Origin of the sequence: Pseudoalteromonas atlantica (assembly GCF_043641955.1) — a bacterium.
Taxonomy (GTDB): domain Bacteria; phylum Pseudomonadota; class Gammaproteobacteria; order Enterobacterales; family Alteromonadaceae; genus Pseudoalteromonas; species Pseudoalteromonas atlantica_A.
In genome coordinates this window covers 57,672-115,342 of sequence record NZ_JBHZRV010000007.1, presented here as the reverse complement: position 1 = coordinate 115,342, position 57,671 = coordinate 57,672, and the positions used below count along the sequence as shown (strand labels likewise).

General features: G+C 40.4%; 44 protein-coding genes and 6 tRNA genes (2 of these 50 cut by a window edge). 36 read left to right on the top strand and 14 right to left on the bottom strand.

Annotated elements, in window-relative coordinates:
• Positions 1-397, bottom strand: partial view of a Yip1 family protein gene (locus tag ACHUE3_RS14385; RefSeq protein WP_394193065.1) — the 5' portion only. Its footprint begins 203 nt before the window's first position; only the first 397 of its 600 coding nucleotides appear in the window; the start codon lies at positions 395-397; the stop codon falls past the left edge of the window.
• Positions 398-601: 204 nt separating this feature from the next.
• On the opposite strand from ACHUE3_RS14385, the gene miaE reads away from it, so the two are divergent.
• From miaE to ACHUE3_RS14370, 3 genes are all read left to right on the top strand, one after another.
• Positions 602-1,360 carry a tRNA isopentenyl-2-thiomethyl-A-37 hydroxylase MiaE gene (miaE, locus tag ACHUE3_RS14380; protein ID WP_394193064.1) on the top strand — a complete coding sequence of 253 codons (759 nt, stop codon included), beginning with the start codon at positions 602-604 and terminating at the stop codon, positions 1,358-1,360.
• A gap of 406 nt (positions 1,361-1,766) precedes the next feature.
• Positions 1,767-3,986 (top strand): EAL domain-containing response regulator, encoded by a 2,220-nt coding sequence (locus ACHUE3_RS14375; RefSeq protein WP_394193063.1) that lies wholly within the window; start codon positions 1,767-1,769, stop codon positions 3,984-3,986.
• Positions 3,987-5,894 carry a sensor histidine kinase gene (locus ACHUE3_RS14370; protein WP_394193062.1) on the top strand — a complete coding sequence of 636 codons (1,908 nt, stop codon included), beginning with the start codon at positions 3,987-3,989 and terminating at the stop codon, positions 5,892-5,894.
• An 18-nt stretch (positions 5,895-5,912) separates the two neighbouring features.
• Here the strand turns inward: ACHUE3_RS14370 and ACHUE3_RS14365 are convergent, their stop codons facing one another.
• A complete protein-coding gene (locus ACHUE3_RS14365) occupies positions 5,913-6,644 on the bottom strand; it encodes a UDP-2,3-diacylglucosamine diphosphatase (protein ID WP_394193061.1) in 732 nt (243 codons plus the stop codon).
• 70 nt (positions 6,645-6,714) lie between these two features.
• The gene (gene ppiB / locus ACHUE3_RS14360; protein ID WP_394193060.1) at positions 6,715-7,206 is read right to left on the bottom strand and encodes a peptidylprolyl isomerase B; all 492 of its coding nucleotides are present in this window, start codon (positions 7,204-7,206) and stop codon (positions 6,715-6,717) included.
• A gap of 150 nt (positions 7,207-7,356) precedes the next feature.
• Between ppiB and cysS the strand changes: the two genes are divergently transcribed.
• Together cysS and ACHUE3_RS14350 are read left to right on the top strand one after the other, a co-directional pair.
• Complete coding sequence (cysS, locus tag ACHUE3_RS14355; protein ID WP_394193059.1) at positions 7,357-8,736, top strand: cysteine--tRNA ligase; 1,380 nt, start codon at positions 7,357-7,359, stop codon at positions 8,734-8,736.
• Between the two features lie 122 nt (positions 8,737-8,858).
• Complete coding sequence (locus ACHUE3_RS14350; RefSeq protein WP_394193058.1) at positions 8,859-9,743, top strand: DMT family transporter; 885 nt, start codon at positions 8,859-8,861, stop codon at positions 9,741-9,743.
• 62 nt (positions 9,744-9,805) lie between these two features.
• Here the strand turns inward: ACHUE3_RS14350 and folD are convergent, their stop codons facing one another.
• Complete coding sequence (folD, locus tag ACHUE3_RS14345) at positions 9,806-10,660, bottom strand: bifunctional methylenetetrahydrofolate dehydrogenase/methenyltetrahydrofolate cyclohydrolase FolD (RefSeq protein WP_394193057.1); 855 nt, start codon at positions 10,658-10,660, stop codon at positions 9,806-9,808.
• A gap of 345 nt (positions 10,661-11,005) precedes the next feature.
• Between folD and ACHUE3_RS14340 the strand changes: the two genes are divergently transcribed.
• The 11 genes from ACHUE3_RS14340 to ppiD all read left to right on the top strand — a co-directional run bounded on the left by ACHUE3_RS14340 (position 11,006) and on the right by ppiD (position 20,677).
• Positions 11,006-11,082 (top strand) — tRNA-Pro (locus tag ACHUE3_RS14340).
• A 118-nt stretch (positions 11,083-11,200) separates the two neighbouring features.
• Positions 11,201-11,277: transfer RNA gene (locus ACHUE3_RS14335), tRNA-Arg, on the top strand.
• 24 nt (positions 11,278-11,301) lie between these two features.
• A tRNA-His gene (locus ACHUE3_RS14330) sits at positions 11,302-11,377 on the top strand.
• 18 nt (positions 11,378-11,395) lie between these two features.
• Positions 11,396-11,472, top strand: a tRNA-Pro gene (locus ACHUE3_RS14325).
• Positions 11,473-11,542: 70 nt separating this feature from the next.
• Positions 11,543-11,619 (top strand) — tRNA-Pro (locus tag ACHUE3_RS14320).
• A 476-nt stretch (positions 11,620-12,095) separates the two neighbouring features.
• A complete protein-coding gene (tig, locus tag ACHUE3_RS14315; RefSeq protein WP_058561264.1) occupies positions 12,096-13,400 on the top strand; it encodes a trigger factor in 1,305 nt (434 codons plus the stop codon).
• A gap of 165 nt (positions 13,401-13,565) precedes the next feature.
• The gene (gene clpP, locus ACHUE3_RS14310) at positions 13,566-14,186 is read left to right on the top strand and encodes an ATP-dependent Clp endopeptidase proteolytic subunit ClpP (protein WP_394193056.1); all 621 of its coding nucleotides are present in this window, start codon (positions 13,566-13,568) and stop codon (positions 14,184-14,186) included.
• A gap of 136 nt (positions 14,187-14,322) precedes the next feature.
• Positions 14,323-15,606 carry an ATP-dependent protease ATP-binding subunit ClpX gene (clpX, locus tag ACHUE3_RS14305; protein WP_394193055.1) on the top strand — a complete coding sequence of 428 codons (1,284 nt, stop codon included), beginning with the start codon at positions 14,323-14,325 and terminating at the stop codon, positions 15,604-15,606.
• A gap of 148 nt (positions 15,607-15,754) precedes the next feature.
• Complete coding sequence (gene lon, locus ACHUE3_RS14300; protein WP_394193054.1) at positions 15,755-18,115, top strand: endopeptidase La; 2,361 nt, start codon at positions 15,755-15,757, stop codon at positions 18,113-18,115.
• A 184-nt stretch (positions 18,116-18,299) separates the two neighbouring features.
• Complete coding sequence (locus ACHUE3_RS14295) at positions 18,300-18,602, top strand: HU family DNA-binding protein (protein WP_290209683.1); 303 nt, start codon at positions 18,300-18,302, stop codon at positions 18,600-18,602.
• A 170-nt stretch (positions 18,603-18,772) separates the two neighbouring features.
• Positions 18,773-20,677 carry a peptidylprolyl isomerase gene (gene ppiD / locus ACHUE3_RS14290; RefSeq protein WP_394193053.1) on the top strand — a complete coding sequence of 635 codons (1,905 nt, stop codon included), beginning with the start codon at positions 18,773-18,775 and terminating at the stop codon, positions 20,675-20,677.
• 589 nt (positions 20,678-21,266) lie between these two features.
• On the opposite strand, the gene ACHUE3_RS14285 is transcribed toward ppiD, so the two are convergent.
• From ACHUE3_RS14285 to ACHUE3_RS14275, 3 genes are all read right to left on the bottom strand, one after another.
• A complete protein-coding gene (locus tag ACHUE3_RS14285) occupies positions 21,267-23,096 on the bottom strand; it encodes a DEAD/DEAH box helicase (RefSeq protein ID WP_394193052.1) in 1,830 nt (609 codons plus the stop codon).
• A gap of 161 nt (positions 23,097-23,257) precedes the next feature.
• Positions 23,258-23,521, bottom strand: coding sequence for a GrxA family glutaredoxin (locus tag ACHUE3_RS14280; RefSeq protein WP_099296530.1), 264 nt, complete (start codon positions 23,519-23,521; stop codon positions 23,258-23,260).
• 96 nt (positions 23,522-23,617) lie between these two features.
• Complete coding sequence (locus ACHUE3_RS14275; protein ID WP_394193051.1) at positions 23,618-24,112, bottom strand: TlpA family protein disulfide reductase; 495 nt, start codon at positions 24,110-24,112, stop codon at positions 23,618-23,620.
• Between the two features lie 265 nt (positions 24,113-24,377).
• On the opposite strand from ACHUE3_RS14275, the gene ACHUE3_RS14270 reads away from it, so the two are divergent.
• Positions 24,378-24,824, top strand: coding sequence for an Hsp20 family protein (locus tag ACHUE3_RS14270; RefSeq protein WP_394193050.1), 447 nt, complete (start codon positions 24,378-24,380; stop codon positions 24,822-24,824).
• 98 nt (positions 24,825-24,922) lie between these two features.
• Here ACHUE3_RS14270 and ACHUE3_RS14265 read toward each other — a convergent pair whose 3' ends face one another.
• Positions 24,923-26,476 carry a cryptochrome/photolyase family protein gene (locus ACHUE3_RS14265; protein WP_394193049.1) on the bottom strand — a complete coding sequence of 518 codons (1,554 nt, stop codon included), beginning with the start codon at positions 26,474-26,476 and terminating at the stop codon, positions 24,923-24,925.
• A gap of 126 nt (positions 26,477-26,602) precedes the next feature.
• Positions 26,603-27,076 carry a globin gene (locus ACHUE3_RS14260; protein ID WP_394193048.1) on the bottom strand — a complete coding sequence of 158 codons (474 nt, stop codon included), beginning with the start codon at positions 27,074-27,076 and terminating at the stop codon, positions 26,603-26,605.
• A gap of 410 nt (positions 27,077-27,486) precedes the next feature.
• Between ACHUE3_RS14260 and ACHUE3_RS14255 the strand changes: the two genes are divergently transcribed.
• The 18 genes from ACHUE3_RS14255 to ACHUE3_RS14170 all read left to right on the top strand — a co-directional run bounded on the left by ACHUE3_RS14255 (position 27,487) and on the right by ACHUE3_RS14170 (position 48,206).
• Positions 27,487-27,563: transfer RNA gene (locus ACHUE3_RS14255), tRNA-Met, on the top strand.
• 328 nt (positions 27,564-27,891) lie between these two features.
• The gene (gene rimP, locus ACHUE3_RS14250; RefSeq protein ID WP_394193047.1) at positions 27,892-28,347 is read left to right on the top strand and encodes a ribosome maturation factor RimP; all 456 of its coding nucleotides are present in this window, start codon (positions 27,892-27,894) and stop codon (positions 28,345-28,347) included.
• A 38-nt stretch (positions 28,348-28,385) separates the two neighbouring features.
• Positions 28,386-29,885 carry a transcription termination factor NusA gene (gene nusA / locus ACHUE3_RS14245; RefSeq protein ID WP_099296522.1) on the top strand — a complete coding sequence of 500 codons (1,500 nt, stop codon included), beginning with the start codon at positions 28,386-28,388 and terminating at the stop codon, positions 29,883-29,885.
• Between the two features lie 25 nt (positions 29,886-29,910).
• The gene (infB, locus tag ACHUE3_RS14240; RefSeq protein WP_099296521.1) at positions 29,911-32,568 is read left to right on the top strand and encodes a translation initiation factor IF-2; all 2,658 of its coding nucleotides are present in this window, start codon (positions 29,911-29,913) and stop codon (positions 32,566-32,568) included.
• A gap of 110 nt (positions 32,569-32,678) precedes the next feature.
• Positions 32,679-33,086 carry a 30S ribosome-binding factor RbfA gene (gene rbfA / locus ACHUE3_RS14235; protein ID WP_087530718.1) on the top strand — a complete coding sequence of 136 codons (408 nt, stop codon included), beginning with the start codon at positions 32,679-32,681 and terminating at the stop codon, positions 33,084-33,086.
• Positions 33,086-34,036: a tRNA pseudouridine(55) synthase TruB gene (gene truB / locus ACHUE3_RS14230; protein ID WP_394193046.1), complete on the top strand. Its 951-nt coding sequence runs from the start codon at positions 33,086-33,088 to the stop codon at positions 34,034-34,036. Before rbfA ends, truB begins: the two co-directional genes overlap by 1 nt.
• 107 nt (positions 34,037-34,143) lie before the next feature.
• A complete protein-coding gene (gene rpsO, locus ACHUE3_RS14225; protein WP_016707659.1) occupies positions 34,144-34,413 on the top strand; it encodes a 30S ribosomal protein S15 in 270 nt (89 codons plus the stop codon).
• Positions 34,414-34,753: 340 nt separating this feature from the next.
• Positions 34,754-36,880, top strand: coding sequence for a polyribonucleotide nucleotidyltransferase (gene pnp / locus ACHUE3_RS14220; RefSeq protein WP_394193045.1), 2,127 nt, complete (start codon positions 34,754-34,756; stop codon positions 36,878-36,880).
• A gap of 134 nt (positions 36,881-37,014) precedes the next feature.
• Positions 37,015-37,893 carry a lipoprotein NlpI gene (gene nlpI, locus ACHUE3_RS14215; RefSeq protein WP_394193044.1) on the top strand — a complete coding sequence of 293 codons (879 nt, stop codon included), beginning with the start codon at positions 37,015-37,017 and terminating at the stop codon, positions 37,891-37,893.
• Positions 37,877-39,076, top strand: a complete 1,200-nt coding sequence (locus ACHUE3_RS14210; protein ID WP_394193043.1) for a hypothetical protein — start codon at positions 37,877-37,879, stop codon at positions 39,074-39,076. The genes nlpI and ACHUE3_RS14210 overlap by 17 nt, the downstream gene beginning before the upstream one ends.
• A 212-nt stretch (positions 39,077-39,288) precedes the next feature.
• Positions 39,289-42,081, top strand: coding sequence for a monovalent cation/H+ antiporter subunit A (locus ACHUE3_RS14205; RefSeq protein ID WP_394193042.1), 2,793 nt, complete (start codon positions 39,289-39,291; stop codon positions 42,079-42,081).
• The gene (locus tag ACHUE3_RS14200; RefSeq protein ID WP_099296515.1) at positions 42,081-42,428 is read left to right on the top strand and encodes a Na+/H+ antiporter subunit C; all 348 of its coding nucleotides are present in this window, start codon (positions 42,081-42,083) and stop codon (positions 42,426-42,428) included. Before ACHUE3_RS14205 ends, ACHUE3_RS14200 begins: the two co-directional genes overlap by 1 nt.
• The gene (locus ACHUE3_RS14195; protein WP_394193041.1) at positions 42,425-43,942 is read left to right on the top strand and encodes a monovalent cation/H+ antiporter subunit D; all 1,518 of its coding nucleotides are present in this window, start codon (positions 42,425-42,427) and stop codon (positions 43,940-43,942) included. Before ACHUE3_RS14200 ends, ACHUE3_RS14195 begins: the two co-directional genes overlap by 4 nt.
• Positions 43,942-44,478, top strand: a complete 537-nt coding sequence (locus ACHUE3_RS14190) for a Na+/H+ antiporter subunit E (RefSeq protein WP_394193040.1) — start codon at positions 43,942-43,944, stop codon at positions 44,476-44,478. The genes ACHUE3_RS14195 and ACHUE3_RS14190 overlap by 1 nt, the downstream gene beginning before the upstream one ends.
• On the top strand, positions 44,472-44,741 hold the full coding sequence (locus ACHUE3_RS14185; RefSeq protein ID WP_016707651.1) for a K+/H+ antiporter subunit F: 270 nt from the start codon (positions 44,472-44,474) through the stop codon (positions 44,739-44,741). The genes ACHUE3_RS14190 and ACHUE3_RS14185 overlap by 7 nt, the downstream gene beginning before the upstream one ends.
• Positions 44,742-44,750: 9 nt before the next feature.
• On the top strand, positions 44,751-45,083 hold the full coding sequence (locus tag ACHUE3_RS14180) for a Na+/H+ antiporter subunit G (protein WP_099296511.1): 333 nt from the start codon (positions 44,751-44,753) through the stop codon (positions 45,081-45,083).
• 370 nt (positions 45,084-45,453) lie between these two features.
• On the top strand, positions 45,454-46,035 hold the full coding sequence (locus ACHUE3_RS14175; RefSeq protein ID WP_394193039.1) for a hypothetical protein: 582 nt from the start codon (positions 45,454-45,456) through the stop codon (positions 46,033-46,035).
• 215 nt (positions 46,036-46,250) lie between these two features.
• Positions 46,251-48,206 carry a HAMP domain-containing methyl-accepting chemotaxis protein gene (locus ACHUE3_RS14170; protein ID WP_394193038.1) on the top strand — a complete coding sequence of 652 codons (1,956 nt, stop codon included), beginning with the start codon at positions 46,251-46,253 and terminating at the stop codon, positions 48,204-48,206.
• A 51-nt stretch (positions 48,207-48,257) separates the two neighbouring features.
• Here ACHUE3_RS14170 and ACHUE3_RS14165 read toward each other — a convergent pair whose 3' ends face one another.
• The 3 genes from ACHUE3_RS14165 to ACHUE3_RS14155 all read right to left on the bottom strand — a co-directional run bounded on the left by ACHUE3_RS14165 (position 48,258) and on the right by ACHUE3_RS14155 (position 54,671).
• Positions 48,258-49,343 (bottom strand): efflux RND transporter periplasmic adaptor subunit, encoded by a 1,086-nt coding sequence (locus ACHUE3_RS14165; protein ID WP_394193037.1) that lies wholly within the window; start codon positions 49,341-49,343, stop codon positions 48,258-48,260.
• Entirely contained in the window at positions 49,340-52,450 is a 3,111-nt protein-coding gene (locus ACHUE3_RS14160) for an efflux RND transporter permease subunit (protein ID WP_394193036.1), read from the bottom strand. Before ACHUE3_RS14160 ends, ACHUE3_RS14165 begins: the two co-directional genes overlap by 4 nt.
• Positions 52,451-52,640: 190 nt before the next feature.
• Positions 52,641-54,671 carry a BCCT family transporter gene (locus ACHUE3_RS14155; protein WP_394193035.1) on the bottom strand — a complete coding sequence of 677 codons (2,031 nt, stop codon included), beginning with the start codon at positions 54,669-54,671 and terminating at the stop codon, positions 52,641-52,643.
• A gap of 140 nt (positions 54,672-54,811) precedes the next feature.
• On the opposite strand from ACHUE3_RS14155, the gene ACHUE3_RS14150 reads away from it, so the two are divergent.
• Positions 54,812-55,828 (top strand): DUF2804 domain-containing protein, encoded by a 1,017-nt coding sequence (locus tag ACHUE3_RS14150; protein ID WP_394193034.1) that lies wholly within the window; start codon positions 54,812-54,814, stop codon positions 55,826-55,828.
• A gap of 170 nt (positions 55,829-55,998) precedes the next feature.
• On the opposite strand, the gene dapD is transcribed toward ACHUE3_RS14150, so the two are convergent.
• Positions 55,999-56,826, bottom strand: coding sequence for a 2,3,4,5-tetrahydropyridine-2,6-dicarboxylate N-succinyltransferase (dapD, locus tag ACHUE3_RS14145; RefSeq protein ID WP_394193033.1), 828 nt, complete (start codon positions 56,824-56,826; stop codon positions 55,999-56,001).
• A gap of 9 nt (positions 56,827-56,835) precedes the next feature.
• Positions 56,836-57,671: the 3' end of a [protein-PII] uridylyltransferase gene (gene glnD, locus ACHUE3_RS14140; protein ID WP_394193032.1), read on the bottom strand. It continues 1,780 nt past the right edge of the window; only the last 836 of its 2,616 coding nucleotides appear in the window; its start codon lies beyond the right edge, outside the window; the stop codon is at positions 56,836-56,838.

The following is a 57,671-nucleotide window of genomic DNA, read 5'->3' as shown; positions in this document are numbered from 1 at the left end:
CGAACCACAACTCAGGTATAAATGCTGCTAGTGCAGACATAAATACAGGTGTAGACGTGTAGGCTGCAAGCTCCAACGTTTGCGTAAAAGTGGGTTTAGCGCCAAATGTAACAGCCATCCAGTGAGACAAATAGGCAAGTGCAAAAACCCCCACAATTAGTGCCGCATACATGGCAATTGCAATTAAAACAGCACTGTCATGTGTTAAAAATACAGGGTTTCCAGCGCCTATGCTCCAGCCCAAATACACTGAGGAATAATACCCCATTGCAGATGGAAATAATGCAATTAGCAGGATGTGAGAAAGACTATAGCTTAGGCTTTCATGGCGGTTGTCTATGGTTTGCCACTCTTCGAGTGGATGGGCATATATGCCCCATAAATGGTTTAAAATCATTGTGTGTGCCCCTTAAAAAGTATTGTCTACTGTTTTATTTTTATACAGCTTATATTAAGTTATGGTTCAGTAATTGGTCCTTGTCAAGAAAGTGCTATTTGCGAAGGTGTATTAGACATTAGTAGAGGCAGAGCCGATTTATTTTAGTAGATGTTCCGTGGTAATATACTGGTTCATTTATTCTATTTAAGAGCACTTCCAACTGTGTCACATAGCGAACTTTTGCAACCAATTAACAATTTTTTAAACTGTGAAACGCCAAATGGTTGGATCGATAAAGCAACTAAAAAAGAAAACTTGTCTGTAATTTTAATTGACCACTTGATCTGTGAATTAAAAGCCGCGCAAAGTGCAATGTTTTTAATCAGGAAGTACGCAGTAGACAAGGAAAGTAGTGATGCATTACTGGAGTGGCTTAAACCATTTGAAACGCTCATTTACAAGCGTGAGGGAAATTGGCGTGATTTAGCATCCAAAAACAAACTGACTAAATCGATCATTCCTAAATCTAACTCACCTTATGGCCAAGATTTAATTGATAAAATGGTGATGTTGATAAAAGAAGAGCTGCATCATTTTTATCAAGTGCTTGAAATTATGGATGAGTATGATGTTGAGTATCAAAGTATTACGCCGTGTCGTTATGCTAAGGGTATGCTGCGTCACGTCAAAACATTTGAGCCAGACGCATTAGTGGATAAACTGATTGTAGGTGCATACATAGAGGCTCGCTCATGCGAACGGTTCGCAAAACTTGCACCGCATGTTGATAAGCGCCTTGGTGACTTTTATATTTCACTGCTGCGCTCCGAAGCTAGGCACTACCAAGATTACTTAACACTCGCACAAGAGATAGCGGATTTTGATATTACGGAACGGGTTGAATTTTTTGGTAATCTAGAAGCCGACCTTATTATCACTCCCGATGAAGATTTTAAATTTCACAGCGGGAACCCAGCTTAATAATAAAGTAGTGTTTACTAGAATAGTCAAGAGTGAGCAATATGAACCGCGCTAAGCCAAATAAGGCTTAGCGATTTATTTTATCAACGTTATTTCTTTTCGATCTTTGTTTTTATTTTTCCTCACTAATTATTTCATCCATTTTCTATTAATATTTTAGATTATTTAGTTCCCCCTTGATTTCATTGCTACGTTGTAGTTAGCAAGAGTGCTTTGAAGTTAATAGCTACTTTGTAAAATATTAAAATAAAACATTTTTATCTTTTTTCTTTCACTTTTATTTTAAAAATTAGACACGCTTAGATCTCTCTTCTAATCTTAAAGATCTATGTACTGCTCGCAGGTACTTTATTCAAGTGACGTCAGTTACATATACTGTTTATGTTTTTAAGTTTAGGTGAATTATATGAGCGACACAGAGGGATTATTTACATTTGCGGAAGAACCTGAATCGGTGGATACACACTTGAAAGTATGGAAAATTTTGAGTGTTGAAGATGATATAGATTATCAAAATGCATTAATCAATAGCTTAAAAGCTCTCAATGTTAAAGATGGTTATAGGTTTGAGTTACTGAGGGCAAACTCTGTATCAGAGGCGGCACTTGCTTTAAGTATGCACCAAGATATTGCACTTATTTTTATTGATGTAGTGATGGAAGATGATGACTCTGGGCTGCGTTTGGTTAATACAATAAGGGAGGTAATCGGTAATGCAGAGATGAGAATTGTCCTTTTGACTGGACAACCTGGCTTTGCGCCTGAAGCTGAAGTAATGAAAATGCTCGATATTGACGAGTATTGGAATAAATCAGACATTTCTGCTGAAAAACTACAATCAATTGTAAACAGCAATATGCGGACTTGGGAATATATTTCGCAGATTAAATCTGCCAAACAAGGTTTACAACTGGTATTAGATGCTTCCCGTAGTATTAATAGTAAGCATGATATGGCTTCCTTTTCTTACGCCGTGCTTGAGCAAATTAGTAACATTTTAAAAATTACACAAGGAGGGGGGATTTTTTGTTCGAGCAATTCTACTGCAACGTCTGAGGCAGTAATATTGTCTACGCAGGGTTGCTTTAAAGGTAAAAAAGGGCAGTTAGTTGAAGCCAGTCTTAGCGAAGAGGTTTTGCACGATTTCAAACTTGCAATTGAGAAAAAGCAGCATGTTTTTGCAAAGCATCACACTGTTTTCTTTTTTGATTCTGTAACGGCTGGGGGTGTCGACTACATTACGATTGTTAAATCAGACAACCCTATTAGTGAACAACATGAATACCTACTTAAAGTATTTAGTGAGAATGTGAGCAGTGGCTTTGCTAACATTTCATTGTTAAATCGATTAACTGAGCTTGCGTATACTGATGTGTCACTTAATCTTAAAAATCGGAACTGGTTAATACGTGAAATAAAAACAATGAACGCACGGGAACGCTTAAAAGCGCGTTTACTTGTTTTTGATATCTATCAGTTTGATGAGAAGTCATTTACTTTTGGCCACGATTTTTGTAATAAATTAATAAAACTTGTTTACGAAAGCATCGCAACAGTATTTGCAGATTTTGAACCCAGGATTGCACTGATCAGTAACAGTGCATTTGGTATGTTGGTTAGCACTGACTTTGATATTACTCCTGCGATAAGTAATTTTCATAACAAGCAGCTGTATGTGATAAAGGAAGTTAAGCAATTTATAGATGTGCGTGTACTCGAGCTTTGGCTAAATGATGCGATAGGCCTTTCGCCAGAAAAAGTAATTAATTTGGCAGAATCGAGCCTAAATTCTACGCTGGCTAGTCAGTTAAAATATATAAAACATAATGAAGAAAAAACAAAAGCTATAACTCGGCGTTACGAATTAATGGCGCAATTAAGAACCGCAATTGGTAATAAAAACCTTGAGGTAGCTTGCCAACCTAAAATGAGTCTGTCTTGTGCTTCGCCCATAGGCTTCGAGGCTCTTGCTAGGTGGCGCTTAGCTGACGGCACTTTTGTACGTCCTGACGAGTTTATCGAGCTTGCAGAAACTGCTGGGCTCATCAACGAGTTAGACAGCGTAATTTTTGAGAAAGTATTACAGGCTCATGAGTTGTTAAATAGCTATGGTGTTTCCCTGCCTATCGCATTTAATGCCTCTTCATTTGATTTAGTGGAGCCATATTATTTTGAACAGATAAAGGCGAAAATCGAACAGTATGGTATTTCCCCTGCTTTATTAGAGTTGGAAGTTACTGAAACGCAAGCTATAAGCAACTATAGTTTAATCAGGCAGGCGCTTAAGAAGTTTATTGATTTTGGTATGGCAGTAAGCATTGATGACTTCGGTACAGGATATTCGTCATTGGCACACATAAATGAAATACCCTGCACGTCAATAAAAATAGATCAATATTTTGTGACTGATCTTGAATCAAATGAAAATAATCAATATATGATAAAAATGATTCTTTCTTTGGCAGAACAATATAACTTTTCTGTTATTGCTGAGGGGGTTGAAAATGAGTTTGAGGCTAATTGGTTGCTAGAGCAAGGGTGTAAAACAGCACAAGGTTATTATTTTTCTAAGCCCCAATTTATTGACGATTTACTCGTTTGGCTTAAGCAATTTGAGACAACGTAAATGAGTAAATTTGATGCTCTTCCGATCGCCTCTAAAAAGGGCTTGGTTGTAAAGTCTATATTTAGTTTGTTTATCAACTTTTTAATTGTTTGGTTGGTCTTTGAACAAGTGTATCAGCGTGAAATTAACGCAATAAAATCGCAACAAGATGAAAAGCTGGTGACGATTAATAACGAAATAACAAGGGAAGTAAGCAGTATTGAAAAGCTAACTAAAATACTTGCACAAGGTCCTATTTTAAAGAAGGATGCGTTAGATTCAGCTTCATCACTTTATGCTTTAAGGCCTAATATAAACGATTACTTATCAAATTTTGCAGTGGCTACGAATAATATTTCACAAATTAGATGGATAGACTCTCAGGGTCAAGAGCGATTTAGGGTTGATATAAATGACAATCAAAGCACAATCGTTCAACAACGCCATTTACAAAATAAAAAAAATAGATACTACTTCATTCAGGGTATGCAAGTTGCAGCACCAGATACGTATACTTCTGCGATTGATCTGAATGTAGAACGCGGGAAAATAGTTAAACCACACCAGCCAACCATCCGCGTAACCTATAGAACAAACAGGGAAAAATATCTTATAGATGGCTTATTAGTGGTGAATTTTAATCTGAATTATCTTTTTTCAGATATACAGCAGTACAATCAAAAAACCTCTCAGGTAAGTCTTTTAAATCAAAGTGGTTTTTGGCTCTTGCATAAAGACCCTGCGTTAGAGTGGGGGTTTATGTATAACAATTCAAATAATACGTTAGCATCTCAATCACCTGAACTTTGGAGCACAATAGTACAGAGCGAAATAGACAGTAATTCAGTCTTAATGGATGATACGTTGTACACATACCGACTGTCTTTGCTTTCCCTTCTAGAAAATAAAAGTAATGAAAGCAAAAAAATCATCATTTTACTAAACAGCCGAAATGGGCAGATTATTAATGAAAAAGAGTTTGCTGCTCAACTTGCTATAATACTTGGCTTGTTATTAAGTCTGATTAGTTTTGGTTTGATTTATCGTGATCAAAAATACCAAAATAAATTATTAACTCTGTCACATAAACTAAACATTGAAAAGGTTGAGCTTGGTATTGTGAATCGCCAATTTGATGCCACAATTAAACAGCAGCAGAGATTACAAGCAAGTTTGATAGAAGCGCGTAAACTTTCATCGCTAGGCCTGCTTGTTGCTGGCGTTGCACATGAAATGAATACGCCTATCGGTGGCGCTATAATTTCAGTATCTAATGCCGACATGGCCTTGAAAAAGCTGAATAATGCAGTGAAAGAAGGGTTAACCAAGTCAATGCTAGATGAAACGATGCTTAGCATTGATGAGAATTTAACTCTCGCTAAAACAAATTTAGATAAAACGGCAGTTTTAGTTAAAAGCTTTAAAAAAATGGCTATTGATCGTCACACTGATGAGCTTGTGCTGTGTGATATAGAAAAACTAATAAAAGAATTACTCATTTCATTAAACTCACGGTTAAAAAACTCTCCAATTAAAATTAGGACTCAATTCTTAACAAACAAACAGATAGTTAGTCGATCTGGTATTATTTCACAAGTAATTGAAAACTTAATTATGAACGCGTTGAGTCATGCATTTGAAGAATCTCAAACTGGAGAAGTAGAAATTAAAGTTGAGCTAAATGATGATAAAGGAATAATACTCACTATTTCTGACAATGGGTGCGGTATTAGTGATGAAGTAAAAAATAATATATTGGAACCTTTTTATACAACTGCGCGAGGAAAAGGGAATACGGGCTTAGGCTTATACATGGTACATCAATGGGTCACTGAGGTATTGCATGGTGAGCTTATACTAGACTCAGACCCAGATAGTGATGACTTTTATAAAACCCAATTTATTATAACGATACCCGATTTAGGGTGAAGCGACGCAAGTGCTTTCCTAAAAAGGAGTCGATATTAATTTTTGAGATTTAGGTGTTACAACTAGATAAGACCCTTGTGTATACCAGTCACCCAGAACTGTACGAGTAAGGACTGCGCCACGTTCATTATAGTGATGTACATCAGGGCGGTGAGTATGTCCGTGGATCATATTAGTGACTTGGTGCTGTGCAAAAACACTCAGAACGGCTTCTTGAGTCACATCAAGTATTTCTAGTGATTTTCCCGCCTGGTTTTGTTTTGATTTTTCACGGGCTTTTTTTGCCACACTTCGACGATACCACAATGGAAGTGCCAGCATTAACCGCGGCCACCACCAACCACGCGCTTTTTTTCTGAACTTTTGGTATTCAACATCCTGTGTACACATTTCATCGCCATGCAAAATAACTGTTGGCGTGCCATACAAGTCAATGACGGTTTGCTCAGGAAGTAACGTCATTCCCGCTTGCTTTGCGTATTTATCACGAATAATAAAATCGCGGTTGCCATGGATGAAAAATACGGGGGTACCATTGTCGCTAATATATTTTAAACGGGTTGCAACCTCTTTGGACAAAGGTGTTTCATAATCATCACCTACCCATACCTCAAAAAAGTCACCTAAGATATATAAAGCATCAACATCTTGATTAACGATGTGGCTATCTAAAAACTGGAAAAAAGCAGCGCTTATATCTGGGCGGCTTTCAGATAAGTGTAGATCGGCAATAAAATAGGTTTGGCGCATGTGAACTCGAAGTTAAACGCTGATTAGACAAAAAAGCGGGTCAAAAACCCGCTCTTAGTTTAAAGCTAACTTAGTTTACAGTTACGCTTTTGATAATAACATCATCAAGTGGTACATCTTGATGGAAGCCTGAACTGCCTGTAGCAACGGCTTTGATTTTCTCAACTACATCCATGCCCTCAACAACTTCAGCAAATACGCAGTAACCCCAACCTTGTGAAGTTTCGCTGCTAAAGTTTAAGAAGTCATTGTCGTTCACATTAATGAAAAACTGGGCTGTCGCTGAGTGTGGATCAGGCGTACGTGCCATTGCTAGTGTACCTTTTTTATTTGAAAGGCCATTGTTTGCTTCGTTTTGAATAGGATCATGTACTTCTTTTTGCGTCATACCTGGCTCAAAACCACCACCTTGAACCATAAAGCCATCAATTACACGGTGAAAGATAGTACCGTCGTAAAAGCCTGCATTTGCATACTGTAAAAAGTTTTTAACAGTGTTAGGTGCATCTTCTTTGTGCATGTTTATGGTGATATCACCAAAGTTTGTATGTAGAACAACCATGAGGTTTCCTATTAGCTGATTTATTTAGCGCTATTTTATCTTAGTTAGCTAAGATTAACAAAGTGCTTATTGATTTGATAAAGCGCTAGAGCAGGGGCTTTGCAAGTGGTAACATAACCAATCAAGTAAACAGTCAAGGACTTAAAATAAATGGTAAATATATACAACACACTCACGCGTCAAAAAGAGCAGTTTAAACCTATGGTCGATGGAAAAATCGATATGTATGTGTGTGGTATCACCATTTATGATTACTGTCACATTGGTCATGCACGTACATTTGTTGGTTTTGACGTTATCGTGCGCTATCTTCGCCACCTTGGTTATGATTTAAAGTATGTGCGCAATATCACAGATGTAGATGATAAAATTATTAAGCGTGCCAATGAAAACGGTGAATCGATTAATGACTTAACCACCCGTATGACAGTCGCTATGCATGAAGACTTTGATAGTTTAAACATGTTACGCCCTGATATCGAACCAACAGTAACTGGTCATATGGATGAGATCATTGAAATGGTTGAGCGTTTAATCGCTAAAGGTCATGCTTATGTTGCTGCGGATGGCGATGTATTGTTTGACGTATCGACTTTTGAGCAATACGGTGCGCTTTCACAGCAAGATTTAACTATGCTGCAAGCAGGTTCACGCGTTGAAGTTGCACAAGATAAAGATGATCCTCTTGATTTTGTATTGTGGAAAAAAGCCAAAGCGGGTGAGCCTTCTTGGTCTTCGCCGTGGGGCGAGGGTCGCCCTGGTTGGCACATCGAATGTTCGGCAATGAGCTCTAAGCATTTAGGTGAGCATTTTGATATTCATGGTGGCGGTTCAGACTTACAGTTTCCGCATCATGAAAACGAAATTGCACAATCGTGCTGTGCAAATAATGGTAAATATGTAAATACTTGGCTCCACACTGGTATGGTGCAAGTAAATAAAGAAAAGATGTCTAAATCATTAGATAACTTTTTCACCGTACGCGATGTACTTAAAGAGTATGACGCTGAATCGGTACGTTACTTTTTGATCTCAGGTCATTACCGTAGCCAGCTAAATTACTCGCAAGAGAATTTAGATCAAGCACGTTCTTCACTTGAACGCATTTATACTGCACTGCGTGGTGTTGAACCTATCGCGTGTGAACTTGAAAGTAACGACCATGTTGTTAAGTTCAGAAAAGCTATGAACGATGACTTTAATACACCTGAAGCATTACCGGTGTTATTTGAACTGGCTAAAGAGCTTAACCGGGTTAAAGATTCAGATGCAAAGCAAGCAGGTAAACTTGCTTATGTTTTACGTTGTCTTGGAGAAGTACTGGGCGTAGCACAGCAAGCACCAGAAGCGTTTTTACAAGGTGGCCAAGCTGATGATGAAGTTGCGCAAATTGAAGCGTTAATTGTTAAGCGTAACGATGCCCGTGCAAATAAAGATTGGGCTGCTGCTGATGAAGCACGTGATGCCCTTAATGCATTAGGTGTGGTGCTAGAAGACTCTGCCGGTAAAACAACTTGGCGTAAAGCATAAACTCGTTTTATTACACGTTTTAAAAGGTTGCCAAATTGGCAACCTTTTTTGTTTTTGTATATTGACCTTAACTCAAGTTGAGGTTTTACCCTAGCATTTCTTAAATATAAAAAAGGAATGAAATGAATATTCTGCTTGCCATGATCCCTGCTTTTTTATGGGGCACGACCTACGCTGTAACCAAGTATGCTACGCCTGATTGGCCGCCTATTTTACTTGGTGCAATACGGGCATTACCTGCGGGTTTATTATTACTACTGATCAGACCGACTTGGCCACAATTAAGACAGTGGCGTGGTTTAATTGTATTAGCATTGGTTAATATCGCTTTATTTTTTAGCTTTATCTTTGTTATGGCGATTAATTTACCTGCTGCCATTGCGGGAGTAGGTATGGTTTCCGTGCCTGTTGTAGCTTTGTTGTATGCATGGCTGTTTAAAGGGCAGCGACCTGCGCTATTACAGTCTGTATGTGCGTTAACGTTAGTTTATTTGGCATGGCTGTTATTCGACCCACAACACGTTTCGCTTAACTTGTTAGGCATTGCAGCACTGGTAGGGGCGTTATTGACAATCGTTATTGGCAGTACATTAGTGCAGAAGATCACTACGCACATCCATTGGTGGACAGTGCTGACTTGGCAGTTAATTTTAGGAGGCTCATTGTTGGGTATTGCCGCGTTAGTACAGGCATTTTACATTGAGCCACAGGCTTATCAAATACTGGCTCAGGCGTTTACTCCAAGTCAATGGTTTGTACTATTTTGGTTGGTTGTACCCAATACTGCATTGGCTTATGCGTTATATGTTTGGCTTCTTGGGCGGATGAGCGTAGTTGAGTTTACCTTTGGCACGATTGCTAACCCAATTGCAGGTATTATTTGTGCCATCGTTTTATTAAATGAGCAATACCAAGCATGGCAATATTTGATTATGGCTTTAATGATATGTTTTTCAGTATTACCGCAAGTTATTAAGTTAGTTAAACGCAGAGTAAAAGAAGCTTAAGGTATTAATTAATAGTTAAAAGGGTTACTTAAATAGCAACCCTTTTAAAAGATAATTAGCATTTAACTGTGATATTTCTCACACGCTTCTAATGTATTTTCTATTAAGCTTGCGACTGTCATTGGCCCAACACCTCCAGGTACAGGTGTAATGAAGTGTGCTTTTTGTTCAGCGACATCATACTGTACATCACCGACTAACTTACCTGTATCTAAACGGTTAATACCTACATCGATAACAATCGCACCTTCTTTAACCCAGTCACCCGGTATAAACTCAGGCTTACCTACCGCAACAACCAGCAAATCAGCTCGACGTACATGGGTTTCTAAATCTTGAGTAAATTTATGGCACACAGTTGTAGTACAACCTGCAAGTAATAACTCTAATGCCATCGGGCGACCAACAATATTTGATGCACCAACAACAACAGCATGCATTCCTTTATATTTAACACCTGTTGAGTCAAGTAATGTGATAATCCCTTTAGGTGTACAAGGGCGTAGAGCTGGCATACGCTGTGCTAAACGGCCGATGTTGTATGGGTGAAAACCATCCACATCTTTTAAAGGCGTAATGCGCTCAAGGATTTTCTCTGCGTCAAGGCCTTCAGGTAAAGGTAATTGAACTAAAATACCGTCTACTGTTTTATCATTATTTAGCTCATCGACTAGATCTAACAGTGCTTGCTCTGATGTGTCAGCAGGTAAATCAAATGATTTTGATACAAAACCAACTTCTTCACAGGCTTTGCGCTTGGAACCAACATATACTTGGCTCGCAGGGTCTTGTCCTACAAGTACAACCGCAAGTCCCGGAGCACGTAAACCTTTCGCTACTCGTTCACTTACTTTCTCTGCTACTGCACTTCGTACTTGTTTAGCTATTGCCTTACCATCGATGATGTTTGCCGTCATGGGTGACCTTTAATTAGGGTTAGTTAACTTGAAACCGATACATAGCAAGAAACAATCGTTTTTTAAGGGGTAAACGAGACTGGCTTTAACCAGCGCTGTTTTTCTTGCTATTTAGTCTGCCTATTTTCGCAGAAAAGCACCAAAGCGCCAAGTTGCTTTTTTTAGATATGCAGCACAATTAAATAAAACAGTTGAAATTTTAGCTTATTTTTACAATATTTAGCCATTGTGAACTAAAAATGACCGATTGATTTATTTTCTTAAAAAAAGGTTTGACCTAATCCAGCCAAATCACTATTATGCACCCCGTTGTCAACGAGGTCACTCGCAGACAATAGTAAGCATCGGCGATTAGCGCAGTTTGGTAGCGCACTTGGTTTGGGTCCAAGGGGTCGCAGGTTCAAATCCTGCATCGCCGACCACTTTTTCTAAAGTGTAGCAAGATTGGTTTGGGTATTTCCAATTCAGTCGCAAGTTAAAATCTTGAATTGCTGACCACTTTTTTAAAGTAGCTTATTGGTCCGCTATGAAGTTTTCGATGCGCCCATAGCTCAGCTGGATAGAGCAACGCCCTTCTAAGGCGTCGGTCGAAGGTTCGAATCCTTCTGGGTGCGCCATTTCGAAAACAAGTAAATACCGTGGTGATTGTAGCTCAGTTGGTAGAGCCCCGGATTGTGATTCCGGTTGTCGTGGGTTCGAGCCCCATCAGTCACCCCAATTTACAAAAAAGAATATCGGCGATTAGCGCAGTTTGGTAGCGCACTTGGTTTGGGTCCAAGGGGTCGCAGGTTCAAATCCTGCATCGCCGACCACTTTCTTAAAGTGGTCTTAAACTCACAGTTTAAGTGTTCAATAGAAAATAAAAGTTTAATACTTCAATATCGGCGATTAGCGCAGTTTGGTAGCGCACTTGGTTTGGGTCCAAGGGGTCGCAGGTTCAAATCCTGCATCGCCGACCACTTATTTATGATTTAAAGCGTCGCAAGATTGGTTTGGGTATATTCAATTCAGTCACAGGGTAAAATCCTGTACAGCCGACCACTTTCTTCAATAAAATATTTTAGTAAACTCACCACAAACTATATTTAAACTCTGAATAGCTGATAAATTCTTTATTTATAGCTACGTTATTCTGAAAAATTAGCCTCAACCTACTTAAACTTCCCATTCAAAGCGCATTTTTTATTCATTTTGCTTCTATAATTCGCGTTCTAACCAAATAATTGCCCCCATGACTCGACTATCATAAATATTAGGTTATAATGCCGCGTCTATTGTTTAACATAGTGCCCGAAGGGCAGAGCAGCATTGGTATCTTATAGTGAAGATGGAGTTTAAACGTCCTATTAGTGGCTTTTAACGTATCAAACGCATAGTGATAACCGTGTTTGTAAGGAAGGCGAACAGTCGCCAAAATTGAAGATTGAGGTAAATCATGCAAGTTTCTGTTGAGACGACTCAAGGCCTTGAGCGCCGTCTGACCATCACCGTTCCTGCAGAGAACGTTGAGACCGAAGTAAAAAAACGCTTACAACAACTGTCTAAAACCCAGCGTATTGATGGTTTCCGTCCTGGTAAAGTACCAACGTCTGTAATCAACAAACGTTACGGTGGCGCAGTGCGTCAAGAAGTTGCTGGTGAACTAATGCAGCGTAACTTCTACGAAGCAATCGTAGCTGAAAAAATCAACCCAGCAGGTACGCCTACTTTCGCTCCTAAAGCGTTAGAAGCTGGCAAAGATTTAGAATTCTCTGCAACATTTGAAGTTTACCCTGAAGTTGAAGTTCAAGGTTTAGACAAGATTGCTGTAGAAAAACCTGCTGTTACTGTAACTGACGAAGATTTAGCTAACATGCTAGAAACACTTCGTAAGCAACATGCTGAGTGGGCTGATGTTGATGCTGCTGCTGGCGAAAATGACCGTGTAACGGTTGACTTCGAAGGTAAAATCGATGGTGAAGTATTTGAAGGCGGTAAAGCTGAAGACTTCCCACTAGAACTTGGCCAAGGTCGTATGATCCCAGGTTTTGAAGATAACATCGTAGGTAAGAAAGCAGGCGAAGAAGTTGTTGCTGATGTAACATTCCCTGAAGATTACCATGCAGAAAACCTTAAAGGTAAAGCAGCTCAATTCACTATTACTGTGAAGAAAGTTGAAGCACAAGAACTTCCTGAGCTTAGCGAAGAATTCGCAACTAAGTTCGGTGTAACTGAAGGTGGCGTTGACGCACTTAAAGAAGAAGTTAAAAAGAATATGACACGTGAACTTGACCAAGCGGTTAAAGCTAACGTGAAAGATCAAGCTATCAAAGGTCTTTTAGCTAACAACGAAATTGATGTGCCTAAAGCACTAGTAGATCAAGAAATTGATGCACTACGTCAGCAAGCAGCACAACGTTTTGGTGGCGACGCTAAAAACATGCCTGAGCTTCCAGCTGAATTGTTTCATGAGCAAGCAGTAACGCGCGTTAAAACTGGCCTTTTATTAGGCGAAGTAATTAAAGCGAACGAGATCAAAGTTGATGACGCTAAAGTTGAAGCGTTAATCGCTAATGTTGCATCAGCATACGAAGATCCAACTGAAGTAGTAGAATACTACAAAGCAAATGATCAACTTATGCAGCAAATGCGTAATGTAGCAATGGAAGAGCAAGCAGTTGAAGCTATTTTAGCTAAAGCAACCGTGTCTGACGTTGAAAAAGCATTTGATGACATCATGAATCCACAGCAAGGTGCTTAATAAGTCATTGACTTAAGCCCTCGCTAACGATTAAATGGCTCGTGTTACTCTGTATTATACAGCGTGCCCGAGCCATTTTAGTTTGTGGCCTTCAATTTTGCCAAAAAGATAACTATGCTTTTCATAAAATAAGACAAGTATAAGCGCATAAGGAATAGAATAAGTATGAATAACACTGGTATTACAGATCCTCTAAATGCATTAGTTCCAATGGTTGTTGAACAGACAGCGAAAGGCGAGCGCTCGTATGATATTTATTCGAGACTATTAAAAGAGAGAATCATTTTTTTAACGGGTCAAGTTGAAGACAACATGGCAAATCTAATCTTAGCGCAAATGCTATTTTTAGAATCTGAAAACCCTGATAAAGATATCTTTTTATACATAAATTCACCGGGCGGTTCAGTAACTGCAGGTATGGCTATTTACGATACAATGAATTTTATTAAACCAGATGTAAGTACTATCTGTGTTGGCCAAGCGGCTAGCATGGGCGCTTTCTTACTCACTGCTGGTGCTAAGGGCAAGCGTTTCTGCCTGCCTAACTCACGTGTAATGATTCACCAACCATTAGGTGGTTTCCAAGGTCAAGCTTCAGACTTTGAAATACATGCTAAAGAAATCCTGTCTATTAAAGACAAGCTTAACCGTTTAATGTCAGAGCACACAGGCCAGCCATTAGACATTATTTCACGTGATACAGATCGTGATAACTTTATGAGCGCTAGCCAAGCTGTTGAATATGGCCTGGTTGATTCAGTGTTCTCTAATCGCGACAGTAAGTGAAAATCACTAAGCTAGTATCTCAAGTTACTAGCTTAGGTTGATTACACTGTGAAAACCATTATTTTTTGGTATAGTTAAGCGTATTAAAATAGCTGCTAATAATTTTGGCAGCCAACGTATAAGATGAGGTAGCTGAATGTCTGACACTCCTACAGACGGCGACAAAAGTAATAAATTGTTATACTGCTCTTTTTGCGGCAAAAGCCAGCACGAAGTTCGTAAGCTAATAGCAGGCCCTTCAGTATACATTTGTGATGAATGTGTTGAGCTGTGTAACGATATTATCAGGGAAGAAATTAAAGACATTGCGCCTAAGCACAATACGTCTGATAAGCTGCCTGCACCAAAAGAAATTCGTAATCACCTAGATGACTACGTTATTGGTCAGGATCACGCTAAAAAAGTATTGTCTGTAGCGGTATATAACCACTACAAGCGCTTACGTAATCAAAATACAACATCTGATATTGAACTTGGCAAAAGTAACATCTTGCTTATTGGTCCAACAGGTAGTGGTAAAACATTACTGGCAGAGACATTAGCACGCTTACTTGATGTACCATTTACAATGGCAGATGCAACCACACTAACCGAAGCCGGTTACGTGGGTGAAGATGTTGAAAACATTATTCAAAAGCTGCTGCAAAAGTGTGACTACGACGTAGAAAAAGCACAGCGTGGTATAGTTTATATTGATGAAATTGATAAAATCTCACGTAAATCTGATAACCCATCAATTACTCGTGATGTATCAGGCGAAGGCGTACAGCAAGCCTTACTTAAACTGATTGAAGGCACTGTTGCATCTGTACCGCCACAAGGCGGTCGTAAGCATCCACAGCAAGAATTTTTGCAGGTTGATACCTCTAAAATCTTGTTTATCTGTGGTGGTGCATTTGCAGGGCTTGATAAAGTAATTGAGCAACGCAGCCATAAAAACACGGGCATAGGCTTTGGTGTTAGCGTTAAAGAATCGGCTGCTAGTCGTTCTTTAAGTGAAACATTTAAAGACGTAGAACCAGAAGATTTAGTTAAATATGGTTTGATCCCTGAGTTTATTGGCCGTTTACCCGTTGTTGCTACTCTAACTGAGTTAGATGAAGCTGCATTAGTGCAAATCTTAGATGAGCCTAAAAACGCACTTACTAAGCAGTATAGCGCACTATTTGGTATGGAAGACGTGGAACTTGAGTTTCGTGAAGATGCTTTACGCGCTATTGCTCATAAAGCAATGGAACGTAAAACGGGTGCACGTGGCTTGCGTTCAATTGTTGAAGCTGTACTACTTGATACCATGTATGAACTTCCGTCTATGGAAGAGGTCAGCAAAGTGGTTATTGATGAAACTGTCATCAAAGGTGAATCAGACCCAATTTTGATTTATCAAAGTGCCAGCCAAGATAAAGCTGCATCAGAGTGAAATTTAATCACTAAGAATTGAAAAAGGAGCCTAAGGCTCCTTTTTTTATAATTTTTTCTTACAAATGACATAAATTGTTGAACTTTACTTAGGTTATCCCCATATACTTGAGTAATCATTAAAATAAATGAAGAGCGAAGAGAATATAATGACGCTTGAGAGAACAGATCGAGTCGAAATCCCGGTGCTGGCACTGCGCGATGTTGTGGTTTACCCGCACATGGTGATCCCGCTTTTTGTAGGCCGCGAAAAATCCATTAAATGCCTAGAAGCGGCAATGGATAAAGACAAACAAATTTTCCTTGTTGCGCAAAAAGACGCAACAGTAGATGAGCCTGAGCAAGACGACATTTATCGTGTTGGTACAATTGCGACTGTTTTACAGCTGCTTAAATTGCCTGACGGTACTGTAAAAGTACTTGTTGAAGGTATTCAGCGCGCAAAATTAGAAGATTTCGTTGATAACGATGATTTCTTTGTAGCGAATGCTCAGTTTATCAGCTCTGAAGAAATAGAAGAGCAAGAACAAGATATCTTCATTAGCAGTGCAATCAGTCAATTTGAAGGCTATGTAAAGCTTAATAAAAAAATTCCACCAGAAGTATTAACCTCTGTCAGTGGTATTGATGAAGCGCCACGCCTTGCTGATACTATGGCTGCACATATGCCATTGAAAGTACCTGAAAAACAAAAAGTGCTTGAAATCGCCGATGTTACTGAGCGCCTAGAGTACTTGATGGCATTAATGGAAGGCGAAATAGACTTATTGCAAGTTGAGAAAAAAATTCGTACTCGCGTTAAAAAGCAGATGGAAAAATCTCAACGTGAGTATTACCTCAATGAGCAAATGAAGGCTATTCAAAAAGAATTAGGTGAACTTGACGATGTACCCGATGAATTCGAAGCGCTGAAAAAGCGAATCGAAGAATCAGGTATGAGCAGCGATGCTCAAGAAAAAGCCAATTCAGAGTTAGCTAAGTTAAAAATGATGTCGCCAATGTCAGCCGAAGCGACTGTTGTACGCTCATATATTGACACACTAATTAATGTTCCATGGAAAAAACGCTCTAAGGTGAAAAAAGACCTTGCCGGTGCGCAAAAGATTTTAGATAGCGATCACCATGGTCTTGATAAAGTTAAAGAACGTATTATTGAGTACCTCGCAGTACAACAACGTACTAATAAGCTTAAAGGCCCAATTTTGTGTTTAGTGGGTCCTCCTGGTGTTGGTAAAACCTCACTCGGGCAGTCGATTGCTCGCTCAACAGGTCGTAAATATATTCGTATGGCGCTAGGTGGCGTACGTGATGAAGCTGAAATCCGTGGACATCGTCGTACTTATATTGGTTCTATGCCAGGTAAATTGATTCAAAATATGAGTAAAGTGGGCGTGAAAAACCCATTATTCTTATTAGATGAAATCGACAAAATGTCATCAGATATGCGTGGCGATCCAGCATCAGCATTATTAGAAGTACTTGATCCAGAGCAAAATAGCCATTTTGCGGATCACTACCTAGAAGTGGATTACGACTTATCAGATGTTATGTTTGTTGCCACATCAAACAGCTTTAACATTCCAGGCCCATTACTAGACAGAATGGAAGTAATTCGTTTATCGGGTTACACCGAAGATGAAAAACTAAATATTGCTAAAGAGCACTTAATTCCAAAGCAGATTAAACGCAATGGTCTTAAAAACAACGAAGTTGTAATAGAAGATAGTGCTATCGTGGGTATTATCCGCTACTACACTCGTGAAGCCGGTGTACGTAACTTAGAACGTGAAGTGTCAAAGTTATGTCGTAAAGCTGTAAAGAACATCTTGCTTGAGAAAGAAACAAAAGTAGTCACTATCGATGAGCAAAACCTAGAAGAGTTCTTAGGTGTGCAGCGTTTTGATTACGGCAAAGCAGAAGATGGTGACCGTATTGGCCAAGTAACTGGTTTAGCGTGGACAGAAGTAGGCGGCGATTTATTAACAATCGAATGCGCAGCTGTACCAGGTAAAGGCAAGTTAAGCTACACAGGTTCTCTGGGCGATGTAATGCAAGAGTCGATTCAAGCGGCGATGACAGTAGTACGTAATCGTGCTGATACTTTCCGTATTAATGATGATTTTTACGAGAAGCGCGACATTCATGTGCATGTACCTGAAGGTGCTACACCAAAAGATGGCCCAAGTGCGGGTGCTGCTATGGTAACTGGTTTAGTGTCAAGCTTAACCGGTAATCCAGTAAAAGCGGACGTAGCCATGACAGGTGAAATTACACTGCGTGGTGAAGTATTACCTATTGGTGGCCTTAAAGAAAAACTATTGGCAGCTCATCGTGGTGGAATTAAAACCGTTATTATTCCAAAAATTAACGAACGTGACTTAAAAGAGATCCCTGACAATGTGTTGGCAGGCCTTGATATTCACCCTGTTACATGGATTGATGAGGTTTTAAAATTAGCACTTGTGCACCCAGTTGAAAGTTTTTCAGTCGAAACGGCTAAAAACCAGTAAAAAACCTAAAAAAAGTGCTTTAAAGGGCTTTTCAAATCTAGATGGTATGATAAGTTAAGCACTGGTTTTCAAGCCTAGGCCTTATGTAGCCTAGGCTTAAGAAAAAATATAATCGTATGAGCATGAAATAGTTTGCTCCAAATTTTCAAAACAGTGATGTTAGTTTAAAAAACAATCGCTCTTGATAATAACAATGAAAGAGGATGATATTGTGAATAAATCTCAATTAATCGATCAAATCGCAGCTGACGCTGACATTTCTAAAGCGGCTGCAGGTCGTGCACTAGATTCATTCATCGAGTCTGTATCTGGCGCTCTTAAAGATGGCGATTCAGTAGCACTAGTAGGTTTCGGTACTTTTTCTGTACGTGAACGTGCAGCGCGTTCAGGCCGTAACCCACAAACTGGCGAGACAATTCAAATTGCCGCAGCGACTATCCCAGCTTTCAAAGCGGGTAAAGCGCTTAAAGATGCATGTAATAGCTAATTATTGTTTTCAATGAGTTAGTTTTGGTAGTTAAAGAAGCTCGTCGCTTTTTAGCACAAACAGCTATCTTTATCGCCAACAGCTTCAAGAAAAAAAGCGTATCTGGTAAGATACGCTTTTTTTACATGAGCTAGGCGATTTCTGCCTCAGAATAGAATAGAGATAAATAAATGCTTGAGAAAATCAGAGAAGGTTCGCAAGGACCGGTAGCCAAAGTTATTTTAGGTGCAGTGATTTTATCTTTTGCTTTAGCAGGGATCGGTGGTTACTTAGGTCAAACCACAGAGCAGCCAGTTGCTGAAGTAAATGGTATTAAAATTAGCCAAACAGAATTTAGCCGTGCGTACCAAAATGAGCGTAACCGTTTAGAACAGCAATTTGGTGAATACTTCGCGCAAATTTCTGCAGATCCAAATTACATGGCGCAAATTCGCCAAGGTGTTGTAGATCGTCTAGTACAACAAGAGTTGCAAACACAACTAGCTTACGAGTTAGGCCTTCGTGTTAGCGATGACAGTGTTAAAAAAGCAATTTTAGAATTGCCATACTTTCAAATTGGCGGCCAGTTTAATAACGATCGTTACTTGCAAGTTATTCGTCAAATGAACTTCCAACCGGATGCATTTCGTGAATTTCTTCGTGAAGACATGACACGTAGCCAGCTTATTTCTGCTGTAGCGGGAACGGACTTTGCGCTTGATAACGAGTTAGCGAGTGCTGTAGCACTACAGCAGCAAACACGTGCGATTGATTACGTTGTAATTAGTAAAGAGTCACTTCAAGAAGGTGTAGAAGTTAGCGAGCAAGAAATAGCTGATTACTACGACCTTAATACTTCGCAATTTATGGCCCCAGAACAAGTAGCGGTTAACTATATTGACTTAAATGCGGCTGAATTAAATTTACAAAGTAATGTCACTGAAGAACAAGTTAAAGCTTTTTATGAGCAAAGCAGTGCACAATACTTAGAGCCTGAGAAGCGTCGTGTATCACATATCTTAATCGATAACAGTGAAGACGATGATGCAGCAAAAAGTAAAGCTGAAGACTTGTTAACACAATTACAGCAAGGCGCAGATTTTTCAGCACTCGCTGAGTCGTCATCAGATGATATCGTCAGCGCTGAAATGGGTGGAGATTTAGACTGGATTGAACGCGACATGATGGATCCTGCATTTGAAGAGGCGGCTTTTGAACTTGCTGCAAAAGGTGACTTTTCTGATGTTGTTGAATCTGAATTTGGCTACCATATTATCCAGCTAACAGATATTCAGCGTCAACAAACTAAGGCGTACGATGATGTGAAAGCGGATTTACGTGCAGAGCTTGAGCGCAATGAAAAAGTGAATGCTTTCTATGAGAAGCAGACTCAAATGAGTGAAGTTGCATTTGAAATGTCTGATAACTTAGTTGATGCAGCAGAAGTTGTTAATGTTGAAGTTACGACAACGCCTCTTTTAGCACGCAACGCTTTACCTGAGCCTCTAAATACACCAGCGGTGATGAGTGCTATTTTCTCACCAGATGTGCTTGAAGACGGTATGAACTCAGAAGCAATAGAAATTGCTGATGAGCGTGTTGTTATTGTTCGTGTTAGCGAGTATGTGCCAGCTGCGACTAAGCCATTAAATGATGTTTCTGAACAAATAAAAGCTCGTTTAGTTAGTCAAAAAGCATCTGAGCTTGCTAAAGAGAAAGCATCTGAACTATTTGCAGAAATCTCATCAGGCAAGAGCTTAACTGCACTTGCATCTGAACAAGGTTTAGAGGTTCGTAATGAAGCTGCACTTACTCGTCAAGCATTCACAGTGTCACCTGCGATTGTTCAGCAAGTATTTAAAATGGCACGCCCTGAAGGGAATCCTGTTGTTGATAAAGTAGAGCTTAACAATGGTGATGCTGCAATTGTTGCACTTAAGTCAGTGACGAATGGTACTGTTCAAGGTGAAATTGAAGCACAACAAAAGCAAAATATTACAATGAGCCAAGTAAATAAAAACTACATGGTTTTCATTGATGCTTTAAAAGCCAAAGCAGAATTAAACTTACCAAAGGCACAAGTTGCCGCAGAATAAGATTTAGTTAGTTACTAAAAAGCGCCGCAAGGCGCTTTTTTTATATCTAAAATTCAATATGTACACCTGATATGAATTTAAGCATGTTCTTATACCAATTTGCTTAATTAAGTGATCTATTTTGAGGGTGAAAAAACGCGTTGATAGCAAGGCAAAAAGTTCGCTATTTAGTTGTTCTGAATGAGAATTTTTTAACGCAGTTAGCGACACGTTTAGCCCCACAAAATGATTAAGTATTATTGCGGATTAGTATTACGTTTAGGCAAACACATAGTGATGGATTATTACGACTCTGTAAGCTTTTCTAAAGGCATTTTACAACTACTATTAGACAATGTTTATTCTAGTGTCACTGTATGCCAGGGCGCTTTTGAGCGTATTTAATCAATGGCAATAATTGAAGTGTTGATTTTATATTTTAGCGGTGTGTTCTTGCTTAGTTAGAAGTACTAAGGGGAGGGGAAGTAATAGCACAATCTGCATAAATACTTGCACAGTTTAACGAATTAAATAAAGTAGGTTGGTATAAACAAAAAAGCCTCATCAAATTAATGAAGAGGCTTTTAGTCGATTCTCTGAACTAAGTAACTTAGTTAGATGTAAAGCTCACTGGACGACGCTCTTTACGAGGACCGCCACGCTTATCACCGCGTTGATTATCTTTGTTAAAGCTACGCTTCTTGTCACCAGCAGGGCGTTCAGAACGCTCGCCACGTGGCTCAGCAGGGCCTTGATCTTGAGTCAATGTCATACCCATTGGGCGTTTACAGATAAACACCTTTTGGAAGTGATCAAGTACATCTTTAGGCATGTTTTGTGGTAATTGTACCGTACTGTGACTGTCGTGTAGACGAATGTCACCAATAAACTTGCTTGAGATATCAGCTTCGTTAGCAATTGCACCCACAATGTTCTTAACCTGAACACCATGCTCACGACCTACTTCGATACGGTATGTATCCATAGGGCCTGCATCACGGCTATTACGTTCGCGAGGTTTACGCTCAGCGCGCTCACCGCCACGCTCGTTACGACGACCACGGTCACCACGATCATTACGGTCGTTGCGAGGGTTACGTTCGTTACGCTCACGCGGTTGAATCTTAACTTCTTCAACTTTGATTGGTGATTGTTGCTGTGCTAAACACAGTAATGCACCCGCTAAGTCTTCAGGAGCAAGCTCAAGTTTTTGTGCCATGTTAGCAGCAACTTCGTTGAAGAAAGTGATATCTTTATTTTCAAGAGCAAGGGTAAGCTTCTCTTGTAATGCATTGATACGTTTCTCTTCAACAACTTTAGCTGTTGGTAATTCAACTTGTGCAATTTCAGATTTAGTATGACGAATGATATTTTTAAGTAAATAACGTTCGTTATGCTTAACGAATAATATTGCTTTACCAGTACGACCAGCACGACCTGTACGGCCGATACGGTGAACGTAGGCTTCAGAGTCTTGTGGAATATCGTAGTTGATAACTAAGCTTAAGCGGTCAACATCTAGACCACGGGCTGCTACGTCTGTTGCAATAACAATATTTAGCATGCCGCTTTTTAAGCGATCAACAGTACGCTCACGGGCTTGCTGATTCATATCACCGTTAAGAGGAGCTGCAGAGAAACCTTCGCGCTCTAATAACTCAGCAAGTTGAACTGTGTCGTTACGTGTACGTACGAAAACAATAGCACCTTCGTATTGTTCAGCTTCTAGGAAGCGAACGATAGCTTTGTTTTTATGTACGTGAGCATTCCAAAATACTTGTTCAACTGAAGATACAGTCGAGTTACGAGCAGAAATATGAACCTGTTCAGGGTTATTCATATATTTGCTGCTGATATTTTGAATTTGCTTAGGCATCGTCGCTGAGAAAAGACATGTTTGCTTTTCGCGCGGCGTTTTTTCCATGATGTTTTCAACATCATCGATAAAGCCCATGCGTAACATTTCATCGGCTTCATCAAGTACTAGCGCTTGTAGCGCATCAAACTTGATAGTACCGCGGTTAATGTGATCGATTAAGCGACCCGGTGTAGCAACAATAATTTGCGCGCCACGACGAAGTGCACTTAATTGGATGCTGTAGCTCTGGCCACCATAAAGTGCCAATACTTCTACACCACGAGTGTGTTTTGCATATTGTTCAAATGCCTCAGCAACTTGGATCGCAAGCTCACGGGTTGGTGTGAGTACAAGGATCTGTGGCTGTTTCACAGACGGGTCAATATTGTTTAGTAATGGCAGTGCAAATGCTGCTGTTTTACCTGTACCCGTTTGTGCTAGTCCCAGTACGTCCTTTCTTTCTAGCAATAACGGTATACATTGAGCTTGGATTTCAGATGGTGTCTTGTAACCCAACTCTTCAACTGCCTTTAAAATTGCAGGAGAAAGATTTAGAGATTCAAACGTGACTGGTTCTGACATTAATACGCCTCAACGAATTTAAAGAGGCGCGCATTGTATAGGAAATACGAGGCAATTGCTTGTATAAATTACAACTAATTTGTATGTGCTTGATGTTGATTGAAATTCAACCAGTTCAAAATTTATTCAAATTGAACTGGTCATTAGCGATGGCGCAATACTTATTTGTATAAGCCAAGATTTTCTTTAGCGTAAGCTTCAAATTCAGTGAATCCACCGATGTGTGCTTGGTCAACAAAAATTTGTGGAACAGTCGGGCATGGCTTACCAGCGGACTGCTCCAGATCTTCTTTGCTGATGCCTTCTTTGATGATATCAATGTAGCGAAATTTAAAATCATCGCGTTCATCAGCTAGTTTTTGTGCAACATCTTTTGCACGAACACAAAATGGGCAGCCCTCACGGCCAAAAATTACAGTTAACATATCGCTCTCCTCGATTTGGTTTACCTCATCTTATCTAACTGGAGCAAAATATACAGTGCAAAAAAACGATTAGTTAATTCTATTTAAATGATTACACTACAAAGTTCTAACCTTTATACCTAATTGGCTTGAGTAACCCATAGAACGGGCACTAATTTGAAGTTGTTCATTGATAACATAATAGGTTGGGTAAGCTGATATTTTATAATTACTACGAGTATGGTTGTCGCCCATCAAAATGGGCATTGATAACTGTAATTCATTGGCAAAGCTTTTTACTTGTTCTGGGGTTTTGTAATCGAGCGCAATGGCGATTGCGTTGATGCTTCCTTCTTCATAAGCTGCATTGAGGTTAGGCATACTGTACTTACAAATACTGCACCAAGGAGCAAAAAAATAAACGACGGTAGTTTTTTCTTGTAGTTGAGCAATGCTCATGCGCTGCTGAGAATCTTGTAGAAGCGGTAAATTAAAATAGGGGGCAGGTGTGTTATCTGCCGTTAATAAATTACGCTGTTGATAAGCTGTAACGCCAAAGTAAACGATTGCAATAACAACGATGTTAATTAGTAGACTTTTTACTTTACTCATTTTCACTCCTTAAATTTCATCTCCTTTAGTACTCGCTTGGGCTTTGAAAAGCAACCAGCGAAGAAGATAGATTTAGAAAAAAAGTAATTTTTGCAAAAATAGTCTTGAAAACAATTTTACCGTCCATATATAGTTTATTGAGGACGCCTGATGGGTCCCAAATTAAACAGAAGTAATTGAAATTTATATTATTAATTTAACTTTGCCTGCGCTTGTTCGACAGAAAAGCACATGCAATATATCGCTTAAATATGAGGATATTATTATGCGTACAGTAGACTTATCACCACTTTATCGTTCATTCATTGGTTTCGATCATTTAGCATCTTTAATGGATGCAGCGGCTCGCACAGACAAGCAGCCGAGTTTTCCTCCATACAATATCGAAGCGCTCGATCAAGATAAATACCGAATCACTATGGCTGTAGCCGGTTTTAGTGACAATGAGCTGACCATCGAGTCAGAAAATAACACCTTGAAAGTTGCCGGAATAAAAGCCGATAAAGGTGAATCTGATGAGCGTAAATTTATTCATCAAGGTATTGCAGAACGTAACTTTGAGCGAAAATTTCAGCTAGGCGACCATGTTAAGGTACTTGGCGCAGATTTAGCCAACGGCTTACTGAGCATTGACCTTGAACGTGAAATACCAGAAGCATTAAAGCCACGCAAAATTGAAATTGGCAGTGGTAACTTGCTAGAAGGGAAATAACCAACCCTTAAACATTATTTCCCTAATTGACTTGTTATTTTTAGTAGCCGCCTCATTTGAGGCGGCTTTTTTATTGCAGATTCAGTAATAAATATAGTCTATAAGCTTTCAATGTTATCTAAGCACCACTGTGCTCTGTCTAAGGTGGCTTGACGTTGTTTTGCGTCTTGTTTTTGCCAATTTTTATACACCATACCAATACGTGGGTTGCGAGATAATCTTTCCTCATGCTTGTTCATAAAGTGCCAATATAAGCTGTTGAATGGACATGCAGAATCTTCCGTTTTTTCTTTTACGTTATAATGACAGTCCTTGCAGTAATCGCTCATTTTATTTATATAATTACCACTGGCCGCATATGGTTTAGTTGCAATTAGGCCTCCATCGGCAAACTGGCTCATACCTCGGGTATTAGGCATTTCAACCCATTCAATAGCGTCAATATAAATGCCCAAATACCAGCTATCTACTTGTTCAGGGTCCATCTCAGTTAACAAGCAAAAATTACCGGTGATCATTAGACGTTGGATGTGGTGTGCATAAGCCGTTTCTAGGCTTTGGTTTATTGCATGTTTCATACAATTCATATTGGTTTTTCCATGCCAAAAATAATCAGGCAAAGAGCGGCTAGCGTTTAATTCGTTTTTAGCTGCATAGTCGGGCATGTTTTGCCAGTAAACGCCACGTACATACTCACGCCACCCCAGAATTTGCCGAATAAACCCTTCAACTTGAGCTAGGTTGATATCGTCAGGTCGCGATTCAAATTCGTTAAGCACTTGGTTTATGACTTGCATTGGGTGGAGCATTTTGGTGTTTAGCGCAAATGAAATGCGGCTGTGATAAAGGCTCCATTGTTCAGGGCTATTACAGGTCATTGAATCTTGGAATTGACCAAATAGAGGGAGTAAGTACGCACAAAAATAATCAAGTAATTGCTTTGCTTGTTTACGACTCGTTGGCCAAAGTAACGTGTCTTGGCAGTGGCCAAATGTGCTCACATCATGGTTTTCAATGCGTGTAACAATATTCTGGATAGAGTTTTTGAATACCTTCGCTTGGGGGATTTTTTCCAGATCAGCTTTTTTAAGCTTGTTACGATTTGCTTGGTCGTAATTCCATTTACCACCTTGTGGTGAGCCATCCTCCATTAGAATATCAAACCGCTTTCGCATCACCCGGTAAAAGAATTCCATTTTAACATGTTTATCTTTTTTAAAATGATTAGATATATCGCTAAACGGTAATAAAAAGTGTTCTGTGTCAGTGCCTTTTATCTTTATTACACTTGACTGTTTAAGCTCATCCATTTGCTTTTGCAAGCGGTATTCATCAGGGTATTGGTATTCAATTTTACTACAGTGATAATGCTGTGCTAATCGCTCTAAAAGATTGCTAAGCGATTTGTCATTTTGTGTATCATCTAAGGTTAGGTGCAATACGTTTAATTTGGCGCTTTCTAACGCTTTGGCAAAATTTTCCATAGCGCTAAAAAAAGCAACTACTTTTTGAATATGATGTTTAACATAGCCAGTTTCTTGCTTTAATTCGGCAATAACATAAAGGGTGTCATCTTGTTGCCGCTCTTTATACCAGCTATGGTTAGGGTTAAGTTGATCGCCAAAAATAAATCGAAGAGTTTTGTATTTCATAAAATAAGCCAGACGAGTTTATTGGTCATGCATTTATAATTAATAGCTGTTTTACGAAGACACAGAGTAATGCGATCGTATTTTATATACCCAAATCACCTTGAGGTGGTTTGGGTATATTGTAGACTATGACTCATTATTTACTTGTTGTTTATTAACGAAGTCACTGAGCACTAAAACGTTGCTAGTATTAAATAAATAACTCGTAACAATACTTTTGAATATATTGATAGCGTGCTGCCAAACGTTTTCTAGCTGAGGTGGATAACTACCTTTAAGATGAATTTTTAAAGTCGCTAAGAATGAGTTGCACAGGATTTGTGTGTCTTGGTAACTCATACCCATATTACTTAAACCTTTAGCATAATGTTCTATAAAAGGGGTAACTGTTCTTAGATTATCCAAGTGCATTACGATACGTTCAAGGACACAATAAAGGATATAGGTTTTTTCATTTATTTTACTGTTTGATAAACAAAGCATATCAAGAGGTTCTCTTTTTACATGCATTTGAAACGTATATGAAAAACAGTGGAAGTTTGGTTTAACAACGTGAAGACTATTCAGTAATAGTTGTTTTTCGAACGTACTAATTCCCATAAATTCACCCCCGAATTATGCCCGTTTTATTTTTTTAGTATAGGCAATAGAAACCATTATAGGTAAGTAAAAAGTAACTTATATTTAGCACAAACATAGCGTGCAATAGTCAAATTGAGCTAAAAGGTTTTTATCTAATCATCATGCTAACGCGTTGGTTCTATTTCTTGAATTTAGTTTCCTTCTACACTCTCTATTATAGAGTTATGGTTAGCTCTTAAATTTAAAATCAACAAGCAAGTGTCTGCTACTAATATTTAACATTGTTTATACCTAAATATTGCATATTAATGATGTAATTCTTTATCTGTTTTTTGGTTGCTAATTATGCCAAGAGCCTTTATAATAGCCGCATTGTTTAGCTTAGAGTAATAAAGTTAAACAGTTGCTTAGTAATAAGTAACAGTTGGCGCGGGATGGAGCAGCCTGGTAGCTCGTCGGGCTCATAACCCGAAGGTCGTCGGTTCAAATCCGGCTCCCGCAACCAATTTATGTTGGATTGAGAAAAGAAGCGACTTGCATTAGCGATTGCTTTATATTCTAAAGCCAATATATAGATGGCCGTTAAGTCTATCATCTATATGAAGTCGCGCATTCTATGTAATGCGCGTTTTGCGTTTAAGCTATTGAGTTTATTTAGGTGGCATTGCTACCCGCAGCCAAGCTTGGCCCATGGCCACACAGTTTTATGCTTTAGGTGTGACGCCCCGCTTGGTTCGGGGCGTTGTTGTATCTGCACCACTTGGTTTGTACCAAGGAATAAGCTACGTATTTTAGGGCTATAAGCCCTTTTTTTGTTTGTATGGAGGATTTTCGTGACAAAACTTGAGCAAGATTTATTAACCATGCTTTCACCGTCTGTTGAAATGTTAGGCTTTGAACTACATGGTCTTGAGTTTGTACAAGCTGGTCGCCATTCTACGCTTAGGGTTTATATTGACCATGAAGCGGGGATTTCGGTTGATAACTGTGCTGATGCTAGTCGTCAAATAAGCGCAATTTTAGATGTCGAAGACCCGATTACAAATGAATATGATTTGGAAGTATCGTCTCCTGGTGTTGATCGTCTATTATTCAAACAAGATCACTACGAGAAGGCGCAAGGAGAGGAAGTACGCGTGCGTACTAAGCTTCCACAAGATGGTCGTCGTAACTTTAAAGGCGACTTAGTATCAGTTAGCAGTGATATGATCACACTATCTATTGATGGTGCTGAAAATATGATCATGCTTAGCAACATTGAACGTGCGAACATAATCGCAAAGTTTTAGTTCGAGTGCGAAGGAATAGGGCAAGCGAGGCATTACCCATGGCAAAAGAGATATTATTGGTTGCTGAAGCCGTTTCCAATGAGAAAGCGGTACCAAAAGAAAAGATTTTCGAAGCGCTAGAGTTCGCATTAGCGACTGCGACCAAGAAAAAACACACAGGCGAAATTGAAGTTCGAGTAGCAATTGACCGTAAAACTGGTGACTACGACACATTCCGTCGCTGGCAGATTGCACAAGTACTTGAAGATGGTTCACTAGAGAACCCATACAGCGAGATTACACTTGAAGCTGCACAGGTTGAAGATGAAAATCTACAACTTGGTGATTTTGTTGAAGAGCAAATCGAGTCAATTAAATTTGACCGTATTACAACACAAATGGCTAAGCAAGTAATCGTACAAAAAGTACGTGAAGCTGAGCGTGCTTTAGTTGTTGATGCATACAAAGATCAACAAGGCGAGCTTGTAACAGGTGTTGTTAAAAAAGCAACACGTGATGCAATCGTGCTTGACTTAGGTAACAATGCTGAAGCGGTTATTTACCGTGACGATATGCTACCGCGTGAAAACTTCCGTCCAGGGGATCGTATTCGTGGTCTACTTTACGAAGTAAAACCAGAAGCACGTGGCGCGCAGTTATTTGTAACGCGCTCTAAGCCAGAAATGTTGATGGAATTATTCCGTATTGAGGTGCCAGAGATTGGCGAAGAGATGATTGAATTACGCGCAGCAGCTCGTGATCCAGGTTCTCGTGCTAAAATTGCGGTTAAGTCTAACGACAAACGTATTGATCCAGTTGGTGCATGTGTAGGTATGCGTGGTGCACGTGTGCAAGCTGTCTCTACTGAATTAGGTGGTGAACGTGTTGATATCGTACTTTACGATGACAACCCAGCACAGTTTGTTATCAATGCAATGTCACCTGCAGAAGTGGCGTCTATCGTAATGGACGAAGACACTCACTCAATGGATATCGCTGTAGAAGCCGATAACCTAGCGCAAGCGATTGGTCGTAATGGTCAAAACGTACGTCTTGCTAGCCAGTTAACTGGTTGGGAATTGAACGTGATGACTGTTGAAGACATGCGTCAAAAGAATGAAGCTGAATCAGATAAGTTAATTAACTTATTCACTGAAAACTTAGATATTGACGATGACTTTGCAACGCTGCTTATCAACGAAGGCTTCTCAACACTTGAAGAAGTGGCGTACGTGCCAGCGTCAGAGTTTTTAGAAATTGACGGCCTAGATGAAGATACAGTGGATGTGTTACGTTCACGTGCAAAAGATGCACTAACAACGAAAGCATTAAAAACTGAAGAAAGCCTAGAAGGTGCTGAGCCTGCTGAAGACTTATTAGCATTAGAAGGGTTAGAGCGTCACCTTGCATTTGTAATGGCAAGTAAAGGTGTAGTAACGCTTGAAGATTTAGCTGAACAGGGTATTGACGAGTTAGTTGATATTACTGAGCTATCACCTGAACAAGCAGGTGAGCTAATAATGGCTGCGCGTAACATTTGTTGGTTCGCAGACGAGTAATTTATTAACGGAGGTATTAGAAACTATGGCAGAAGTAAATGTTGAAAAACTAGCCGGGGATATTGGTACAACTGTTGATAAATTGCTACAGCAGTTTTCACAAGCCGGTATAGACAAGAAAGCGGGTGAAAATGTAACTGAAGCAGAAAAAGCAAAGTTACTTGACCACTTGAGCAAGTCACATGGTGGCACGGGCTCTGAAGGTCCAGCTCGCATGACATTGCAACGTAAGAGTAAAAGCACACTAAGTGTGACTGGCTCTACGGGTCAAGCAAAGTCAGTGCAAGTAGAAGTGCGCAAAACACGCACTTATGTTAAGAAAAGCGCTATTGAGCAAGAGCAAGAGCAAGCACGTATCGCCGCTGAAGAAGCTGCACGTCGTGAAGCTGAGCAAAAAGCTGCTCAAGAGGCTGCTGAACTTAAAGCAAAACAAGATGCAGAGCGTAAAGCCAAAGAAGAGGCTGATCGTAAAGCAAAAGAGGAAGCTAAACGTAAAGCAGATGCTGAACGTGTAGCAAAACAGAAGCAGATGACCCCTGAGCAAAGTGCTAAGTCTGAGAAAGATCGCATCGAAGCTGAGCGTCTGCAAAAAGAAGCAGAAGAGGCCGCATTGAAGAAAGCTGAAGAAGAAGCGAAACGTCAAGCAGAAGAAGCAAGAAAGCTAGCTGAAGAGAACTCAGCTCGTTGGAAGAAAGAAGAAGAAGAACGTAAGAAACGCGAAGAAACCGCTGATCACCACCTTACGACTTCTACCTACGCACGTGAAGCAGAAGATGTTGCTGATGCGCGTGATGAGCAAGGTTCACGCCGTGCGAAGAAAAAGAAAAAAGCCCCAGCAAAAGATAAGTTTGCAGGCAAAGGCCGAAATAAAGGCAAGCTAAAAGCACCTACGTCATTACAGCATGGTTTCCAAAAACCAACAGCTGACGTTAAAAATGAAGTGCGTATTAGCGAAACAATTACAGTAGCTGAGCTTGCATCGCGCATGGCTGTTAAAGGCGCTGAAGTTGTTAAAACAATGATGAAAATGGGTGACATGGTTACTATCAACCAAGTTATTGACCAAGAAACTGCACAGCTTGTAGCAGAAGAAATGGGCCATAAAGTTATCATCGTTAAAGAAAATGAATTAGAGCAAACAGTACTAAATGACCGCCATGAAGATGGTAAGTCTGAGCCACGTGCTCCAGTTGTTACTGTAATGGGTCACGTTGACCATGGTAAAACATCAACACTTGATTACATTCGTTCAGCGAAAGTTGCATCAGGCGAAGCCGGTGGTATCACGCAGCACATTGGTGCTTACCACGTTGAAACTAACGGCAACATGATCACTTTCCTAGATACTCCAGGACACGCCGCGTTTACATCAATGCGTGCACGTGGTGCTAAAGCGACTGATATCGTAATCCTAGTGGTTGCAGCAGATGATGGTGTAATGCCACAAACTAAAGAAGCGGTACAGCATGCTCGCGCAGCTGGCGTTCCTTTAATCATCGCTGTAAACAAAATGGATAAAGAAGGCGCGGATCCAGATCGCGTTAAGAACGAACTAGCACAGCTAGACGTTATCCCAGAAGATTGGGGCGGCGATACACAGTACGTTCATATCTCAGCTAAAACTGGTTTAGGTATTGATGACTTGCTAGAAGCGGTTCTTATGCAATCTGAACTTCTAGAGTTATCTGCACCAAGCGAAGGCATGGCAGCAGGTGTTGTAATCGAATCACGTCTTGATAAAGGCCGTGGTCCAGTTGCATCTATCCTTGTTCAGTCAGGTACGCTTAACCAAGGTGATATCGTACTATGTGGCCTTGAATACGGCCGTGTTCGTGCAATGAAAGACGAAAATGGTAAAGATATTCGCTCTGCGGGTCCATCAATTCCAGTAGAGATTTTAGGTCTTTCTGGTATCCCAGCGGCAGGTGATGAAGCGACTGTTGTTAAAGATGAGCGTAAAGCGCGTGAAGTAGCTCTTTATCGTCAAGGTAAATTCCGTGATGTTAAATTGGCTCGTCAGCAAAAAGCGAAACTTGAAAACATGTTTACTAACATGGCTGAAGGCGATGTATCAGAAGTTAACGTGGTACTTAAAGCAGACGTTCAAGGTTCAATTGAAGCAATTTCAGATTCACTAACTAAGCTTTCTACTGATGAAGTAAAAGTGAAGATTGTAGGTTCTGGCGTAGGTGGTATCACTGAAACTGATGCAACGCTTGCTGCGGCATCAAACGCAATCGTAGTTGGTTTCAACGTTCGTGCGGATGCATCAGCGCGTAAAGTGATTGATACTGAAAACTTAGACCTTCGTTATTACAGCGTAATCTACGCCTTAATCGAAGAAGTTAAGCAAGCCATGTCTGGTATGCTTGCTCCTGAGTTTAAGCAAGAGATCATTGGTCTTGCTGAAGTACGTGACGTATTTAAGTCTCCAAAAATTGGCGCAATTGCTGGTTGTATGGTTACTGAAGGTACTATTAAGCGCAGCGCACCAATCCGTGTTTTACGTGAAAACGTGGTTATTTACGAAGGTGAACTTGAGTCACTTCGTCGCTTTAAAGACGACGTTCAAGATGTTCGTAATGGCATGGAATGTGGTATCGGCGTTAAGAACTACAATGACGTTCGCGTTGGTGACCAAATCGAAGTATTCGAAACAGTTGAAGTACAACGTTCACTTTAATTGTTAGCATATTAAGATGATAAATGGGGGCTCAGCCCCCATTTGTGTATCCATTATTAAATTAACTTATTTATATTTCTCAATGAGTTATAAAATTAGAGTGAAGAGCAATGAGAGAATTTTCTCGCACTGATCGTGTTGCTCAGCAAATTCAAAAAGAAATTGCTGTTATCTTACAACGCGAAATTAAAGATCCACGTTTAGGCATGGTAACTGTATCAGCCGTTGAAGTATCACGTGACTTGTCTTACGCCAAAGTATTTATCACGGTATTTAATACTGAAGATGAAAACGCCGCTAAGCAAAGTGCAAAAGTACTAAACGAAGCAACAGGTTATATCCGCTCGTTATTGGGCAAGCGTATTCGTGCTCGTATTATGCCAGAGCTTAAATTTGTGGTTGATAACTCACTAATGGAAGGGATGCGCATCTCTAACTTAGTAGATTCAGTTATCCGTGAAGATAATGCTAAACATGTAGACGACGAAAACGACAGCGAAGAAGGCACTAAAGACTAATGGCAAGACGCAGTAAGGGCCGTCCGATTGATGGCATTTTGTTGTTAAACAAACCACAAGGTATTTCATCGAACAGAGCCTTACAGCAGGCAAAAGGTATTTATTTTGCACAAAAAGCTGGGCATACCGGGGCACTTGATCCTTTAGCCACAGGTATGTTGCCGATTTGCTTTGGTGAAGCGACTAAGTTTACCCAATTTTTACTCGACACAGATAAAACTTACGTTGTCCGAGCAAAATTAGGTGAGCGCACTACAACGTCAGATTCTGATGGTGAAGTGGTAGAAACACGTGATGTTAACGTGACAAAAGAATTGCTAGAGCAAGAAATCGCCAAATTCTTAGGTGAGTCAGATCAATACCCGTCAATGTATTCAGCGTTAAAATATGAAGGGAAACCTTTGTATAAATACGCACGCGAGGGCATTGAAGTACCGCGCAAGTGCAGAAAAATCAATGTATTCAGTTTAACGTTTGATGAGTTTGATGAAGCGAACAACGAAGTACAAATGACAGCCCATGTGTCAAAGGGCACCTATATCCGTACTATTGTTGATGACTTAGGTGAAAACCTAGGCTGTGGCGCGCACGTGATTATGCTGCATCGCTCAGCGGTGGGGCATTACCCTGCGGATAAGATGGTCTCGCTTGAGCAGCTTGAAGCATTGTTAGCAAAAGCCAAGTCTGAAGAACTTGCGCCTTCGAGTTATCTTGACGAGCTGCTACTACCTATGGATACAGCACTGGTTGATTTACCGGTTGTTGAGATTACTAAAGAGCAGGGCATGTCGTTTAGTCATGGTCAAGCTGTAGTACTTGGCAAAGTCTTGCCTGAAGGGCCAATAAAAGTACTTGCTGATGGCGTTTTTATAGGCACTGGTGAGCGTAACCCTGATGGACACTTAAAGTCTAAACGCGGTTTGTCGAATCAACAAGAGACAGCAGATTAAGTTTATCTTGTAGTTATAGCTAAAGCTGGTAGAATACGCCGGCTTAATCGTTTTGGCTGAATTAGTGATCGGCTAAGGCACCTTTTAAATTTATTTTTGGAGTTACTATGTCACTAAGCAATCAAGAAAAAATCGATATCATCGCAAAATTCGCACGTGCAGAAGGCGACACTGGTTCACCTGAAGTACAAGTTGCACTTTTAACTTTCGATATCAACAAGCTTCAAGGTCACTTTGCTGATCACAAGCATGACTTCCACTCACGTCGTGGTCTGCTTCGTAAAGTAAGCACTCGTCGTAAACTGCTTGATTACCTTAAAGGTAAAGATATTGCACGTTATACTGCGTTAATCCAAGAGCTTGGCCTACGTCGCTAAGATCTAGATTACCTAAAAAGGAGCTTTTGGCTCCTTTTTTTGTGCCTAAAATTAGTCTCAGGTTTTGCTGCTTTTATCCTAAAATGCTTGAAAAACAAGCTTAAATCCCCACCATTACATACAGCTATGTACTCGAGTAACAAGAGCATTATAATCTGGTTGCTGGACTCGCATTTTTACGTTGCTTTGGTATATACTATGCGCGTAGATAAAAAGGTTTATCTGCGGTTATTTACATCATTGCCAATTGTAGTACTTAATTGATTTCCAACTGAATACAATTATGTACTGTAATTGGTACTTTGATGGAACACTTATTTAGATTTAAAGGATATTTTAAGTGCAAGCAATTATTAAAGAATTTCAACTAGGTCAACACACAGTTACCCTAGAAACAGGTGCAATCGCTCGTCAAGCTGACGGCGCAGTATTAGCAAGCATCGGCGACACGTCAGTACTCGTGACTGTTGTTGGTAAGCGTGAAGCACAGCCAGGTCAAGACTTCTTCCCACTAACTGTTAACTACCAAGAGCGTATGTACGCTGCGGGTCGTATCCCAGGTGGTTTCTTAAAGCGTGAAGGTCGTCCTAACGATGGTGAAACACTTATCGCACGTCTTATTGACCGTCCGATTCGTCCACTTTTTCCAAATGGTTTCGTAAACGAAGTACAAGTTATAGCTACTGTTGTTTCTGTTAATCCTGAAATCCAACCTGATATGGTTGCGATGATTGGTACTTCAGCAGCACTTGCTATTTCTGGTATTCCGTTCAGCGGTCCAATTGGTGCAGCGCGTGTTGGTTATATTAATAACGAATACGTACTTAACCCAACACTAAAAGAGCTTGAAGAAAGCCAACTTGATTTAGTTGTTGCTGGTACTGATAACGCGGTACTTATGGTTGAGTCAGAAGCAGACGTTCTTGCTGAAGACGTAATGCTAGGTGCGGTTGTTTATGGCCATGAGCAATCTCAAGCTATCATCAAAGCAATTGAAGAGTTCAAAGCAGAAGCAGGCAAGCCTACATGGGATTGGACTGCACCTGAGAAAAACGTATCGCTTGAAGAGAAAGTAGCCTCTTTAGCGGCTGATAAAGTAGGCGAAGCTTACCGCATCACTGATAAAGTAGCGCGTAAAGAAGCATTAACTGCAGCAAAAGATGCAGTTGTTGAAGCACTTACAAGCGAACTTGCTGAAGGCGAAACACTTGATAAGCAAGAAGTGGGTAAAGTATTCGGTTCACTAGAGAAGAAAATCGTTCGTGGCCGTATCGCTGCTGGCGAAAAACGTATCGATGGTCGTGAACCAGATATGATCCGCGCACTTGACGTAATGACTGGAGTATTACCGCGTACTCACGGTTCTGCTATCTTTACTCGTGGCGAAACTCAAGCACTTGTTACTGCTACATTGGGTACAGAGCGTGATTCACAGTTAATCGATGATTTAACTGGCACACATAAAAACCACTTCATGCTTAACTACAACTTCCCTCCGTTCTGCGTAGGTGAAACTGGTTTTGTAGGTTCTCCTAAACGCCGTGAAATCGGCCATGGTAACCTAGCTAAGCGTGGTATTTCAGCTGTAATGCCTACACTAACTGAGTTCCCTTACTCAATCCGTGTAGTATCTGAAATCACTGAATCAAATGGTTCATCTTCAATGGCATCTGTATGTGGTACGTCACTAGCACTAATGAATGCAGGTGTACCAATTAAAGCATCTGTTGCAGGTATTGCGATGGGTCTAGTTAAAGAAGACGAGAAATTCGTTGTTCTTTCTGACATCTTAGGTGATGAAGATCACTTAGGTGACATGGACTTTAAAGTAGCTGGTACATCAAAGGGTATCACTGCATTGCAAATGGATATCAAGATTGAAGGTATCACGCAAGAGATCATGCAGATTGCACTTAAGCAAGCAAAAGCGGCACGTTTACACATCCTAGGTGTGATGGACGAAGCAATTGCAGCACCGTCTGAAGAGCTTTCTCAGTTCGCTCCACGTATTTACACGATGAAGATCCCTGCGAAGAAAATCGCTGAAGTTATCGGTAAAGGCGGCGCTACAATTCGTCAACTTACTGAAGAGACTGGTACAACGATTGAAATCGAAGATGACGGTACAATCAAAATTGCCGCTACAGATGGTGAAAGTGCAGCAAATGCAATCAGCCGTATTGAGCAATTAACAGCAGAACTAGAAGTAGGCACTATCTACCAAGGTAAAGTTGTGCGTATCGTAGACTTTGGTGCATTTGTAAATATCTTACCAGGTAAAGATGGTTTAGTGCATATTTCACAAATCAGCACTGAGCGCGTAAATAACGTTTCTGACCACCTTAGTGAAGGCCAAGAAGTTAAAGTAAAAGTACTAGAAGTAGACCGTCAAGGTCGCGTACGTTTAAGCATCAAAGAAGCAATGGAATCAGCAGCACCTGCAGCTGATGCACCAGCTGACGCTTAATTGTTGATATTTAGTCCAGTTAATTACTGGATTGTATAAAAAGGGGCTGTTTAGCCCCTTTTTTTATGCTTTAATGAAACCTCTTCTGATGCATCGTGTCTATATTGTTTACTTTTAAAGTATTAAGGATTTTAATGATTTTTAAACATTTAGCGTTTGCTACCCTGGCCATTTTTTCTCTAAGCGCGTGCCAAACAACCACGCAACCTGAATTAACTCCCGTTCTGAATGTGCCTTTTGCTTCGCCACTAGCTTCCGACTTTAGAAGTGAGATTGCTATTGCACGTCATACTGAGTTGCTTAAACGTGCAGATTTGACCACCGAACAACAAGCGATGTTATATTATGATCGTGGAATGTTATTTGATAGTTTAGGTATGTCGACTTTAGCTTTCTACGATTTTAATCGTGCAGTGAAAATGAAGCCTGATTTAGCTGAAGTATATAATTTTTTAGGTATTCACCATACGTTGATGCAGCAATATGAAAAAGCATATGAATTCTTTGACTCAGCCCTAGAGCTTAACGAACAACACCAGTATGCCTACTTAAATCGCGGCATAGCTCTTTATTATGGTGAGCGACCTTATTTAGCCACGCAAGACTTTAAGACATTTGTTGCCAATTCAACGAAAGAACCTTTTCCAATATTATGGCAATACTTAGCACAATCTAATGTTGATAAAACACAGGCGCTTGTTGATTTAAAAGCCAATGCAAAAGGAGTTGATGAGGGGGTATGGGGTTACCAGATAATTGCTTTGTTTTTAGGTGAAATTGACGAAACTGAATTTTTAGCGGGTATTGCAGAAGGTGTGCAATCAGAGCCCGAATACACTCGACGTTTATGCGAAGCCTATTTTTATTTGGCTAAGATTTACCAAGCTAAAGGCGAACTAAATCATGCGGCGGAATATTTTCGTCTTGCTTTAGCAACTAACGTGCATGAGTATATTGAGTATAAGTATGCCCGTTTAGAATTAGAGCTTATGGCTGGTGATAACGCGAGCTAACCTGAGGGTCTATGGATTAGTTTTACTGAGCTTAGTCGTTCTTACAAGCTCAGTAAACCGTCATGCGCGCTTAGGACATTGGCTCGCTTTACAAGATAGCAATGCTACGCTTTCTGGTTATTACCAGTTTCCAGATTTCTTCGAACAAAATTTAAAAACACTGCCTAAACCCAGTATAGAAAACCTTGCATTGAATGGATCTGAGTATGCAAAATTCATTTGGGCGATTAAATTACTCAAAGAAGGTAATGCGGATAGAGCTAAGCTCTATTGGCAAGCAGCTGTCGCAAAACAAAGCGTACAACACAGACTAAACTTAGCAAAATTACTGCTTGAACTTAATCGTTGGGATGAGCTTAGTGAGCTAACAGAGCAAGGTTTAGTACCTGAGTCTGCAATTTTAGAACAAATAAAACTTCACTTTAGTTATCCTCCAGAATCTATTTCTAGTGCATATGCTCACCAAGCTGGCTTTTTACTTTCTCTTCAAGAACTAAGTGCTGAAAATCGTTGCGAGTATAATGTACTCATGATGAGTGATCATCGTGCTGGAATTATCAAACTAAAGCGCTTTTCAAATGCACATGCTTTAACACCGGAACCTAGCGTTAATAGTTTTTGTTTTTCTGAACCTGTGTACATTGGTGACAACATAGCGTGTCAAACAAACCCATTAAAAGCAGCTACGTGTAATTGGCGATCGTTGATTAAAAAATATGTTTGGCCAAAAAATTATGATTTTATAGTAATGATGCCGCGAGAAGGGCGTGGTAATGTTCGTGCAGGAATAATGCAATTAAACTCCCAAAGCAGTTATCAATTATTCTTACATGAATTGATGCATTTTAGTGGCTTTGAAGATGAATACCCAGTGCCAAAAAATAAACAGGCCTGGTTGTGTAAACAAAAAGGGTATGTTGCACCAAACCTATTTGTTGCAAATAATGTAAAACCTCCTGCAGGATGGCAGCCCAGTGAAACGTGTGAAGGCACTGTAAAGTCGTATAAGCCCGATAAAAAATGGTCAATAATGCGTTACCAACAGCTCTCCTTATCCGCAAAATATAGAGAGTTATGGATAGAACAAATTGAAAATAATCATTATAAGCCCGTGCGCTATCATGACTACTTTACTATGCTAAGCCAGTCGTTAGTGATGAGTGATAAAAGGGTGGCTGATTAAACGATGGTTATTATTAGTATCCTAGTTAATTCAGCTTAAAATTCCAGCAGATAGGCGTGCTTCCTATAGACAAAATGTAACTCAGTCAGTATAACTATACCTTTGTATAATATTCATTTAAGCTGAATTAAAAACCATTTCAATGAACAGTACACAACTAAAATTAACTAGCAGCGTATTGATATTCTTATGACTTTAAAAGGTTCCTCATTATGACTTTGCTCTGGATACCCTTGTTATCCTTAATTGGCAGTGTTATTTCTTCATGCACCGGCAAATTATCTCGTAACCAAACAACGGGTTTAACTTTACTTGCACCTTTGAGTGCTCTGGCAATTGCAATTTACCATGCTCCTGCCGTACTCAGTGGTGAAACAATTCGTTATTCCTTGGCTTGGATACCCGCGTTGGGCATGGAAATATCTCTGCGCTTGGACGGTTTAAGTCTGTTATTTATCTTTATGATTCTAGGGATAGGGTCTCTTGTTATTTTCTATACGCGTTATTATTTAAGCAGTAATGACTCGATGCCCAAATTGTACAGCTATTTGATGTTATTTATGACTGCAATGCTGGGCATTGTGATGTCTAATAATGTGATTCAGTTATGGCTTTTCTGGGAGCTGACCAGTATTAGTTCATTTTTGTTGATTAGCTATTGGTGGCACAAATCAGAAGCTCGCAAAGGCGCTCGTATGGCGCTGGCTGTAACTGGCGCAGGTGGTTTAGCGTTATTGGGTGGCTTGCTTCTTATCGGTGATATAGTCGGTAGTTACAACCTAGACACTATTTTAGCAAACCGTGCACTTATACAATCACATGAGTTATTTGAGCTCGCGCTAGTGCTCGTATTACTTGGGGCGTTTACAAAGTCTGCCCAGTTTCCATTCCATTTTTGGTTGCCTCATGCGATGGCAGCACCAACACCGGTAAGTGCTTACTTGCACTCAGCAACCATGGTTAAAGCGGGTATTTTCTTACTTGCACGTTTTCATCCAGCCTTAGCTGGAAATGATACCTGGTTTATTTTAGTGGCGATGACAGGCTTAGCAACATTGTTAGTCGGTGCGTATATTGCGCTGTTTAAGCATGATCTGAAGGGATTGCTTGCTTACTCTACAATTAGTCACCTAGGTTTAATCACTTTACTATTAGGGTTAGATACTGAACTTGCGACGGTTGCTGCAATATTTCATATTATTAACCATGCAACCTTTAAAGCGTCCTTGTTTATGGCGACAGGTATTATTGACCATGAAACGGGCACGCGTGATATGCGTAAACTTAATGGGATGTGGCGATTTATGCCATACACGGCCACGCTTGCCATGGTGGCTGCTGCGGCAATGGCTGGTGTGCCACTGTTAAATGGTTTCTTATCTAAAGAAATGTTTTTTGCTGAAACTTTGCACCAGCAAGTACTTGGCTCTATGTCTTGGTTAATTCCTGTTTTGGCAACTTTAGCCGCAGCGTTTTCAGTTGCTTACTCGGCGCGCTTTATACATGATGTATTCTTTAACGGCGACCCAATAGATTTACCGAAGACTCCTCATGAGCCACCGCGCTATATGCGAGTGCCAATCGAAATATTAGTGGTATTGTGCCTACTTGTAGGTATGTTCCCGAATTTTGTTGTCGACGGTATTTTATCTGCGGCCTCACTTGCCGTACTTGGGGATTCTACCCCAGAGTTTAAGTTATCAATCTGGCATGGCTTTAATTTACCTTTATTGATGAGTTTTATTGCAACTGCGTGCGGTGTTTTCATTTACATCCAGCGCAAGCATTTATTTCAATTTCAAGCATCTCTTCCAACGCTCAATGCTAAAAAGACATTCGAACGAGTGATGTACAGCGTAATAAAGTGGAGTCAGAACAAGATCCAAAGTACAGAGAACGGTTCATTACAACGTTATATTGTTGTAATGCTTGGCGTTGTACTTTTATGTGCGGGCTGGCCGTTATTTGAGATGGGAGCTTTAGCAGGCACCGCGCCAAGTACACCGATTGATTTCCATAATGCGATAGGCGCAGGCTTATTAATTATAGGCGCCATCAGCACTGTACTGTGGCATCGCTCACGTATGGTATCGCTGTTAATGATATCAATTGTAGGCTTGATGGTGTCTGTAGCCTTCACTCGATTCTCAGCACCTGATTTAGCATTAACCCAGCTTACAGTCGAAGTAGTAACCGTTATATTGCTTATGTTGGCGTTATTTTTCTTGCCGCAGCGAACACCCAAAGAATCGAGCTCATTGCGTATACTACGAGATTTAGGCATTGCATCAGCAGTGGGTGTTGTAGTTGCTAGTGTGTGTTATGCGTTATTAACTCGCCCACTTGAATCTATATCCGACTTTTTTGTTGCAAACGCCAAAACAGGTGGAGGCGGTACTAATGTAGTCAACGTAATTCTGGTCGACTTCAGGGGCTTTGATACGCTGGGTGAAATTATTGTACTAGGTATCGCAGCATTGGGTATTTACAAGCTACTTGCTAATTTACCGCTATTTATGCCTGCAAGTGATAGTGAAGGGCGTCCATGGGCGCGTGAACGCTACCCTATTTTACTTTCAAGCATTTCGCAAAGCTTGTTACCGCTCGCTTTATTAGTTTCGGCATATATTTTCTTACGTGGGCACAACTTACCCGGTGGTGGTTTTATTGCAGGGCTTGTAACGTCCATCGCCTTTATATTGCAATATATGGCAAGAGGTTCTGAGTGGATAACATCACGCTTTGACGTCAACTACAGAAAAATTATTGCCTCGGGTATTGCAATCGCCATGTTCACTGGGCTTGGTAGCTGGGTGTTTGGTCGACCATTCTTAACTACTTGGTTTGATTATTTTGATATTCCATTTGTTGGTAAAACTGAATTGGCAAGCGCCATTATATTTGACTTAGGTGTGTATTTAACCGTCGTTGGGGCAACACTTATGATATTGGCAAGCCTTGGTAAATTGACTGCAGATGCAGCTAAAGAAGAGGTGAATATTTAATGGAACTATTATACGCATCATGCGTTGGTGTATTAGTGACTTGTGGTATCTATTTACTTCTAAGAGCACGTACTTTTCCAGTTGTATTGGGCCTAACTATGCTCTCTTACGCTGTAAACTTATTTTTGTTCTCTGCGGGTCGTTTAACAATTAATAAAGCGGTTGTACTTGGCACTGGAGCAGATTACGCAGATCCATTACCTCAAGCGTTAGTGCTCACAGCAATAGTAATAGGATTTGCAATGACTGCATTTGTGGTTATTTTGGCAATCAGAGGTCGCGCTGATTTAGGCAATGATCATGTAGATGGTCATCTTGTAAAAAGTAATAACAAGGAGCAAAAATGATCCAGCATATCGCGTCATGGCCTGTTCTTATTCCTATGCTCAGTGCAATATTGTTGTTGATGCCACCTTGTGGGAAGAGCATCCCAATACGTCGTGCAGTATCAATGATAATGTCACTTTTGACTTCGATAATCAGTCTTGTATTGCTGGTGTATGTCTATCAAAATGGTCCTATTGTCTATGCAATTGGTGGTTGGCAAGCACCATTTGGTATTGTGTTAGTTGCAGATCTACTCTCAGTATTATTAGTCGCATTGACCTCGTTTTTGGCGCTCAGCGTAGCTTTATACAGCAGCGTTGGCGACGATGAAAAAGGTAGCTTTTTCCACCCGTTATTGCACTTTTTAGTGTTAGGTGTAAACGGCGCTTTTCTAACTGGGGACTTATTTAATCTGTTTGTATTCTTTGAAGTGCTGCTTATCGCATCTTATTCATTGCTAATGCACGCAGGTGATAAACATAAAACCCGAGCAGCATTACAATACGTTATTTTAAACCTTATAGGGTCAAGCGTATTCTTGATTGCTTTAGGTATTTTATATGGTGTTCTCGGCACGCTTAATATTGCTGATATGTCGCAAAAAGTATCAATGCTTCAAGGCGATGATGTATTTTTAGCTAAAATCGGTGGTTTGTTATTACTTGTTGTGTTTGCCTTAAAAGGGGCGTTATTACCGCTTCATTTATGGTTACCTAATACCTACGCCAGCGCAATGCCAGTAGTTGCTGCATTGTTTGCTATAATGACCAAGGTAGGCGTTTATGCCATGCTGCGTGTTTACACTGTAATATTTGGCGAAAATGCAGGGTTATTAAACCATATGGCCCAGCCATTTCTTTGGGGGTTAGCGATTGCAACTATTGCAATTGGTGCCATTGGCGTACTTGCTGCTCAAGATTTACGTAAGCTCACAGCAAATCTAGTTGTTGTTTCTGTTGGCACACTGGTGGCGCTTGTTGCTATTCAACACGTAAGTGCAACCGCAGCATTGTTATATTACCTCGTTCATTCTACGCTTATTTGCGCGGCGTTATTTTTAATTGCTGATCTTATTTCACATCAACGAGGTAAAGTAGCAGACAGGCTTGCACCAGGACGTGGTGTGGGGCAGCCAATTTTACTTGGCGCATGTTTTATTATTGCCGCGCTTGCTGTTGTAGGAATGCCACCTTTATCAGGTTTTATTGGTAAGATATGGATTTTAAAAACAACGCTAGGTAGTGAGCGAGCGCTGGTATTTTGGCCTGTGTATTTAATAGCAAGCTTTGCCTTGCTTGTAGCCTTATCACGGGCAGGAACCAGTTTGTTTTGGGAACGCAAGCATCAAGACCGCGATCACCTCGAAGTAGACAATGCCAAGCCTTTGCAGGTAATTGCAGTTATAGGATTACTTGCTTGCTCACCATTAATGGTCATTTTTGCCGGGCCAATTACTGAATATATGATTGCCGCAGCGACTCAATTACATGATATAAGCAGTGGTATAAATACCGTACTTAAGGGAGGCTTATAATGCGTTTAGAATCCCGTTACCGTTGGCTACCAACACCGTTTCGTAGCTTATTGCTATTTGTTGTTTGGTTACTATTGAACAACAGTGTTTCGGCAGGTCATATAGTGTTGGCGAGTATTTTCTCGATATTAATTCCTATTGCGACCTTTCCATTTCGTGATCCTCAACCGCTGATTTTAAAGCCTGGGTTGGCAATCAAGCAGTTGTTTATTGTGTTGTATGACATTGTCACCGCCAACTTACAAGTGGCATTATTAATTTTGGGGCCAGTTAAAAAGTTGCGCCCAGCGTTTGTTAAAGTTCCATTGGATTTAAGCCATGAAATGCCAATAACTATTTTGGCAAGTACCGTGTCTTTAACTCCCGGAACAGTTAGCGCTGAGGTCTACCCAATACCTGAATCTCTTCCTGAAGGGGAGCAGTCAACTGAGCGCTTTTTACTAATTCACGTGCTAGATTTGGCAGATGAAGAGGCATTAATTAACACAATTAAAACACGCTATGAAGCACCGCTTAAGGAGATATTTCAATGTTAGAAACGGTTTTTTTAATCGTCTTCGCGATGATTGGTTTATCACTTTTACTTAATTTGTGGCGACTTGTAGTAGGCCCATCAGTACCTGATAGGATTTTGGCGCTTGATACTATGTATATAAATACTATTGCGCTTATTATTCTTTACGGCATGAGTATGGGCACAGGTCTTTATTTTGAAGCGGCATTGTTAATTGCGATGCTTGGATTTGTCAGCACAGTAGCAGTGTGTAAATATTTACTGCGCGGCGATATCATCGAATAAGGTAATAATATGTACAGTGAATGGATAGTCTCTATCTTATTGCTCATTGGTGGCGCGTTTATTTTAATTGGCTCAATTGGCTTAATTAAAATGCCAGATTTTTTTATGCGATTACACGGGCCGACAAAAGCAACGACCCTAGGTATGGCTGGTGTGTTAATTGCTGCTATGGTGTTTTTTAGTAGCACGCAAAATGGTATCAGTGTAAAAGAACTACTGATCACCATTTTCTTATTAATTACAGCGCCTATTAGCGGGTATATGTTAATAAAATCAGCCATACACCATAAGTTAAAAGCGAAAAAAGGTACTAAAGGTCTTGATAACGTAGAAGATGATTAATCATTATTGAGCCTACTTTTAGACATAAGCCCGTTAAGTTTTAACGGGCTTTTTATTGGTTGTTATTATTTGTATACCCAAGCCACCTCAAGATGCGAGTTTCAGTTGGAGTTAAAAGCGATTTAGGCAAGGCATTGATTGCAAGAAATAGTGGTTCTATTGTTAAAATCAATAACGCAGTATAAATCACTTTTAAACCAACCCCTTGGGCGTTTCACAGGAACTTACTTTCATCGTTGTTACTTCTTAAAAGGGACTGCCATTGTTGCAAAGTAACGCCTTGATATTAAGCCCCTGTGAAACGCTGAATTCTGCATCTTGAGGTGGTTTGGGTATATACTAAATACATCGCCAATTTTGTTACTTTTATATGCAAAAAAATATCAAATTTACCCTCACCAGTTTATTAATACTAATCCCTTTAATTGACAGCCTTTTTATTGCTCCTGCTTTTGGTCTTCAGTGGAAAAGCGAGCAAACAATGTATTATGTGACAGTATTTTTAATGCCAATTAAGCTTTTAATGGTTCTTTTAGGTGGATTCTTATTAGTGAGGCAAGCACACTCTCCCCACCGATTAACAACAGTTTTATATAAAAAGCTTTTTCAGGTAAGCCTATTTATTTTAGCTGGCTTACAATCAATTGTGCTCATAATAGTGTGTGTGCTTTATATCGTGGTTGGGACGAATGCAGATAAATATCAGCTTAAGGATAAAATCAGCGTATATACTGCTGATTCAGATACATTAGGCAAAGCAACGCATTACTTTTCTTTTCAATGTACAGATAAAGCAGGTTTTTATTCACTTACACCCATTGTAACTTTAAATAAGCTTGGGGATTTTTCGTTTTCTACTAAGAACGATAAATTGCTCATAGAGCACAATGATTATTCTTTAAAAGGTAAACAACTTAAAAGAATTGATATAAGCATGTTTAGCTGCAATTAACGATATAAAATGTAATCTAAAATACTTCACTAGCTGGTCATTTTACTTCTAAAGTGCTCATTAGTTACTGAATGGCATAGGAAATTTCATAAATTCATCAAGAGTAACCATTAAATCTAGCCATTAACCTAAAACTTTCTATACTTATCAGATATCTAAACTAAGGATTTTGTATGCAATGGATGCGCTCATAAACTCAAAAGAGACCCTTGCATATGCTGGCTAAATTAAGATTAAATACCCAACTAAACCTTGCATTCGGTGTAATGATATTACTACTCGGTGTAGTCAGTATCGTCGCGTTATTTGCACTAAACTCTGGCTATAATAACTTTGTAGAATACAGAAAAAATGCGCGTGATAGTAATTTATCTGCTCGAATTCAAGCTAATGTGCTTACACTCAGATTAGAAGCTCTTAAGTACCTAAAAGACAAAAAAATAAGTAACATCAACGAGTTTAATAATCGCCATTCATTACTTACTGATTTAATAAATACCGGTCAAAAGCAATTTACAGATCCTACTAAATTAACGGCGATCAATAAAATATCTGACGAGATAGATTTATATAAATCGGGTTTCGATAAAATTGTTAATTTGGTGAATAAGCGAAATGCCATTGTTTCATCTGTACTGGACGCAAATGGCGCAGAGATGCGAAAAGCAGTGACGCAGTTAATTCAAATTAGTAAAAAAGAGAACAACTTTGAAGGTCTAGCTCAGGCATCTGCATTGCAAGAGTCTTTATTGTTAGGGCGTCTCTATGTCAGTAAATATTTGATTAATAATACGCAAGCTGAGTTTGAACGTTCGCTTGAAGAATTTGATGTAGTTAATAAACGCGTTAATGAATTATCCTTGTTTACTAATAGCACCTTAGAAACATCGTTAGTTAATGATTTTATAAGCCGTACTGCCAAGTACGTTGATGGTATTGACCAAATCCATAAAACGATTGATGAGCGCAATATGATCATATCAGGTACGCTAGATAAAGTAGGGCCAAAAGTGGCGTCTGAGATTGAAGAAATAAAGCTAAGCTCGCAACAGCGGCAAGATCAAATAGGGCCTTCTATTCAATCCAGTAACCAAAATGCGATAAATACCATCATCGTTTTTTCAATCATTGTGATTATTTTAGGTATTGTATTGAGCATTTTCATTACTCGTTTAATTAAAAAGCCGATTGGTGGAGAGCCGTTAGAGATTGCAAAAATAGTACAGGCAATTTCAGAAGGTGATTTACGTCACCAATTTGATAATACTGGCAAAGAGTCGGGTATTTACTTGGCAATGAAAGAAATGACCTTAAAGCTGAATCAAATGTTATCTCAAATCCGTGAGTCCACTACTCAGGTATCTGAAACCTCGCTTAGCCTTACTTCGATCACCGAAGAGTCGAAAACCGGTGCTGAACAGCAATCTGTACAGTTAACACAAACCGCAACAGCAATGCACGAAATGTCTGCGACGGTTAACGAAATCACTCAAAGTGCACAAATGGCAGCTGACGCAGCATCAACAGCTGATAATGAGGTGCTTAATGGGTCACAGGTTGTTGCACAAACACATGCTGCGATGGGCGAGCTTGTAGAAACTATGATGGATGTTAGCCACACAATTGCGAATTTGGAAGCAGAGACTGAGTCTGTGGGCTCAATACTCGATGTGATCAGGGGAATTGCAGATCAAACCAATTTACTCGCTTTAAATGCAGCAATTGAAGCTGCTCGAGCGGGCGAGCAAGGGCGTGGTTTTGCGGTTGTTGCAGACGAAGTGCGTTCTTTAGCTAGTAGAACTCAACAAAGTACAGAAGAGATTCAAGTAATGATTTCGAAGCTTCAAAACGAAGCGAAAAAGTCTGTTGAGTCCATGAAGTCAAGCATGACGAGTGTAGAGCAAACCGCCGAAAAAACAGAGCAAACAGGTGAGGCACTAGACCAAATATCTCAATCAGTGGGGACAATTAAAGACATGAATGTACAAATTGCTAGTGCGTCAGAAGAGCAAAATGTTGTGAGTCAGCAAATTAGTGAAAGTGTGCAGCATGTTAATGAAAAAGCGCACGACACAATGGCTGGGGCAGAACAAGCAGCCAGTATTGCCAACTCTCTATCTGAAACTGCGAATGAGCTAGATTATATAGTCAAACAGTTTAAAGTTAGTTAAAGCAGATACATAAAGAGCCGGATGTAGTTCGGCTCTTTTATGACCTATATTTTATTGCACGTCGACTTCTTGGCCTGTTTGAAGTCGTTCTGCACCGCGAATAGCAATTCTATCACCTGTTATTAAACTGCCTACTTCAAGTGGGGTGACTGCAATAAGCTGGCCTTTTCCTTCGCCGACGGAAACAGGAATTTGAATTGCTTTACTCTGCTTATCAATTTTCACGATATGTGTTCCTTGCTTGCGAATGATTAATGCATCACGGTTAACTAACAACATCGAATTTTTACTTTTTAAGGGGACTGCAACGTCTACAAGTTGGCCAATTGCCCATGCATGCTTGTTTATAGGGTTAAGCATTGCGCGTACTTCGATTGTTTGTGAACGCGGATCCGTTGATGGGATCACGGCAGTAACAATCGCAGTTGCGCTTTGAAGTTGTGATAAATCTCCCGCTTTTATTGGCAGCTCGATACCAGGCTCAAGATACTTTAGGTATTTGACGGGCACGTAAAGCCTGACCTCTAAATGATTTATATCTAATAAGGTGAGCAACTCTTCTGCACGATTTATCTCACGGCCAGCGCGTTTAAATCGTTCGCTGATCACGCCTGCGAAAGGGGCCCGGATAGTGGCTCGTTTGAGTTTATCTTCAATAACTTTCAGTTCAAGCTCGGCAAGTGCAATGTCAGAACGAGCTAGATCGTGCTTATTTTGTACTAGGTCAACTTGGCTAATTGCCGCGCTACTCGATTTTGCTAACTCTGTGAGGCGCGTCAGTTCCTGCTGATATAGGCGTAGATTAATTTTGGCGCGGTTAAGCATCTCTTGCTGACGTGCTTTGTCTAATTCAAGAGGAAGTGTATCCATACGCACTAAAATATCATTTTGGTTGATACTAGTTCCAGGTTCAGCGACATATAAAAGACGACCGCTAATTCCCGCGGTAAGGGTCACATCGTCTTTACCATAAAGGGTACCATTGACCTCAATTTCACTAGTAAGGGGCGCTTTAGTAACACTATCTACAGTAACCGGAACAACAGCCTTGGCATGGGTCACAAAAAAACTACAACACAGGCCAAAAGTGAGGATTGCTGATTTTATATTATTCATTGATTTACTCTCGAGATTCATTGGTTTGCCTTTAAACTTTGTGGAGCATTTGTTATTGAGTCTTCCACTTTTGAAGGGGGCAGTTTACGGCCAAGTTGTAACAAACTAGGCATTAAAATGAGGGTGAATAGGGCACTAATTGCCATTCCGCCGACAATAACGGTCGCAAGTCCTCTATAAATTTCTGAGCCAACACCAGGCATCAGCATCAGTGGTAGCATACCAAACAGACTCGTTAGGGTGCTCAAGTAAACTGGGCGCGACCTGAGCAACACGGCTTGTTTTACTGCAGCTTCACGATTAAGCCCTTTAGCCATTGCTACACGTGTTTGGTCAACTAATAAAATCGCATTATTAACTACCAAACCAAGTAAAATAATAAAGCCAATCATGGTCAGCAAATCGAGGGATTGAAAGGTAAATAAGTTAAGAATAAACAGTGCAAGCACCCCGCCTGCGATAGCGAGTGGCATAACAAGCAGCACTAAAAGGCTGTCTTTTGCTGATTTAAATAGCGCCGTCATCAGTAAAAATAATATGAATAACGCAAGCATAAAATTAAGTGACATTTCAGTCATCGCAGAATTCATTTTTTGTGCATTACCTGCCAAGATAGCTCCAGCATTGCTTGGTAAATTAGCTCTAACTTTCGGCATAACTTGTTCAGTTAAAATTGTTTGTGCTTGTTGTAGGCTCATATTGGCTGGGGGCGTAACCACTACACTCACAGTACGACGACCATTAACACGGCGTAATTGAGTTGGTCCTACAGTACGCTCTATATTCGCCAGCTCCCCCAATGTTTGAATGCCTGAATGTGGGGTCACAATAGGTAATGCTTTGAGTTGTTCCGGTGTTTGCCATGGTACTCCGCGTAGAATTACATTCATCCGCTCATTGCCATCGAAGTACTCATTAACAAATAATCCCCCAGTGTAAGCTTGTACAGCTTGAGATACATCGCGCCGTGTCAAACCTGCTTGTGTGATACGGCGATCATTAGGTGTAAGTCTAAGCTCAGGCTCTGCCATGTCTAAGCGAGGTTGTGGTTGAGCCGTTGCATTTGGTAGTGCTTCTTTAACAGCCTGCAGCGCTACGTTTGCACCGACCACCAAATCGTCCATGTTTGGTCCCGTTAAATCGATATTAATAGCACGGCCATCACCGCCATTAGCAACTTGGATCATTGAACCTCTGAAAAAGAAAACTTGGGTGTCTGGCAAGTCAATAAATATTTCTTCTCGCGCGACCTTCATCAGTTCCTCGACTCGCTGCGGATCGGCAGAGTAAATAAAGCCACCTGCATTTGAGCCAAATGCGTAGAAGTTAAAGTCTTTGATACCCGGCTCTTTTTCGCCAGTGTAATATGGCATTAAGCGTTTTTTTACTCGCATTAATAGCTCTTCTTCCATAAATTGCACATTGCCACCCGGTGGAGTAGCTAAGTTAAAGAAGAAGCCATCCGTCGGTGCGCGGGGCATAAAATCAGTTTTAGGTAACATTGTTAGCGTAGTCAATACTGAGCCACCTAAAAGTAGCCCAATCCAAGTCAGCTGCTTAACGCGGCTATTGGTGAGCTTCATGATGAACGAACTTAGGTTTTGCCAATAAAGGTGATAAGGGTCTGCTTTGAGTTCAGTGTCAGGCCATAGATTATTGGCTAAAGGAATAAGCGTAATCGCGCATACCATAGACGTGATAACAGCAATAGACAGAGTTAATGCTAAGTCTGAAAACAGTTGTCCTTCAATACCGGCCATAAACAAAATAGGTAAAAATATTGCTACGCTTGTGGTGGTTGAGGCAAATAATGCTCCCGTTACTTGGGCAGCGCCTTTTAAAGCGGCTTTTCTATTATCCAACTCCTCTGAACGCAGTCTGGCTATGTTTTCTTGCACAATTATTGCCGCATCTAACACTAACCCCACTGCAAAGGCTAAGCCCGCAAGCGAGATAACATTTAAACTGCGGCCAAAGATATTTAATGCTAAAAATGCGACCATTAATGAGATAGGAATTGTCGCCGCAATGATAAAGGTAGCCTTTAGACCTCTAAAGAACAGCCATAAAATTAGGCATGATAAAACAACACCCAGTCCTAAGTTACCTTTCACTAACGAAAGCGCATTACGTATATGTACAGAAGCATCAAAGCTCAACTCAATAGATAAGCCATTGTCAGCAAGGGGGCCTTGGTTTAGCTCTTTGATTGCTAAATTAATATCATCTAATAGTGCTACGGTGTTGGCGCTATTAGAGCGTGAAATGCGTATGTAATAGGCTGGTTTGCCATTGCGGCCACTCATGCCTAATCGATCTGAATAGGTGCGTTCTACGCTGGCAATATCGCCTAAATAGATTGGACGATTGTTTGAGTAACCCACACGCATTTGTGCCATGCTCGCTAAGTCGTACTGTCCGGTAAACCTTACGGTGTATTGGCGTCTTCCAACATTGGCTAAGCCACCTGATGTATCGCGGGAGCTGGCAAGTACATTGCTAATTTGATTTAAGCTAATGCCTAATGCGGCAGCTTTATGAGGGTCGAATGTAATTCTTAACTCTTTTGGTCGTTCACTGGCTAAATCTACTCGAGCAACTCCGGGTATACGTGCTAAGCGGGGTTCAATAAACTCATCAATTTGCTTTTGAAATTGCGCCATATCAAAGTCTAAATTATCCGATTGATAATCTTTTGGTGTAACCAAAAGTGTCGCAGCCGCTTCGCCATTGTTTCCCCCAGCGAAAACCACAGGGTCAAACGCATCGAGCGGCAGAGGGGGCGCTTGATTTAAGCTCGTTAGTACATCGAGCATCGCTTGCTGCATGTTTTGCCCTACGGCAAAGGTTAGCGTAATTGATCCATTTCCGCGGTTGATATTAGTATTCACCTCGAGTGCGCCGGGAGTGTTTTTAACGGCATTCTCAATTGGCTCTATAATGACTGATTCTATTTCTTCAGGGGCTGCTTGGCGCCAACCAGAAAAGATGGTGATTTGAGGTTGTTCGATGTCTGGGGTTAATTGAATTGGCAGTTTAAAAATACTTAAAATGCCAAATAAAATAATTAACACTAAGATGACTATAACGCTCGCGGGGTTTTTTAACGAGCTACGCGTCAGATTCATTGTGGCTGTTCCAATATTACTTTGCTGCATTGTAGTGCTAGCTAAAAAAAATGCCAGCTAAGCAAATTAGATATGTTACAAAGGTAGCGATAGGTGGCACAAAATCAGGGTTGAAATGTGTTTTCGTAATACCCTGTAACAATTTAATTAAAAGTAAGCCCCTTAATATATAAGAGGCTTGGTGGTTTAGTTAGCTTTTATCGGAATCTAACATCTCGTCGTGTTTTGTCATGTCCCACGGCAGCTCCCCAGGACTGTTGTCTAAAAAGTGTAGGTAGTTTTCAAACTGATCGAGTATATCCCTAACAATATCATCTTCATTAAAGCCATAAATATCGTAAGATAAACCGCCTCGGCGTAAAAACACCTCGGCACGATAATAAAGCTGAGGGTCATCCTCATTGGGTTTTAACTCAGCGTAAGCAAAGCTGGGAGTTGCGTGCTCTGTTAACCTAATATCGTAGACAAAATCAACATGTTCATGTCTTAACACAGTTAAAAAAGCACGCCCCATGACATCATTAAATTCAACTACGGCTTGCCATTGGCGAGTTTTAAGTTCGGCCTGCACAGATTCCATTGCGTTAATAACAGTTTGGCTGATAAAAGTATGCACGTCGTTCTTTTTAGGGTAGCTGACCATCGCAGCTAAGCGTCGCTTCCAATGTGAAAGGTCTGGACTTTTGTTGGTCAATGTATGTGCTTGTAAGCTAGAGTCTCTGTGTCCTTCGATTCGCAAAGCGCGCCATAGTCCAGCGGTTGCAAGTAACATGATCACAGCAAAGGGTAATGCACTTGCTATCGTCATTGTTTGTAGCGCACTTAAACCACCGGCAAGCAGAAGCACAGATGCCACGGTGCCCTCTAATACAGCCCAAAAAACGCGCTGCCAAGCTGGTGTGTCGAGGCTGCCTCCTGATGCAAGTGAATCAATAACTAATGATCCTGAATCGGATGAGGTGACAAAAAATGTAATAATCAAAATGACCGTCACTAACGAGATAAAAAATGACCAAGGTAGGGCTTCAAATAATTGAAATAGCGCAACAGCGTGATTTGCCTGCACGTCTACAATTAAGGTGTCAAACCCTTCATTCATTATCAGGTTTAATGCTGTGTCGCCAAACACAGAGAACCATAAAAAGGTAAAAATAGTTGGGACTAACATTACACCTACGACAAATTGCCTAATGGTGCGCCCACGGCTAATTTTGGCAATAAACATTCCTACAAATGGTGCCCATGCGATAGTCCAGCCAAATATAAATAATGTCCAATTACCTATCCAGTCACTGCGGCTATAGGCTTGTAAGTTAAATGTACGTTCAACAATACCACTTAGGTAACTGCCGGTATTTTGTAAAAACGATTCTAAAATATGAATGCTTGAACCGACAAAAAAGACAAAGGTCATTAACGTGATTGCCAGTACCATATTTAAAATAGATAGGCGCTTCACGCCTTTATCCATGCCTGCCACAACCGAGATGGTCGCAGCGGCTGTTATTGAAGCGATGGCTATAATTTGTACCGTGGTATTAACAGGAATACTAGGCCATAAGTAATGTAATCCCGCGTTGATTTGCGTTACTGATAAGCCTAATGTGGTAGCAATACCAAATAGAGTGCCTAAGATGGCAAATACATCCACTGTATGACCAGTAGGGCCGTGAATTTTATCACCAATCAGAGGGTATAAAGCAGAGCGTATCGATAATGGTAGGCCATGGCGAAAAGCAAAGTAAGCAAGTACTAATCCTACAATGCCGTATATAGCCCAGATATGAAAGCCCCAATGAAAAAAGGCAATTTGCATTGCTTGTTTAGCTGCATCCACAGTTTCTGCTGCGCCACTTGGCGGTGAGGCATAGTGTAAAACGGGTTCAGCAACGCCAAAATAAAGTAAAGCCACACCGTAGCCAGCAGAGAAAAGCATGGCAAACCATTCAGGAAAACTATACTGGGGCTGTGCATGGTCAGGTCCAAGCTTAATATTGCCCCAACTAGAGGCGGCAACTGAGACAATAAAAACCAAGAAAATAGCGACAGACAACATATAAAACCAACCAAAGGTTTCTGTTATCCATGATAAGGTTACACTGAATGCTTCACCGGCCAGTTCGGGGTTACTGATAGTGCCAAGTACTAAACATAAGATGATGAAAACTGCAGGTAAAAATACAGGCAGCAAAAGAGTTGAGCGGAATGTCTTTTTCGTCATATATTAATCCCTAATATTAAGTGCTAACTTTAAAGCATGCCTGCATACCTTATTACATATATTGGGTACTGGCTAATTAAGTAGCTTGCATTATTTACCCAAATTAGCTAAATGCTGATACTAAACGGGCTCTACTGATCATGAAAAAACTAATCGATCACCGTGGCAACGCGCAGTTTGGCGTGTTTGAGCAAGGGATTGAACAAATTAACTATATGGATTTTGACTTGCGCAACAGCATGGGCAAGGTAACAAGCTCGTTTGCGAAAAAGCTAAAATTTAATCAGTTTCAGTTTATAAGTTTTACGTGTGAAACTCTTATTATTGGCTTAGCGATAGTTGACTTGAAAATTGCTAGTAACTGTTTTGTCTATGTGTATCACCCAAGCACGGGTGAATTTGAGGAGTTTAGCTTTACTAATTTATTCGCTATGAGTACTTACATTGATACTACGCCAAACTCAGGCAAGGCGCATTTTCATAAAGGTGGGAATAGTGTCACGCTCAGTGCTGAATCAGGTTTGCGTAAAGTCACAGTATGCTTAAACGCAGGACTTAAAATAAAGGCTGTCATTGATGAGTCAGTAAATTACAACCCGCTTACGGTTTGTGCAAGAGCGAGTTTTACTGGTTTTCACTTTACACAGAAAGTTGCAGCACTACCTTGCTCAGGCACTGTCGACTGGCGAGGTAAACATATCAACCTTGAGCAAGTAAACGCGTTGGCATGTGTTGATTGGAGTGCAGGCTTTATGCGCCGAGAAACATTTTGGAACTGGGGGAGTTTAGCTTGTACTTTAACAGATGGGCGCCGTTTAGGTCTAAACCTTGCAGCAGGCGTTGTAGAAACAGGCTTTACTGAAAATGCGTTGTGGCTTGATAACTCTTTAATAAAAATAGACATGGTCGATTTTAAGTTTCAGCGTTATCGCGATAAAAACGATTGCAGACAATGGCAGTTGCGCTCAAACGACGGCATCATAAACCTAACCTTTGAGCCTGTAGGTAACCGCCACGATAAAACTAACTTACTTATTATCGCCAGCAATTTCACTCAACACTTCGGTCGTTTTTATGGCCAAATCACCCTCGAAAATGAAGTGATTACACTCAATGGCGAGTGGGGCTTTACCGAAGATCATTATGCGAAATGGTAGAGAGAGTATTTTAGCCGTCAGCCGTTTGATCTGACTCCGATAAAGTAAACATTTGGTTTTAACTCATTAATTAGTATTGAGTGAAAAATAAAATAGCTGGGAGTGATATCCTCAAACCCAGCTATTAACTTAAATCAGCTCATCGCTTATAACTTCATAGCTTACAGCTCTTATTCGTCTATTGAACGAAGTAGGGCGTTAATACCGACTTTTTCGCGGGTTTGTTGATCGACTTTTTTCACGATGATTGCAGCGTACAGGCTGTGTGTACCATCTTTTGATGGTAATGCACCAGGTACTACAACAGCCCCAGCTGGCACGCGGCCATAGTGGATTTCGCCGGTTTCGCGGTCGTAAATACGCGTGCTTTGACTGATGTAAACGCCCATTGAGATCACAGCGCCTTCTTCAACTACTACACCTTCTACAATTTCAGAACGTGCGCCAATAAAGCAGTTATCTTCAATAATTGTAGGATTCGCTTGTAACGGCTCTAAAACACCGCCTATGCCCACACCGCCCGATAGATGAACGTTCTTACCTATTTGTGCGCATGAGCCTACAGTGGCCCATGTATCAACCATGGTGCCTTCGTCAACATAGGCGCCAATGTTTACGTACGATGGCATCAGTACTACGTTCTTACCAACAAAGCTGCCTTTGCGTGCAACAGCGTTTGGAACTACGCGCATACCACCTTGTTGAAATTGCTCTGGTGTGTAGTCACTGAATTTAAGTGGCACTTTATCGTAAAACTGGTTTACACCATCGTTCATTGGTTCGTTATCGCGGATACGAAACGACAGTAACACGGCCTTTTTCAACCACTGATGTACAACCCATTCACCGCTAATTTTTTCAGCAACACGTGCTGCACCACTATCAAGTAACTCTAGCGCATCAATAATGGCTTGCTTTACATCGCTTGATACTGAACTTGGGGTGATGCTATCACGGTTATCCCAGGCGTTTTCAATCATGGTTTTTAAATCTGACATAATGTCCTCTTATTCGATTTCTGCGTGGAGTTTTTTACGCAGTGCTTGATGAATTTTTGTTTGTTCTTCGTCGGTCAGTGCTTGGTATTCGTTATTTGATACCACGAAGAAATCTTCTGCGCGTTGACCTACGGTGGTTATACGCGCAGCGTGTATATGTAATAAGTGTGCTTGAAAAACTTCAGCTATTTTGGTTAATAAACCAGGAATATCTACCGCTTGAATTTCAATTAAACTGCGGTCTTTACGCGGGTGAGGGCGCAGTATAATTTTTGGTTTTATATTAAAGTCTTTAAAGCGCTGTGAGCGATTCTTTTTAAAGCGTATTTTTTTACGTGGATCTGCTAACGCTTGGTCAAGTCCGCGCTTTATTGATTGTGCTCGACCACTGGCAATCGGCTCACCACTGACCTCTAGGACAACAAAGCTAAAAACGACATATCCGTCTCGCGTTGTCAGTACTTGAGCGTGTTGAACTTGAGCTTTTTTCGAGCCAATCACATTTACTAAGCGCGCAAAAATGGCACCAGAATAGGGGCTATACACAAATACTTGTGTTCCACCATGCATCGCTTTATTGGATACGATAACACTTGGCTGTGACAAGTCAGCATTAATTAAGTGTTCGCTATGCCATGAAATTTGCTGTTCGCTAAAGGCAGTGAAGTAGTTAGCTTTAAACCGACTCCAAATTAAATCAATTTTCTCTTCGCCATATCCCAAATTAATCAAGCGTTGCTTAGCTTGACGTTTTTTATCACGAATTTGGTCTCGCTGATCCATTGGGTTTTCAAGTCCCAAGCGAAGAGCACGTTGCGCGTGTAAATACAATTCACGAAGAAGCG

Excerpts from the sequence above, each read along its gene's own strand:
- ACHUE3_RS14200 (WP_099296515.1), top strand. The coding sequence starts at position 42,081 with ATGGAACTATTATACGCATCATGCGTTGGTGTATTAGTGACTTGTGGT.
- ACHUE3_RS14180 (WP_099296511.1), top strand. The coding sequence starts at position 44,751 with ATGTACAGTGAATGGATAGTCTCTATCTTATTGCTCATTGGTGGCGCG.
- ppiB (WP_394193060.1), bottom strand. The coding sequence starts at position 7,206 with ATGGTTGTTCTACATACAAACTTTGGTGATATCACCATAAACATGCAC.
- ACHUE3_RS14260 (WP_394193048.1), bottom strand. The coding sequence starts at position 27,076 with ATGGGAATTAGTACGTTCGAAAAACAACTATTACTGAATAGTCTTCAC.
- ACHUE3_RS14190 (WP_394193040.1), top strand. The coding sequence starts at position 43,942 with ATGCGTTTAGAATCCCGTTACCGTTGGCTACCAACACCGTTTCGTAGC.
- ACHUE3_RS14270 (WP_394193050.1), top strand. The coding sequence starts at position 24,378 with ATGCGTACAGTAGACTTATCACCACTTTATCGTTCATTCATTGGTTTC.
- ACHUE3_RS14170 (WP_394193038.1), top strand. The coding sequence starts at position 46,251 with ATGCTGGCTAAATTAAGATTAAATACCCAACTAAACCTTGCATTCGGT.
- clpX (WP_394193055.1), top strand. The coding sequence starts at position 14,323 with ATGTCTGACACTCCTACAGACGGCGACAAAAGTAATAAATTGTTATAC.
- folD (WP_394193057.1), bottom strand. The coding sequence starts at position 10,660 with ATGACGGCAAACATCATCGATGGTAAGGCAATAGCTAAACAAGTACGA.
- rbfA (WP_087530718.1), top strand. The coding sequence starts at position 32,679 with ATGAGAGAATTTTCTCGCACTGATCGTGTTGCTCAGCAAATTCAAAAA.
- lon (WP_394193054.1), top strand. The coding sequence starts at position 15,755 with ATGACGCTTGAGAGAACAGATCGAGTCGAAATCCCGGTGCTGGCACTG.
- ACHUE3_RS14285 (WP_394193052.1), bottom strand. The coding sequence starts at position 23,096 with ATGTCAGAACCAGTCACGTTTGAATCTCTAAATCTTTCTCCTGCAATT.
- ACHUE3_RS14165 (WP_394193037.1), bottom strand. The coding sequence starts at position 49,343 with ATGAATCTCGAGAGTAAATCAATGAATAATATAAAATCAGCAATCCTC.
- ACHUE3_RS14370 (WP_394193062.1), top strand. The coding sequence starts at position 3,987 with ATGAGTAAATTTGATGCTCTTCCGATCGCCTCTAAAAAGGGCTTGGTT.
- rpsO (WP_016707659.1), top strand. The coding sequence starts at position 34,144 with ATGTCACTAAGCAATCAAGAAAAAATCGATATCATCGCAAAATTCGCA.
- ACHUE3_RS14155 (WP_394193035.1), bottom strand. The coding sequence starts at position 54,671 with ATGACGAAAAAGACATTCCGCTCAACTCTTTTGCTGCCTGTATTTTTA.
- infB (WP_099296521.1), top strand. The coding sequence starts at position 29,911 with ATGGCAGAAGTAAATGTTGAAAAACTAGCCGGGGATATTGGTACAACT.
- ACHUE3_RS14365 (WP_394193061.1), bottom strand. The coding sequence starts at position 6,644 with ATGCGCCAAACCTATTTTATTGCCGATCTACACTTATCTGAAAGCCGC.
- ACHUE3_RS14185 (WP_016707651.1), top strand. The coding sequence starts at position 44,472 with ATGTTAGAAACGGTTTTTTTAATCGTCTTCGCGATGATTGGTTTATCA.
- ACHUE3_RS14150 (WP_394193034.1), top strand. The coding sequence starts at position 54,812 with ATGAAAAAACTAATCGATCACCGTGGCAACGCGCAGTTTGGCGTGTTT.
- ACHUE3_RS14205 (WP_394193042.1), top strand. The coding sequence starts at position 39,289 with ATGACTTTGCTCTGGATACCCTTGTTATCCTTAATTGGCAGTGTTATT.
- tig (WP_058561264.1), top strand. The coding sequence starts at position 12,096 with ATGCAAGTTTCTGTTGAGACGACTCAAGGCCTTGAGCGCCGTCTGACC.
- ACHUE3_RS14265 (WP_394193049.1), bottom strand. The coding sequence starts at position 26,476 with ATGAAATACAAAACTCTTCGATTTATTTTTGGCGATCAACTTAACCCT.
- ACHUE3_RS14350 (WP_394193058.1), top strand. The coding sequence starts at position 8,859 with ATGAATATTCTGCTTGCCATGATCCCTGCTTTTTTATGGGGCACGACC.
- ppiD (WP_394193053.1), top strand. The coding sequence starts at position 18,773 with ATGCTTGAGAAAATCAGAGAAGGTTCGCAAGGACCGGTAGCCAAAGTT.
- ACHUE3_RS14280 (WP_099296530.1), bottom strand. The coding sequence starts at position 23,521 with ATGTTAACTGTAATTTTTGGCCGTGAGGGCTGCCCATTTTGTGTTCGT.
- cysS (WP_394193059.1), top strand. The coding sequence starts at position 7,357 with ATGGTAAATATATACAACACACTCACGCGTCAAAAAGAGCAGTTTAAA.
- ACHUE3_RS14375 (WP_394193063.1), top strand. The coding sequence starts at position 1,767 with ATGAGCGACACAGAGGGATTATTTACATTTGCGGAAGAACCTGAATCG.
- dapD (WP_394193033.1), bottom strand. The coding sequence starts at position 56,826 with ATGTCAGATTTAAAAACCATGATTGAAAACGCCTGGGATAACCGTGAT.
- ACHUE3_RS14175 (WP_394193039.1), top strand. The coding sequence starts at position 45,454 with ATGCAAAAAAATATCAAATTTACCCTCACCAGTTTATTAATACTAATC.
- clpP (WP_394193056.1), top strand. The coding sequence starts at position 13,566 with ATGAATAACACTGGTATTACAGATCCTCTAAATGCATTAGTTCCAATG.
- ACHUE3_RS14195 (WP_394193041.1), top strand. The coding sequence starts at position 42,425 with ATGATCCAGCATATCGCGTCATGGCCTGTTCTTATTCCTATGCTCAGT.
- truB (WP_394193046.1), top strand. The coding sequence starts at position 33,086 with ATGGCAAGACGCAGTAAGGGCCGTCCGATTGATGGCATTTTGTTGTTA.
- nlpI (WP_394193044.1), top strand. The coding sequence starts at position 37,015 with ATGATTTTTAAACATTTAGCGTTTGCTACCCTGGCCATTTTTTCTCTA.
- ACHUE3_RS14160 (WP_394193036.1), bottom strand. The coding sequence starts at position 52,450 with ATGAATCTGACGCGTAGCTCGTTAAAAAACCCCGCGAGCGTTATAGTC.
- ACHUE3_RS14275 (WP_394193051.1), bottom strand. The coding sequence starts at position 24,112 with ATGAGTAAAGTAAAAAGTCTACTAATTAACATCGTTGTTATTGCAATC.
- nusA (WP_099296522.1), top strand. The coding sequence starts at position 28,386 with ATGGCAAAAGAGATATTATTGGTTGCTGAAGCCGTTTCCAATGAGAAA.